Annotated in this window: 47 protein-coding genes, 1 tRNA gene and 1 pseudogene (2 of these 49 running past the window's edge); 33 read left to right on the top strand and 16 right to left on the bottom strand. The window is 71.3% G+C overall.

The window, feature by feature from the left end; all coding sequences use genetic code 11:
* The 4 genes from AB0K67_RS13760 to AB0K67_RS13745 form a co-directional block, all read left to right on the top strand.
* On the top strand, positions 1–322 hold the 3' end of the coding sequence (locus AB0K67_RS13760) for a hypothetical protein (protein WP_364058267.1). It extends 470 nt beyond the left edge of the window; 322 of the gene's 792 nt are visible here — the last part of the coding sequence; the start codon falls outside the window, past its left edge; the stop codon is at positions 320–322.
* 112 nt (positions 323–434) lie between these two features.
* On the top strand, positions 435–731 hold the full coding sequence (locus AB0K67_RS13755; RefSeq protein ID WP_364058264.1) for a hypothetical protein: 297 nt from the start codon (positions 435–437) through the stop codon (positions 729–731).
* A gap of 27 nt (positions 732–758) precedes the next feature.
* Positions 759–1,556, top strand: coding sequence for an exodeoxyribonuclease III (locus AB0K67_RS13750; RefSeq protein ID WP_364058261.1), 798 nt, complete (start codon positions 759–761; stop codon positions 1,554–1,556).
* Positions 1,557–1,647: 91 nt separating this feature from the next.
* Positions 1,648–1,881: a hypothetical protein gene (locus tag AB0K67_RS13745; RefSeq protein ID WP_364058258.1), complete on the top strand. Its 234-nt coding sequence runs from the start codon at positions 1,648–1,650 to the stop codon at positions 1,879–1,881.
* A gap of 109 nt (positions 1,882–1,990) precedes the next feature.
* Here the strand turns inward: AB0K67_RS13745 and AB0K67_RS13740 are convergent, their stop codons facing one another.
* Both AB0K67_RS13740 and AB0K67_RS13735 read right to left on the bottom strand, forming a co-directional pair.
* Positions 1,991–2,929, bottom strand: a complete 939-nt coding sequence (locus tag AB0K67_RS13740) for a cobalamin biosynthesis protein (protein ID WP_364058256.1) — start codon at positions 2,927–2,929, stop codon at positions 1,991–1,993.
* Positions 2,913–3,704 (bottom strand): phosphotransferase, encoded by a 792-nt coding sequence (locus AB0K67_RS13735; RefSeq protein ID WP_364058253.1) that lies wholly within the window; start codon positions 3,702–3,704, stop codon positions 2,913–2,915. Before AB0K67_RS13735 ends, AB0K67_RS13740 begins: the two co-directional genes overlap by 17 nt.
* A 307-nt stretch (positions 3,705–4,011) precedes the next feature.
* On the opposite strand from AB0K67_RS13735, the gene AB0K67_RS13730 reads away from it, so the two are divergent.
* The 4 genes from AB0K67_RS13730 to AB0K67_RS13715 all read left to right on the top strand — a co-directional run bounded on the left by AB0K67_RS13730 (position 4,012) and on the right by AB0K67_RS13715 (position 8,817).
* Positions 4,012–4,785: a ZIP family metal transporter gene (locus AB0K67_RS13730; RefSeq protein WP_364058250.1), complete on the top strand. Its 774-nt coding sequence runs from the start codon at positions 4,012–4,014 to the stop codon at positions 4,783–4,785.
* 54 nt (positions 4,786–4,839) lie between these two features.
* Positions 4,840–4,913: transfer RNA gene (locus tag AB0K67_RS13725), tRNA-Arg, on the top strand.
* 305 nt (positions 4,914–5,218) lie between these two features.
* Positions 5,219–5,527: a hypothetical protein gene (locus AB0K67_RS13720; RefSeq protein ID WP_364058247.1), complete on the top strand. Its 309-nt coding sequence runs from the start codon at positions 5,219–5,221 to the stop codon at positions 5,525–5,527.
* 335 nt (positions 5,528–5,862) lie between these two features.
* Positions 5,863–8,817, top strand: a complete 2,955-nt coding sequence (locus AB0K67_RS13715; RefSeq protein ID WP_364058244.1) for an AAA family ATPase — start codon at positions 5,863–5,865, stop codon at positions 8,815–8,817.
* Between the two features lie 69 nt (positions 8,818–8,886).
* Here the strand turns inward: AB0K67_RS13715 and AB0K67_RS13710 are convergent, their stop codons facing one another.
* A complete protein-coding gene (locus AB0K67_RS13710) occupies positions 8,887–9,093 on the bottom strand; it encodes a hypothetical protein (protein ID WP_364058241.1) in 207 nt (68 codons plus the stop codon).
* Positions 9,094–9,132: 39 nt separating this feature from the next.
* Here AB0K67_RS13710 and AB0K67_RS13705 point away from each other — a divergent pair, with 39 nt between their 5' ends.
* Positions 9,133–15,315 (top strand): S8 family serine peptidase, encoded by a 6,183-nt coding sequence (locus AB0K67_RS13705; protein WP_364058239.1) that lies wholly within the window; start codon positions 9,133–9,135, stop codon positions 15,313–15,315.
* A 138-nt stretch (positions 15,316–15,453) separates the two neighbouring features.
* On the opposite strand, the gene AB0K67_RS13700 is transcribed toward AB0K67_RS13705, so the two are convergent.
* The 3 genes from AB0K67_RS13700 to AB0K67_RS13690 form a co-directional block, all read right to left on the bottom strand.
* A complete protein-coding gene (locus AB0K67_RS13700; protein ID WP_364058236.1) occupies positions 15,454–16,068 on the bottom strand; it encodes a hypothetical protein in 615 nt (204 codons plus the stop codon).
* A 40-nt stretch (positions 16,069–16,108) separates the two neighbouring features.
* Positions 16,109–17,359 carry a hypothetical protein gene (locus tag AB0K67_RS13695; RefSeq protein WP_364058233.1) on the bottom strand — a complete coding sequence of 417 codons (1,251 nt, stop codon included), beginning with the start codon at positions 17,357–17,359 and terminating at the stop codon, positions 16,109–16,111.
* A 665-nt stretch (positions 17,360–18,024) separates the two neighbouring features.
* On the bottom strand, positions 18,025–18,465 hold the full coding sequence (locus AB0K67_RS13690) for an MFS transporter (RefSeq protein ID WP_364058230.1): 441 nt from the start codon (positions 18,463–18,465) through the stop codon (positions 18,025–18,027).
* A 155-nt stretch (positions 18,466–18,620) separates the two neighbouring features.
* Between AB0K67_RS13690 and AB0K67_RS13685 the strand changes: the two genes are divergently transcribed.
* Positions 18,621–18,902 (top strand): metal-sensitive transcriptional regulator, encoded by a 282-nt coding sequence (locus AB0K67_RS13685; RefSeq protein WP_364058227.1) that lies wholly within the window; start codon positions 18,621–18,623, stop codon positions 18,900–18,902.
* Between the two features lie 19 nt (positions 18,903–18,921).
* Here AB0K67_RS13685 and AB0K67_RS13680 read toward each other — a convergent pair whose 3' ends face one another.
* The gene (locus AB0K67_RS13680; RefSeq protein WP_364058224.1) at positions 18,922–19,128 is read right to left on the bottom strand and encodes a hypothetical protein; all 207 of its coding nucleotides are present in this window, start codon (positions 19,126–19,128) and stop codon (positions 18,922–18,924) included.
* Positions 19,129–19,396: 268 nt separating this feature from the next.
* Here AB0K67_RS13680 and AB0K67_RS13675 point away from each other — a divergent pair, with 268 nt between their 5' ends.
* The 3 genes from AB0K67_RS13675 to AB0K67_RS13665 all read left to right on the top strand — a co-directional run bounded on the left by AB0K67_RS13675 (position 19,397) and on the right by AB0K67_RS13665 (position 21,821).
* On the top strand, positions 19,397–19,819 hold the full coding sequence (locus AB0K67_RS13675) for a DUF4396 domain-containing protein (protein ID WP_364058221.1): 423 nt from the start codon (positions 19,397–19,399) through the stop codon (positions 19,817–19,819).
* A 71-nt stretch (positions 19,820–19,890) separates the two neighbouring features.
* A complete protein-coding gene (locus tag AB0K67_RS13670; RefSeq protein ID WP_364058218.1) occupies positions 19,891–20,019 on the top strand; it encodes a hypothetical protein in 129 nt (42 codons plus the stop codon).
* 212 nt (positions 20,020–20,231) lie between these two features.
* Complete coding sequence (locus AB0K67_RS13665; protein WP_364058215.1) at positions 20,232–21,821, top strand: FAD-dependent monooxygenase; 1,590 nt, start codon at positions 20,232–20,234, stop codon at positions 21,819–21,821.
* Positions 21,822–21,833: 12 nt separating this feature from the next.
* On the opposite strand, the gene AB0K67_RS13660 is transcribed toward AB0K67_RS13665, so the two are convergent.
* Positions 21,834–23,045, bottom strand: a complete 1,212-nt coding sequence (locus AB0K67_RS13660; RefSeq protein ID WP_364058213.1) for an SGNH/GDSL hydrolase family protein — start codon at positions 23,043–23,045, stop codon at positions 21,834–21,836.
* Between the two features lie 350 nt (positions 23,046–23,395).
* Between AB0K67_RS13660 and AB0K67_RS13655 the strand changes: the two genes are divergently transcribed.
* The 6 genes from AB0K67_RS13655 (at position 23,396) to AB0K67_RS13630 (ending at position 31,297) form a co-directional block, all read left to right on the top strand.
* Positions 23,396–24,181, top strand: coding sequence for a GntR family transcriptional regulator (locus tag AB0K67_RS13655; RefSeq protein ID WP_364058210.1), 786 nt, complete (start codon positions 23,396–23,398; stop codon positions 24,179–24,181).
* A gap of 130 nt (positions 24,182–24,311) precedes the next feature.
* Positions 24,312–25,346, top strand: coding sequence for an ABC transporter substrate-binding protein (locus AB0K67_RS13650; protein ID WP_364058207.1), 1,035 nt, complete (start codon positions 24,312–24,314; stop codon positions 25,344–25,346).
* A gap of 5 nt (positions 25,347–25,351) precedes the next feature.
* Positions 25,352–27,034 carry an iron ABC transporter permease gene (locus tag AB0K67_RS13645; protein WP_364058204.1) on the top strand — a complete coding sequence of 561 codons (1,683 nt, stop codon included), beginning with the start codon at positions 25,352–25,354 and terminating at the stop codon, positions 27,032–27,034.
* Positions 27,035–27,054: 20 nt separating this feature from the next.
* Positions 27,055–28,170, top strand: coding sequence for an ABC transporter ATP-binding protein (locus tag AB0K67_RS13640; RefSeq protein WP_364058201.1), 1,116 nt, complete (start codon positions 27,055–27,057; stop codon positions 28,168–28,170).
* Between the two features lie 4 nt (positions 28,171–28,174).
* Positions 28,175–28,981 (top strand): phosphatase, encoded by an 807-nt coding sequence (locus AB0K67_RS13635; protein WP_364058198.1) that lies wholly within the window; start codon positions 28,175–28,177, stop codon positions 28,979–28,981.
* A 27-nt stretch (positions 28,982–29,008) separates the two neighbouring features.
* Positions 29,009–31,297, top strand: coding sequence for a phosphodiester glycosidase family protein (locus AB0K67_RS13630; RefSeq protein WP_364058195.1), 2,289 nt, complete (start codon positions 29,009–29,011; stop codon positions 31,295–31,297).
* Between the two features lie 15 nt (positions 31,298–31,312).
* Here the strand turns inward: AB0K67_RS13630 and AB0K67_RS13625 are convergent, their stop codons facing one another.
* The 4 genes from AB0K67_RS13625 to AB0K67_RS13610 all read right to left on the bottom strand — a co-directional run bounded on the left by AB0K67_RS13625 (position 31,313) and on the right by AB0K67_RS13610 (position 38,483).
* Complete coding sequence (locus tag AB0K67_RS13625) at positions 31,313–32,230, bottom strand: NADP-dependent oxidoreductase (RefSeq protein ID WP_364058192.1); 918 nt, start codon at positions 32,228–32,230, stop codon at positions 31,313–31,315.
* Positions 32,231–32,369: 139 nt separating this feature from the next.
* Positions 32,370–36,296 carry an AAA family ATPase gene (locus tag AB0K67_RS13620; protein WP_364058189.1) on the bottom strand — a complete coding sequence of 1,309 codons (3,927 nt, stop codon included), beginning with the start codon at positions 36,294–36,296 and terminating at the stop codon, positions 32,370–32,372.
* 460 nt (positions 36,297–36,756) lie between these two features.
* Positions 36,757–38,079, bottom strand: coding sequence for an MFS transporter (locus AB0K67_RS13615; RefSeq protein ID WP_364058186.1), 1,323 nt, complete (start codon positions 38,077–38,079; stop codon positions 36,757–36,759).
* Between the two features lie 95 nt (positions 38,080–38,174).
* Entirely contained in the window at positions 38,175–38,483 is a 309-nt protein-coding gene (locus AB0K67_RS13610; RefSeq protein WP_364058183.1) for a hypothetical protein, read from the bottom strand.
* A 413-nt stretch (positions 38,484–38,896) separates the two neighbouring features.
* Here AB0K67_RS13610 and AB0K67_RS13605 point away from each other — a divergent pair.
* The 5 genes and pseudogenes from AB0K67_RS13605 to AB0K67_RS13585 all read left to right on the top strand — a co-directional run.
* Positions 38,897–39,160 (top strand): annotated as a pseudogene (locus AB0K67_RS13605) (Dabb family protein); the annotation flags it as partial.
* Between the two features lie 243 nt (positions 39,161–39,403).
* Positions 39,404–39,856 carry a (2Fe-2S)-binding protein gene (locus AB0K67_RS13600; protein WP_364059546.1) on the top strand — a complete coding sequence of 151 codons (453 nt, stop codon included), beginning with the start codon at positions 39,404–39,406 and terminating at the stop codon, positions 39,854–39,856.
* On the top strand, positions 39,853–40,536 hold the full coding sequence (locus AB0K67_RS13595; protein WP_364058180.1) for an FAD binding domain-containing protein: 684 nt from the start codon (positions 39,853–39,855) through the stop codon (positions 40,534–40,536). Before AB0K67_RS13600 ends, AB0K67_RS13595 begins: the two co-directional genes overlap by 4 nt.
* The gene (locus AB0K67_RS13590) at positions 40,524–40,835 is read left to right on the top strand and encodes a hypothetical protein (protein WP_364058177.1); all 312 of its coding nucleotides are present in this window, start codon (positions 40,524–40,526) and stop codon (positions 40,833–40,835) included. Before AB0K67_RS13595 ends, AB0K67_RS13590 begins: the two co-directional genes overlap by 13 nt.
* On the top strand, positions 40,832–43,009 hold the full coding sequence (locus tag AB0K67_RS13585) for a xanthine dehydrogenase family protein molybdopterin-binding subunit (protein WP_364058174.1): 2,178 nt from the start codon (positions 40,832–40,834) through the stop codon (positions 43,007–43,009). The genes AB0K67_RS13590 and AB0K67_RS13585 overlap by 4 nt, the downstream gene beginning before the upstream one ends.
* Positions 43,010–43,132: 123 nt before the next feature.
* Here AB0K67_RS13585 and AB0K67_RS13580 read toward each other — a convergent pair whose 3' ends face one another.
* From AB0K67_RS13580 to AB0K67_RS13570, 3 genes are all read right to left on the bottom strand, one after another.
* Complete coding sequence (locus tag AB0K67_RS13580; RefSeq protein WP_364058171.1) at positions 43,133–43,825, bottom strand: TetR/AcrR family transcriptional regulator; 693 nt, start codon at positions 43,823–43,825, stop codon at positions 43,133–43,135.
* Positions 43,826–43,864: 39 nt separating this feature from the next.
* Positions 43,865–44,686, bottom strand: a complete 822-nt coding sequence (locus tag AB0K67_RS13575) for an alpha/beta fold hydrolase (RefSeq protein WP_364058168.1) — start codon at positions 44,684–44,686, stop codon at positions 43,865–43,867.
* A gap of 168 nt (positions 44,687–44,854) precedes the next feature.
* Positions 44,855–45,046 carry a hypothetical protein gene (locus AB0K67_RS13570; protein WP_364058165.1) on the bottom strand — a complete coding sequence of 64 codons (192 nt, stop codon included), beginning with the start codon at positions 45,044–45,046 and terminating at the stop codon, positions 44,855–44,857.
* A 556-nt stretch (positions 45,047–45,602) separates the two neighbouring features.
* On the opposite strand from AB0K67_RS13570, the gene AB0K67_RS13565 reads away from it, so the two are divergent.
* From AB0K67_RS13565 to AB0K67_RS13550, 4 genes are read left to right on the top strand one after another with little or no spacing between them, the layout of a single operon-like run.
* Complete coding sequence (locus AB0K67_RS13565; protein ID WP_364058162.1) at positions 45,603–46,112, top strand: DUF4365 domain-containing protein; 510 nt, start codon at positions 45,603–45,605, stop codon at positions 46,110–46,112.
* Positions 46,109–47,209 (top strand): hypothetical protein, encoded by a 1,101-nt coding sequence (locus tag AB0K67_RS13560; protein ID WP_364058159.1) that lies wholly within the window; start codon positions 46,109–46,111, stop codon positions 47,207–47,209. The genes AB0K67_RS13565 and AB0K67_RS13560 overlap by 4 nt, the downstream gene beginning before the upstream one ends.
* Before the next feature lie 2 nt (positions 47,210–47,211).
* A complete protein-coding gene (locus AB0K67_RS13555) occupies positions 47,212–47,847 on the top strand; it encodes a hypothetical protein (protein WP_364058156.1) in 636 nt (211 codons plus the stop codon).
* Positions 47,844–50,969 (top strand): ATP-binding protein, encoded by a 3,126-nt coding sequence (locus AB0K67_RS13550; protein ID WP_364058153.1) that lies wholly within the window; start codon positions 47,844–47,846, stop codon positions 50,967–50,969. The genes AB0K67_RS13555 and AB0K67_RS13550 overlap by 4 nt, the downstream gene beginning before the upstream one ends.
* 72 nt (positions 50,970–51,041) lie before the next feature.
* On the opposite strand, the gene AB0K67_RS13545 is transcribed toward AB0K67_RS13550, so the two are convergent.
* Entirely contained in the window at positions 51,042–52,025 is a 984-nt protein-coding gene (locus AB0K67_RS13545; RefSeq protein WP_364058150.1) for a LacI family DNA-binding transcriptional regulator, read from the bottom strand.
* A 207-nt stretch (positions 52,026–52,232) separates the two neighbouring features.
* On the opposite strand from AB0K67_RS13545, the gene AB0K67_RS13540 reads away from it, so the two are divergent.
* The 5 genes in view from AB0K67_RS13540 to AB0K67_RS13520 are tightly spaced (at most 29 nt apart) and all read left to right on the top strand, a layout consistent with a single transcriptional unit that may run on beyond the window.
* Entirely contained in the window at positions 52,233–53,570 is a 1,338-nt protein-coding gene (locus tag AB0K67_RS13540; RefSeq protein ID WP_364058147.1) for an extracellular solute-binding protein, read from the top strand.
* A gap of 10 nt (positions 53,571–53,580) precedes the next feature.
* Positions 53,581–54,462: a sugar ABC transporter permease gene (locus AB0K67_RS13535; protein WP_364058144.1), complete on the top strand. Its 882-nt coding sequence runs from the start codon at positions 53,581–53,583 to the stop codon at positions 54,460–54,462.
* Entirely contained in the window at positions 54,462–55,334 is an 873-nt protein-coding gene (locus AB0K67_RS13530; RefSeq protein WP_364058141.1) for a carbohydrate ABC transporter permease, read from the top strand. The genes AB0K67_RS13535 and AB0K67_RS13530 overlap by 1 nt, the downstream gene beginning before the upstream one ends.
* A gap of 29 nt (positions 55,335–55,363) precedes the next feature.
* Positions 55,364–56,761 carry a cellulase family glycosylhydrolase gene (locus AB0K67_RS13525; RefSeq protein ID WP_364058139.1) on the top strand — a complete coding sequence of 466 codons (1,398 nt, stop codon included), beginning with the start codon at positions 55,364–55,366 and terminating at the stop codon, positions 56,759–56,761.
* Positions 56,758–57,671: the 5' portion of a mandelate racemase/muconate lactonizing enzyme family protein gene (locus AB0K67_RS13520; protein ID WP_364058136.1), read on the top strand. It continues 178 nt past the right edge of the window; 914 of the gene's 1,092 nt are visible here — the first part of the coding sequence; its start codon is at positions 56,758–56,760; its stop codon lies beyond the right edge, outside the window. The genes AB0K67_RS13525 and AB0K67_RS13520 overlap by 4 nt, the downstream gene beginning before the upstream one ends.

The raw sequence follows: 57,671 nt of genomic DNA, 5'->3' as shown, positions 1-57,671 counted from the left end.
CAAGCTGCCCTCCGGGCACGTGCTGCGCCCCGGCGAGACCGTCCAGTCCTCTAACGGCCGCTACAAGCTCATCCAGCAGGACGAGGGCAACGCCGTGCTGTACGACGGGCAGCGCCCGCTGTTCACCACGCCCACGGCCGGGCACCCGGGCGCGCGCTCGATCATGCAGCGCGAGGGCAACTGGGTCGTCGTCGACAAGAACGACAAGGCGCTGTGGACCACCAAGACCGCCGGCAACCCCGGCGCGTGGCTCGCGGTGTCCAACGACGGGCGGATCATCATCTACTCCAAGGACAACAAGCCCCTCTGGACCAGCCGCTGATCGCGTCCGCGTGACGACGCCGGGCGGTACGCGCCGCCGCCCGGCTCTTCCGGATCGGTCCTCGCCGCGAGATGCTTCTGCAGCGAAGATCACGATTCTCTCTGGGGGCCGGATGACCGATCCGATCAAGCGCGTGCCGTTCGACGTGGAGAGCTACCAGCGACGCTCCCGTACAGGGCCGTGCTTCATCTGCGGGATCGTGAGCCGCGATCCCAGCCAGCCGGAGGAGATCATCTACGAGGACGACGAGCACATCGCGTTCCTCGCCCGCTTCGCCGCCCTGCCGCCCGGCGTGCCGTACGAGCGGCAGCAGTACCACGCGCTCATGGCGGAGAACGGCGTCGTCGAGCACACCCCCGAAGAGGCCGCGGCCCTCGCCGCGAAGATCCGCAAGGCGCTCCCGTCCTGAGGCCGCATCGCGTGGCAGGCTGGGAGAATGCGCCTGGCTACCTGGAACGTGAACTCGGTCAAGGCACGGCTGCCCCGCCTGCTCGACTGGCTGGCCGCCGTCGAGCCCGACGTCGTCTGCCTCCAGGAGACCAAGTGCCCGGCCGAGGCGTTCCCCGCGGCGGAGGTGGGCGCGCTCGGCTACGCCGCCGCCGCGCACGGCGACGGCCGCTGGGACGGCGTCGCCGTGCTGTCCAGGATCGGCCTGGACGACGTGACGCCGAGCTTCCCCGGCGAGCCGGGCTTCGCCGAGTCCGAGGGGGTCGGCGCCGCCCGCCCCGAGGCCCGCGCGATCGGCGCCACCTGTAGCGGGCTGCGGGTCTGGTCCCTGTACGCGCCCAACGGCCGCGCCGTCGACTCGCCGCACTACGCGTACAAGCTGGCCTGGTTCGCCGCGCTCGGGGACGCGCTCGCCGCCGAGCTGCCCGCCGGGCCGCTGGTCGCCTGCGGCGACTACAACGTCGCACCGACCGACGCCGACGTCTGGGACCCCGCCCTGTTCGTGGGCTCGACCCACGTGACGCCACCGGAGCGCCAGGCCCTGGCCGAGCTGCGGGAGCTGGGGCTGCACGACGTGGTGCCGACGCCGATGAAGGGGCCGCACCCGTACACGTACTGGGACTACCGGGCCGGGATGTTCCACCAGAACAAGGGCATGCGGATCGACCTCGTCTACGCCAGCGCCGACGTGGCGGGGCGGGTGCGGTCGGCGTACGTGGATCGGGAGGCGCGCAAAGGGAAAGGGCCGTCCGATCACGCGCCTATCGTGGTGGATTTGGAGGATTAATCACGGTCGCGAAATGAGGCCGGGCGAGTAGTCTTTGCGTTCACACGTCTCGGGGGACACAAGAGTTTCTTGAACCACAGGGGGTAAGCCCGTGGAACCTCAAGACGGCCGGATCATCCTGTTCATCCTCGTCGCCATCGCCCTGTTCAGCCTCGGGCGCCGTTTCCAGACGATGCTCATGTCGCGGCAGGCGTTGAAGCAGACCACCAAGCAGCTCACGGCCAGGAAAGCCGTCGCGCAGAACGCGACGAAGTCGATGATCGGCGTGACGCTTCTCGTCGTCTTCGTGATCTGGCTGGTCGTCAACCTCAACCGCACGATGTGACGGCTCAGAGCCGGGTGAGGCGGCGGATCGCCCGGGCCGCTCGGGGTCGGTGAGGCGGCGGACCGTCCAGGCCGCTCGGGGTCGTGAGGCGGTGGATCGCCCGGGCCGCTCAGGGCCGGGCGAGGCGGCGCAACGCCCAGGCCGTGACCACGGCCGCCCCCGCGGCGGCCAGGCCCACCGCGCGGGTGAGCTTGACGGCCCGCCGGATGTCCGCGACCCGCGGCTTCGGCCCGTCGCCCATCGTCGGCCGCTCCTCGGTCCTGCCCTCGTAGACGTTCGTGCCGCCCAGCGTGACCCCCAGCCCGCCGGCGAACGCGGCCTCGCAGCGGCCCGCGTTCGGGCTCGGGTGGCGGTGGCCGTCCCGGCTCAGCATCGCCCGCGCGCCGCCGGGGTCGGGCGCGGTCAGCACGGTGAGCACACCGGTGAGCCGCGCCGGCACGAAGTTGGCCAGGTCGTCGAGCCGGGCCGCCGCCCAGCCGAACCGCTCGTACCGGGGTGAACGATGCCCGATCATGGCGTCCAGCGTGTTGATCGCCCGGTACGCCAGCAGCCCCGGCACCCCCGCGACCGCGCCCCAGAACAGCGGCGCCACGACGGCGTCGGAGGTGTTCTCGGCCAGCGACTCCACCGTGGCCCGCGCCAGCTCGTCGGCCTCCAGATGCCGTGGGTCGCGCCCGCACAGGTGCGGAAGGCGGGCGCGGGCGCCTTCGAGGTCGCCGCTCTCCAGCGCGTCGGCCATGTACTCGCCCTCCCTGGCGAGCGTGGTGCCGCCGAGCACCGCCCAGGTGGCCAGTGCGGTCAATCCCGTACGTACGGCGCGATGCGGTGCGATCCGTACGGCCAGCACACCGAGCGCCGCCGCCCCGCCGACGCACGCCGCGACGTGGACGGCCCCGCGCGCCCGGTCGTCGGCGTACAGCACGCCCTCCAACCGCCCGGCGGCCCGCCCGAACGCGGCGACGGGATGTGCGGGGCTTTGCGGATCGGCCAGCAGCCGGTCGAGAGCCACGCCGAGGGCGAGGCCGAGAGGATCACACCAAACGCGCATGAAGTTCATCTTCGTGCACATCCAGCCATGCCGTGGCACGCCGGATGCGCTCGCCCGCGCCGCTCGCCCACATCTTCGCCCAGTTGCCGCCGGCGGCGGCGCGGGTGCGCATCACGGTGTACGAGCGGTGGAAACGCAGCCTGGCCAGCTCCAGCAGCCGCCGCCGGTCGCGGGGCCGCAGGCCGTACGCGTCGCAGAACAGCCTGAGCCTGGCACCGACGTCGACGGCGCGCAGCAGCGGCGCGCGGTCCACCGGGTCGGCGATGGGTGCCCAGTGGCGCAGGGTGGTGACGATGTCGAAAAGGCGGGTGGTGGGGCGGGCGAGGTCGAAGTCGATGAGGGCGTAGGGGGTGGAGGGGTCGTCCTGGTGGAAAATGACGTTTTCTGGCGTCAAATCGCAGTGGCCGATGATTTCTGGGGCTTTGTCGTCATTCGAGCCCCCTTCCCAGCCGTCCATCGTGAGCGGGAAACCGGCGGTCGCATCATGAAACCGCCGCAGCAACCTCGCGAGCCCGGCCAGCGCCTCATCGCTCGCGCTCTCCACCCGCAGCCCGGTCCTGCCCGGGAGAAAGGTGAGGATCTCGCGCCCGAACCTGTCGAACCCCAGCACCCTCGGAGCCCCGTCGAACCCGGCCGCCTCAAGGTGTCTGAGCAGGGCGTGCACGGCGGGCGTCGACGTACCGGCCGGTCTGCGCACGGTGTCTCCGACGCGCACCACCCCGTCTGTCACGTCCCCGCCCTGCAGGGGAATCTCGTGCAGGAGCGTCGCGACCATGCCACGACAGCTTAGACCCGGACCGAGGCCACCCGCCCGGACTTTTCCCAACCCCGCCGCCATGCCTGGGCCGTCTCGTGCGCGCGTACGGTGAGGCCCGGTCCGGCCGTGGTGCGGCTCGTTCCCCGGCGTGCGGTGAGGTCCGGTCCGGCCGTGGTGCGGCTCGTTCCCCGGCGTGCGGTGAGGTCCGGTCCGGCCGTGGTGCGGCTCGTTCCCCGGCGTGCGGTGAGGCCCGGTTCGTCCCACGCTCGCCCGTAACATGCCGAACCAGGCCTCACCCGCCCCCGGCCCGTTACCCTGCGTCCTCATGCCCATCCTCCTGTCGCTGGCGGCCGTCGTCATGACGCTGCTGGGCGGGATCGTCGCTCACCAGGTCGGCAGGCAACGCCACCTCGTACTCGGATTCGCCGCCGGCGTCATGCTCGGCGTGGTGGCCTTCGACCTGCTCCCCGAGGCGCTCTCACTGGACGCGTACGACGTGCACGGGGTGCCCGTGCCGATGCTCGCCCTGGCGCTCGCGTTCCTCGCCATCCACGTCGTCGAGCGGTCGGTCGGCATGCACGCCACCCACGAGTCCGACTACGCCACCCACCACCACGCCCACGCCCCGCCCGTGCCGCACAACGCCGGGACCCGCTCCCGCCCCGGCGTCGGGCTCACCGCGGGCGCCACCCTCGTCGTCCACAGCCTCCTGGACGGGGCCGCCATCGGCGCCGCGTACCAGACCGACGCCTCCTTGGCGGTGGCGGTGGCGATAGGCGTCATCGCTCACGACTTCACGGACGGGTTCAACACGTACACGATCACGTCCCTGTACGGGAACTCCCGCCGCCGCGCCCTCACCCTCCTCGGCCTCGACGCCCTCGCCCCCGTCGTCGGCGCCGCCCTCACCATCCTCCTCGCCATCCCCGACGGCATCCTCGGCGCCTACCTCGGCCTTTTCGCCGGTTTCCTCCTCTATCTCGCCACCTCCGATATCCTCCCAGAGGCCCACACGCCCCGCCGCGCCACCGGCTGGACGCTCACGGCCACCGTGCTCGGGACGCTGTTCATGTGGGGTGTGATCGGCCTGACAGACTGACACGAGGAAAACGTGTGCGTGACATGTCGCCGGATCATGCACAATAAGGCGGGAGCGCCCTTAGCTCAGCTGGATAGAGCACCGGACTTCTAATCCGACGGTCGCAGGTTCGAATCCTGCAGGGCGCGCTTTGACCAGGTTCCGACCTGCGGTTTTGCGGATTCGGACGCGTTGTAGAAGTTTCGCTCAGTGATGCCGGCGTCCTGATCGCCGGTGCGCCAGCCCGGTGGGAGCACCAGCAAGACCGTCTGGCGGCGGGCCTTGGCCGCCTTTCCTCCACTCGAAACGCCTGCAGGAAGTCATCCCGGTGCGAGGTGTTGACCGCACCTGCTGATCGTCTCAGAATCTCGTGGCTCAACGCGGACTCAACAAGGGCTCAACACCGGGCGGCCTACGTTCTCCTCATCCGCAAGCGGACAAAGGAGGAGGGGATATGAACATCACCGCCAAGCTCGGCACCGCCCTCGTCGCTGGTGCGATCGGTCTGGGGGGCCTGACCGCCGCGCCCGCGCAGGCCACCACGGCCCAGGCCGGCCCCAGCTGCGTCAGCGTCACGCACTGGACGACCAAGATGACCCACAAGGTGCAAGTCCTCAACAACTGCAGTTACTCCGTCACCTACCAGGTCAAGCGGCGCGGGCCGGACTCCGACTGCCTGACCCTGGCCCCGTACCAGCACCGCATCTCGTGGTGGCAGCGCTGGGGCCGCCAGTACCAGGGCATCCGCTGGTGGTGCGCCTGACGCTGACGGAAAGGGGCGCCTGCGATCCGGCGCCCCCGACGGCTACAAGGACGTCAGGGCGGGCGTGGCGCAGGGATGGCGTGAGCCCGGCTGGAGGCGAATCCGTCCGGCACAAGAGCGCGATCGGTCGTCTTCCACCCGCCCGCCCCACGCACTGGGCGCGAGGAGACCTGGCAATGTCCCGATCGCCGGATCGACGGGGCGTCACGAGCCCGGCGCATGACCGGACCGGGCCGCTGCTCCGACCGGGAGAGCGGGAGTACCCGCAGCTCACGATGTGAAACGCGGGCAGGTGAGAAGTTGCGCGCGAACGTCGAAAAGCGAGAACATCTCGCATGCTCGACCCCTTGCCCGAGGACGATGGGACTTCACCGACGGTCTCTGCGCCGCAGTTCGTAGGTCGTGATCGGGAGTTGGCGGCGCTACGCGTCGCCTTGGCCCGGCCACCGGCGATCGTGCTGGTCGAGGGTGAGGCGGGGATCGGGAAGAGCCGGCTGCTGCGCGAGTGGCTGGCCGCACCGGACGAGCGCACCGCCTTGGTCTCGGTGTGCCCGCCGCTTCGCGAGTCGCTGACGTTGGGGCCGATCGTCGACGCGTTCCGTGGGATCGACCGTCCGGTGTCGCGATTGCGGCTCACCGAGCTCGCGGGTGCGTTACGGCCCCTGTTCCCTGAATGGTCCTCGGACCTGCCGCCCGCATTGCCGCCTTTGAACGATGCGAAGGCGGCACGGCATCGCCTGTTCCGCGCCCTGGACGAGCTGCTGCGGGCTGCGCATGTCGACGTTCTCGTGGTCGAGGACGCTCACTGGGCCGACGAGGTGACCTTGGAGTTCCTGCTGTTCGTCGCCTCTCGGCAGCAATCGGACGGGCCGAGCCTCGTGATCTCCTATCGGCCGGAGGAGGTGGACGCGGGATCGCTGTTGCTGCGGCTGACGTCCCGGCTTCCTGCCGGTGTGACCCAGCTGAGGATCGCCCTGGCGCCGCTGCCACCCGGCGACACGGCGGCGCTGGTGTCCTCGATGCTGGACGGCAACCCGATCTCGCAGGAGTTCACGACGTTCATGCATGAGCGGACCGGCGGGGTTCCGCTGATGCTGGAGGAGTCGGTCCGCCTCATGTGCGACCGCGCCGACCTCGTCTTCCGCGACGGACAGTGGGTCCGGCTGAAGCTGCGCAAGCTCCAGGTGCCGCCGACGGTGCGCGACTCCACCCGGGAGCGGGTGGGCCGTCTGTCGCCGGCGGCGCAGCAGGTGCTGCGAGCCGCGGCCACGCTGGCCGAGCGGTCATCGGTGGCCACGATCGCGATGACCGCCGGTCTGTCACCGGCCGCGTGCCGAGGTGCCCTCGCGGAGGCGGCCGAGGTCGGCGTCCTGGACGGAGACGACCACGGCCAGTGGCGATTCCGGCACGCGCTGGCCGCCATGGCCGTCTACGAAGCGATCCCGCTGATCGACCGCAGGCACTTCCACCTGCGGGCCGGCCGGGCCTTGGAGGGCGTCCATCCGCTGCCTGTCGCACGCCTTGCCCACCACTTCCGCGAGGCGGGCGAGACGCGCTCCTGGGCGCGGTACGCCGAGCAGGGTGCCGAGCTGGCCATGGCCTCGGGTGACCACACCAAGGCGGTCGACCTGCTGGTCGATCTGCTGTCGTGGTCCGAGCTGCCACCGGCGGATCGGGCACGGGTCGCGCGCATCGCCGGAGTGGCCGCACTGGGCCGTCGCGAACCGGTCGACGAGGTCTACCACCGCGTGATCCGTACGTTGCGTTCGGTGCTGGAGACGCCCGGTCTCTCCGCCCGCCAGCAGGCCGAGATCCGTAACCCCCTGGGCCGCCTCCTGATCATCGGGGGCGAGGCGCAGGCCGCGCTCAGCGAGCTCGAGCAGGCGGTGACCAACCTCGACCATGACCCGGTCGAGGCGGCACGGGCGATGACGTATCTGGGCTGGGCTTATGCGGGACCGTGGCCGGCGTCGACCCACCGGCGCTGGCTGGATCGCGCCGCCGAGCTGGCCGCCGACGTCGACTCTCCCGCGGAGCGGCTGAACCTGGCCGGCAACCGAGCCGCCGCGCTGCTCATGCTCGGCGAGGAGGAGGCCTGGGATGTCGTCGCCGGCCTGCCCGTCGACGGCGCGACCTCGGCGGAGCGTCTCGACGTGGCCCGCATCCACACCAACGTCGGCACCGGCGCGCTGATCTGGGGCCGGTACGCCGACGCGGAGAGACACCTCGCCGTGGCCATGCGCCTCGCCGAGGCCGAGCAAGCGTCCCGGCTGCAGAACAACGTCCGGCTCGAACAGGCCAACCTGGCGTGGTTCACCGGCCGGTGGGAGGGCCTGGCGGAGGAGAGCGCGGCGCTGGCCGACGCCGACCGGGACCGGCCGGCACTCTACCTCGGCAGCATCCGCCTCGCGGCCCGGCTGGCCGCCGCGGAGGGACGGCGGCGCGCCGCGGTGGAGCAGTTCCGGCTGGTCCTTGAGGAGTCCGCCCGTCTCGGCGCGGCCGACGACACGATGGAGGCCGCCGCCGCGCTGGCCAGGCTGTGGCTGACGGACGGAAACAGCGGCCGGGCGCTGCAGATCACGAACGAGCCGATGGACACGGTCCGGAGAAAGGGCATCTGGATCTGGGCGACGGACCTCGTCCCCGCCCGGATCGAGGCGCACCTGGCCGCGGGCGACCTGCGGGCCGCGACACGCCTGGCCGACCAGTTCGCCAGAGGACTGCGGGGCCGTACGGCGCCCGCGCCGCGCGCCGCCCTCGCCGTGTGCCGTGCGCTGCTGGCCGCCGCGGACGGAGACCACGCCCGCGCGGCGAGGGCGTACGACCGGGCGGCGCGCGCCTGGGACGCGTTGCCGCGCCCCTACGACGCCATGCTCGCCCGCGAGCGTCAAGCCGAGGCGCTCATCGCGCAAGGCCGGATCGAGCAGGGCCGGGAGCTGCTGGCCGCACAGTACGAGCAACTGTTCAGGCTCGGAGCCCGCGGCGATGCGGACCGGGTCGCACAGCGGCTTCGCGAACACGGCGCCGAGGTTCCGCGATTGTGGCGCGGCGGCCGGCGGGGATACGGCGACCGGCTCTCACCTCGTGAGCTCGACGTGGTCCGCCTGGTCGTCGCCGGCAAGACGAACCGGGAGATCAGCCGGATCCTGACCAAGTCACCGGCCACGGTGGATCAGCAGTTGCGTGCGGCGATGCGCAAGCTGAAGGTGAACTCCCGAACCGCGCTCGCCGTTAAGGCCGTAGAGTCCGGAGTGTTCGCAGAAGAGGATTCCTCCGGCGATTCGTCATGAAAAATAACGTATCCGCCGTATAGCGAAGGTCGCTGGCCCGCCCGAGCATGGCTCCCATGATCCATGGCCCTAGGGCAGCGCATGCCTGAGCGACCCACCGCGCGTGACGACTCCCTCATCGAGCGTCAGCGACCGCTGGAGCCGTCGCCCGGAGATGCCGGTGCCCCTGACACCGCTGACACCTTCGACACCCCTCACGCCCTCGACGCCCCGGACAGCCGGGACGACGCCCCGGACAGCCGGGATGACGGCGATGACGGCGATGACGAGAGCCACGACCCCTACCAACCCCTGTAGGCCGGAGGACCCCCGCACGTGAGACTGAAAGCCCTCGTCGCTCCGCTGACCTTAGCGGTCGGCCTGAGCATGATTTCGCCACCACCGGCGTCGGCCGCCGAGCCGGATCCCGGTGCACCCGCCGCCAAGATCGCGTCGGACCTGCAAGGCCGGTTCCGCACGGAGCCGGTCTCCGACTTCTGGATCACGTTCGACACCAATGCCGACCTCGAGCCGGCGAAGAAGATCACCGATTGGACCGCCCGCGGTCAGTTCGTCTACGACGCACTGAAGGCCGCGGCCAAGGCCTCCGTGGAGTCCGTCTCCGCCGAACTCGACGCGGCGGGCGTGAAGTACACCTCCTACCCGCTCGTCAACGCCGTGCTCGTCAAGGGCGGCACACAGGAGCTCGCGCTCGACGTCGCCTCGGTCAGGCAGGTCGCCGAGATCCATGCGGCGCCACAGGTCGCGCTGATCGATCCCGTGGACAAGAAGGCGCCGGACGACCAGGCCCCCCGCCCCAAGGCCACCGCCGAGGACGGCACCGTCACGTGGGGTCTGGACGCCATTCGCGCCCCCAAGGCCTGGGAGATGGGGGCCACCGGTGCCGGCATCACCGTGGCCAACATCGACTCGGGCGTGCAATTCGACCACCCCGCCCTGATGCGGCAATACCGCGGCACGAAGCCCGACGGCACCGTCGACCACAACTACAACTGGATGGCCACCCGGGATACGTGCACCGGAGCGCCGTGCGACGACAACGGACACGGCACGCACACCATGGGCACCATGGTCGGCGACGACGGCACCAACCACATCGGCGTCGCACCGGACGCGCAGTGGATCGCGACGAACGGCTGCTGCGAAGAGACCGGCGCCGAGTCGTTGCTCGAGTCCGGCTGGTGGTTGCTCGCCCCGACCGACGTCAACGGGAACAACCCCGACCCGTCCAAGCGCCCCCACGTCATCAACAACTCGTGGGGCCAAAGGCTCGAGCACGACTTCGAGGACTTCTTCCAGGCCATCGACGAGGCCTGGAGCGCCGCGGGCATTTTCAGCGTCTGGTCGGCGGGCAACTCCTCGCCGGCCGCGGCATGCGACACCATCTCCACGCCCGCCGCCGCCAAGAGCGCCTACTCGGTCGGCGCTTACGCGTCGGACGGCACGCTCGCGGCGTTCTCCCGCAAGGGCGAGGGTGTGGACGGCCAGATCAAGCCCGAGATCTCCGCTCCGGGCGTCGACGTCACGTCGTCCTACCCGAACAACGGTTACGCCGCGCTGTCCGGCACCTCGATGGCGGCTCCCCACGTCGCCGGCGCCGTCGCCGCCCTGTGGAGCTATGACCCGACCCTCATCGGGCAGGTCGAGGAGACCCGCCGCCTGCTGGCCGAGTCGGCCGTCGACGTCGACGACACCGAGTGCGGCGGCACCGCCGAGTTCAACAACAAGTACGGCGAAGGCCGGCTCGACCTCGTCCGCCTGCTCGAGCTCGCACCCCGGCAGGGCGGCACCCTCACCGGTGTCGTCACCGCCGACGGCAAGGCGGTCTCCGGCGTCGAGGTGACGATCAGCGGCCCGTTCAGCCGGTCCGTCGGGACCGACAAGGACGGCCGGTTCACGGTGAGCCTCCCGGTCGGCGACTACCAGCTCAGCACCAGGATCTTCGGGTACCTGACCGCGACCGCGAGCGCCTCGATCACCCTCGGCCAGGAGACCTCGGTCGAGATCGCCCTCACCGCCGCCGCGCGCCACGACATCACCGGCAAGGTCGTCGACGACAAGAAGCAGCCCGTCCCGAACGCCGAAGTCTCCGTCAAGGACACGCCGCTGGAGGCCGTGCGTACGGACGCCAACGGTGCGTTCACGATCGCCGGTGTGCCGGAGGGTCAGTACGCGCTCGCCGTCACGCCCAACGCCTGCTTCTCGCCGACGTCCGTCCCGTTGACCGTCGGCCCCGAGAACAATTCGCTGGAGATCCCGGTCGGGCTCGTCGTCGACGAGGGCGGCTACAGCTGCTCCGTCTCCGAAGGCGAGTACCTGCGCGGCACCGACAAGGTCACGTTCAGCAGCGGCGTGTGGGCGACGGTGGACCTGCCGTTCCCGATCGCGCTCTACAACGGCAGCCACGACACCATCTCGATCGGCCTGCGCGGTGTGATCTCCCCGACCACCACCACCGGACCCGGCAGCGGCGGCGCGGGCGTCTTCCCGTTCTGGATCCAGACCCCCGTCGAGTTCGCCTCCGACGGAGGAGTCTTCACGGCGGCCACCAAGGTCGACGGCGAGGACGCGTTCGTCATCGAGTACCGCAACGCCAAGATCTGGGCCTACCCGTTCCGGTCCGAGTACACCGAGCCGGTCAACTTCTCGGCCACGCTCACCCGCTCGGGCAAGGTGATCTTCGGGTACGGCGACGGCATCGGCACCGACGACCCGGTGACCGGCGGCGCCAAGGCCACCACCGGCATCCAGGGCTGGGCCGGCGTGGACGGCATCCGGTTCTCCGAGAACGTCCCGGTGCTCCGCGACGGAATGATCATCACCTTCGACCTGCCTGACTGGGGCTACGTCGACGCGACCGTCGTCGACAAGAACGACGGGCTGCCGGTGTCCGGGGCGAAGATCTCGATCACCGACAAGAACGGCCTCGTCGAGAGCGTCACGACCGACGGGACCGGCATCGTCCGCCGCCAGCTCCCGCTCGGCTCCTACACGATGACCGTCGAGGCGCCGAACTACGTGACGGGGTCGTACGACTTCACCCTCGACAAGCTCTACGCGAGGGCGACGATCGACACGCGCCTCAGCACCGGCGCCGCGAACCTGAAGGTGAGCGGTCTCGACGTCGTGATGGGAACCGGCCAGAACGGTGTGGGCACGCTGACGCTGACCAACACCGGCTCGGCCCCGCTCACGTACACGCTGGGCGAGGCCGCGCGCCACCCCGAGCTGGACGCCGACGGCGCCACCACGCGCACCGGGAAGGGCGCGGACAGCAAGATCGACCTCGCCGCGTGGAAGTCCGGCGCGAAGGGCATGAAGCCGTCGAACATCGACGGCAAGAGCGAGACGTCGAGCACCGCGGAGGCGAAGGCGGCCAAGAAGGTCGGCAAGACCTCCGGCGGCGACGTCATCACCCGCATCCAGCTCCCAGGCAAGATCGAGGAGAAGGAGCCCTCCGGCATCGGGTACGACGGCGACGTCTGGGTCCACGACTACGACGCGCGGACCAACACCGCCTACACGGTGACCGGCAAGCCGACCGGCAAGGTCTTCGACGCCAAGTGGAACCCCGACTACCGGGCGTTCGACATGGCGCTCGACACCAAGACCGGCGACATGTGCCAGATCGAGGACAGCCCGGCCAGCTTCATCCACTGCTTCGACCGGCAGACGGGGAAGGAGACCCGCCAGATCAAGGGTGACTGGTCCACCATCCAGCTCACCGGGCTCGCCTACAACCCCGCCGAGGACGTGTTCTACGTCGGCGGCCGGGCGAACGGCCTGATCGGCACCGTCGCCGGGACGTCGCACGAGAACGCGGGTGAGCTGCTGTCCTTCTGCGCCCCGCCGCTGCGCGAGGTGATGGGCCTGGCCTACAACCAGGCGTCGAACACCATCTGGTACACCGACCGCACCACGGACAGGCCCACCCGCCTGCTACAGGTCCGCCCCGACGACTGCTCGCTCGTCAACGCGTGGTGGTTCCCCGGCCAGAAGGCCGGCCAGGGCGGCGGCCTCGAGACCGACGCGACCGGTGCGCTGTGGGCGGCCGACCAGCTCGCCGACGAGATCCTGCTGATCGACGTCGAGGACGACCTGATCACCGACCTGCCGTGGCTGTCGCTCTCCTCGGCCGGCGGCACCCTCGCCCCGGGCGAGACGGTGGAGGTCAAGGTCTCGATCTCCTCGAAGGACGCCGACCCGGGCACGCTCGGCGCGAACATCATCGTGCGCTCCGACGCGGGACGGCAGTCCAAGACCTACGTCCCGGTGACGCTCACGACCACGAAGTACCAGGTCGGCGTCAACGCCGGCGGCCCCTCGTTCACCGACGCCTCCGGCTTCACCTGGTCCGCCGACCAGGAGGCCCGCGGCAAGAAGTGGGGCTACACCGGGAAGGGCAAGACGATCACCACGCGGGTCCCGATCGCGGGCACCGAGGACGACGCCCTGTTCCAGTCCCAGCGCACCACGCAGGGCACGGGCCTGATCTACACGTTCCCCGACGCACCGAAGGGCACCTACGCCGTCGACCTCGGGTTCGCCGAGATCGAGAAGGTGAAGCCGGGCAAGCGGGTGTTCGACGTCCTCATCGGCGGCAAGCTGACGCGGTACGCCTACGACCCCGTCAAGGGCGTCGGCCCGGACGCCGCCGACTGGCACACCGCCGTGGCGGAGCACGACGGCGGACCGCTCACCGTGGAGCTGCGGGGCAGCAAGGGCCTGCGGGCCCCGAGCATCGCGGCGCTGCGCGTGACGCTCGATCCGCGCGGAGACAAGGAGGAGGAGCCGCAGCCGCAGCCCGAGGAGCCGGATCCGGGCCCTGTGCCCGTGTCCCCCGCCGGCCGCTCGTACTCGGTGAAGGTGACCGAAGGGCTCTACCGCCAGGGCGCGCGGGACGCCGGGTGGCACGGCGACGACATGTGCGGCGTGCTGTGGTTCGACTCCAGCTTCCTGTTCCCGTTCTACGACACGGCCTGGGACGGCGTGTGCGTGAATTCGAACGGCGCGCTGGTCTTCGACCGGGCCAGCTCCCTGTGGAACAACACGGAGCTGCCGACGCGGTACGCCTACGACGGGATCTTCCCGTTCTGGGATGACCTGGTGATCGACGACGAGGCGGGCATCTACTTCGGCATGACCGAGGTGGACGGCCTGGCCGCCGAGGTCATCGAGTGGCGCAACGTCACCTTCGGCGACGACAGGACGGCCCGGGTGAGCTTCTCGGTCACCCTGATCGCGGACGGCCGCATCCAGATCGGGTACGGCCCCGGCGTCGGCGGCGAGAACCCGCTCACCCGCGGGTCGTCGGCGACGGTCGGCGTGGAGAGCCTGACGCGCAACCCCGCTCACCAGTACTCCTTCAACGAGCCCAAGCTGACGGCCGGTCTGGGCTTGGAGTACACGCTCCCGGCCGCGGGCACGATCGAGGGCACGGTCACCGACGCGAACGACGGCAAGCCGGTCGCGGGCGCGATCGTCACGCTCACCGGGCCGAGCGGCGAGCGGGTCATCACCGCCGACGCGAAGGGCCGGTGGAAGGCCCAGGCGCTGGTCGGTGAGAACACCGTGCAGATCTGGGCGCCGAACTACGTCACGGCGAGCCGCACCGTGACCATCGCGAACAAGGATCAGGCCGAGGTGTTCGACGCGGCGCTGACCACGGGCGTCGCGAGCGTCAAGGCGGGCGAGCTCGACTGGCTCCTCGGCCCGGACCAGAAGGCCACCGCCGACGTGACCGTGACCAACACCGGCTCCGCCCCGCTCGAGGTGCGGATCAGCGAGCAGAAGCGCACGGACGACGGCGGGCACGAGGCCGCCGACCTTCCGTGGCTGACCCTCTCGGGCGCGGCCGCGTCCGGCACGGTCACGCTCGCGGCCGGCGAGTCCACCACGGTCACGGCGACGGTCGACAACGCCGCCGTCGAGCCCGGCGTGCTCGCCGGGGACCTGCTCGTGGCGTCGAACGCCGCCAAGGGCGAAGCCCAATTCAAGCCGGTCCGCCTGGCGACCTCGGCCTACTGGCAGGGCGTCGACGCGGGCGGGTCAGGGTACGTCGGTGCCGACGGCTTCGTCTGGTCGCCCGACCAGGAACTCGGCTCGCGGTCGTGGGGCCACGCCGGCGGCAAGGCACGCGCCACCAAGGCCGCCATCGGCGGCACGGAGGACGACGACCTGTTCCGCACCCAGCGGACCGGCAAGACGTTCTCCTACGTGTTCAAGAACGCGCCCGCCGGAAAGTACCGGATCGGCCTCGACTTCGCGGAGATCGAGAAGGTCAAGGCGGGCCAGCGTGCCTTCGATGTCCTGGTCGACGGCGAACCCGTGCTCCACGACCACGACGTGCAGGCGAAGGTGGGCGCGCTGACCGCGGACGCCAACACGGTCACCGTCGAGCACGACGGCGGCGATCTGAAGATCGAGTTCACCCGCGAGAACGGCGAGCGCGACCCGATCATCAACGCCCTGAGGGTTCAGGAGGACCCACGCCTCTGAGATAGCCCGACGGCGGCGGTCAGAGCCTCCCCGGAGCGGATCGCCGGGGAGGCTCCGACCACGCCCACCGGCTCTGCGGCCTTCGACCTCGCTCGCCGCGCAGGACAGCTACCGCCTGTCCTGCGCGGCCGTTCGTTTTCAGCCGTCCCAGGGGTGGGTTTCCAGGTTGCCCAGCCGGTCGACGGCTCCGCGGTCTTCGCGGGCCAGGATCGTCACCATGTCGTCCGCCTCGTCCGGGGTGACGTGGCGGCCGCGGGAATGGCGGGCCTTCTCATCAGGGGTTTCCAGCCGGAGCCTGCGGCCGTTCTCCCACCGCATCTGGACGACGCCGCCCGAACGTCCGATGAAGACGGCGGAATTGCCCGCCCTGGGCGTGAGATCGAGCAGGAGGCTTCTGGCCTGCGGCAGCGATACCGGTACCGGATCGTCCTCGTGGCGGCGGATCGTCTCGGTCACCTCTTCGCCGATGCCGGCCTGGTCGGCGGTGACGGCGGCGTCGTTGAACACCCCGTAGGCCAGGCTGAGGCGGCCGCCGTCCACGGCGTCCCGCATGTCCTGCCGGTGGCAGAAGACGTAGCCGCGATACGCGTGCCGCTCGTCCTCCGGCACTTCACCGCCTAGCTCCGCGATTGCGCAGCTCTGGCAGCAGGTGAAGTCGGTCCTGGCGACGATGCCGTCGAAGTCGTCCGCACCCAGCGCGAGGAGAAGCCGTACGAGTTCTCGCGCATCCGACTTTTGCGTCTCGTCGACCATGCTCCCGTAGTATGCCGTTCCACCGGGTTGCGGAAGGCGCTCAGCTCAGGGCGGCGATGGCGGCGCGGCTCCAGAAGCCGCCGTCGGCCGACAGCGTGCCGGCCGCCCACGTCATGCCCGTACGAGCCGTCCCCGCGACCTTGAAGAACTGCGACCTCTTCAGCCCCGGAACCTTCGGCAGGCTTGGCAGCTTGACCGGGGACGCGCCAGGGGAGGCGAGCCGCCAGCTCTCGCGCAGGCGCGGGCTGCCGCTCACGACGAGAGCGCTGCCGGACGGGCCCGCGGCCAGGAGAGGGCAGCAGTAGTCGCGATCGCCGGAGGCGTCCTGCCGGGTCCAGCTCCGGCCGTCCCAGTGCAGCAGGATCGGCGGTGGATCGGCCGGTTCGTTCTCCACCTCGCCGTGGTTGAACGTGTGCGTGCCGCTCGCCCACACGTCGTCACGCCCCAGGACGAGCACGCTTTCCAGCGACGCGGTGCCCTCGGGCGGCTTGGGCGACGGGAACGCGTACGTCGGGGTGCGCACCAGCCGCCAGGAGCCGCCGTCCCAGCGCATGGCCGCGGGCTGGGCCTCCTCGGTCGCGGTGACGCCCTCCCCAGAGGTGCGGAAGCCGACGGCCCACAGCCCGGTGGCGCGCGAGCCGTCCAGGGCCGTGGCGTTCGCGGGCAAGGGCACCTTCGTCCATGAACGCCCGTCCCAGCGCAACGCCTCCTGCTCGCCGGGTCCGAGGACGGCCCAGGCGTCGGCGGGGCCGAGCACCTTGAAGGCGGCGACACCTGGGGATTCGATACGCCCAGGAATCTGATGCCATGCCGAGCCGTCCCAGCGGACCGCCATCAGCGCCCGATGGTGCTTTTCGCCGGGCACCACCTCGGGGAGCAGCAGCCAGACGTCGTCCGGGCCGGACGCGGCGATCCACACCTCCCCGGCGGACGGGACGACGGGCGGGCCCGGCGGCGGCTCGGCCTCGCGCCAGGCGGTGCCGTCGTGGCGGAGGAGCAGCAGCCGGCCGTCCACGGCCCCCGCCGCCCACGCCTCCTGCGGCCCGGCGGTGGTGATGCCGGTGATGCGGGATCCGGGGCGCTCGCTGATGTAGGCGTACCGCCAGCCGTCGGGGGCGGCGGCCGGGGTGACGACAGGGCCCGGCGTCGGCGACCGCCTTTGTCTGGTTGTGCTGGTCGCGGTCTCGGCCGCTGACGCATTGGTGGCCGAGGGGTCGCCCGTCTGCTGTCCCGCCGCGCATCCCGCCACCAGCAGGACCGACGCCATCAGCGCCGACGCTCCGATCCTCACGCCGTACACGCTACTGATCCGGGCGCCCGGGGGAGACGGAAAGAGAGCGGAACAACGCGTGTGCGTTCCCGAGTGCGAATGGCCGGTGAATTCACGGACTTCGGGTGTGGCCGGCGAGCCAGACGCCGGTGATGACGCCGACGACGCGCACCGGCCAGGAACGGCTCACCAGGGAGCCCGCCACGATCCAGACACCGGCGAGGACGTGGCCGCCGAGCCGAACGGCCCAGGCCGTGTTACCACCGCGGCCTCCGGTGTCTCCGAGGCGGAACTGAGCGTCCTCGTCTGTCTGTACGAGTCCGGCGGAAGCGCACGGCAGAACGCCCTCGCAGCAGCTCTCGGCTCGGCCCGGACGGCGCCAAGACGCTCAACGCCCTCGTGGATCGCCTGCTGTCCGGTGAAGGGGGTGGCTGAGGCCGGGCGCGTGCCGTGTCCCGGTTGTTTTGAGCGGAGTCGCGAAGAGGGCCGCTCGGCGATGGCGCCGTTCAGACGCCGTCCGCGTCCGGCGAGTTCTCGAAGCAACGCGCGGGTGGGGCATCGGGGCCGAATGGCGTGGACGCGCCCTGGCCCGCCTGTGGTTCGGGGGCCAGGGCAGCGTCAGGTACGGGAGGCCGTGACTTCCTCGGTGGGTGCGGTGGTACGGGTCCGCAGCGTGGTGGCGGCGGTCAGGGCGCCCACGAGGGCGATGGCGGCGGCTCCGGCGAAGGCGGCCGAGAACCCGTCGGTGAGTGCGGGCTCAGCAAGGTGAGCGCGGACGGCGCGATCAGCGCGGCCCCCACGCCCTGCACGGCGCGGCCGGTCAGCTCGACCCACACCTCGGGTGCGATCCCGGCCAGGAGCGAGCCCGCGAGCAGAGCGATCCAGCCGGTGGTGAAGAGCCTGCGGGCGCCGAACAGGTCCGACAGGTGGCCGCCCAGCAGCAGGAGGCCGCCGAACGCGACGACGTACGCGTTGAAGACCCAGGACAGGTCTTCCTGCGAGAAGCCGAGGTCCTGCTGGATGCGGGGCAGGGCGACGCCGATGATCGACGTATCCATGATCACGATGAACTGGGCGGTGGCGATCAGGGCGAGTGCGGCCCAGCGCCGGGGTGATGGTGCGGACATGAGAACTCTCTGGTCAGGAAGCGAAATACCCTTAGGGGGTATGTGTGATGGCTAAATACATACCACCCGGGGGTATCTGTCAAGTCCGCGGCTCCGGCTGAAATACGGTAGGGGGGTATGGTGTTGTCGTGAGCGGCTGACTAGGAGGGGTGAGCATGCCCGGATACACCGGTACGAAGCAGGACTACGCGATGCGCCTGCGCCGCATCGAAGGGCAGGTCCGCGGTTTGCAACGCATGGTCGAAGACGACAAGTACTGCATCGACATCCTGACGCAGGTGTCGGCGGCGACCAGCGCGTTGAAGTCGTTCTCCCTGGCGCTGCTCGAAGAGCACCTCGCTCACTGCGTCGCCGAGGCCACGCAGAAAGGCGGTCCCGAGGCGGACGCCAAGGTCAAGGAGGCGTCCGACGCCATCGCCCGGCTCGTTCGCTCCTGATCCGTGAACGCCGTGGTGGCTAAAGCGCCAGGAGGGCGTGGCAGTGGTGGGCCAGGCGCGCGGTCAGGCCCGGTGCCGCCGCCAGTGCGGCGGGGCCCGCGAGCAGCGCCGTGACCGCCACGAGCCCCTTGCCCGTCGCCAGGCCGACCAGCGCGGCCGCGGTGTGGGGGTGGCGGCGGGCCGCCGTGTCGTCGGCCGGCAGCTCGACCAGGCGCGCGATCTCCACAAGTCCTCGGCCGGCTCTGATGTGAGCGCCGCCCTGCCCGGCCCACCGGTGCGGCCACTATACCCACAGGGGGTATAGTGGCCGCCGGCTGCCCGGGTTCGTTCGTCTCTGTTGCGGTAGAAGGGACGTGTCGGAAATGACGCATCACGATGGGCATGAGATGCACGAGCACGGCTCTCACACGTCCGCTACGGACCCGCAGAGTAGTCACGGACGGCATCAGCCCGAGGGACACGGTCACCACGGGCCGACGAAGGCGACGTGGGGAGTGGCCGCTTCGGCGACCTTGCACTGTCTCACGGGTTGTGCGATCGGCGAGGTGCTCGGCATGGTCATCGCCACCGCCCTGGGCTGGCACAACCTGCCCAGCATCCTGCTGGCCGTCGTGCTGGCGTTCATCTTCGGGTACGCGCTCACGCTGCGCGGCCTGTTCCGTGCCGGCGTGACGTGGCGCAAGGCGCTGCGCCTGGCCCTGGCCGCCGACACCCTGTCGATCCTCGTCATGGAGATCGTCGACAACGGCGTCATGCTGGTCATACCCGGCGCGATGGACGCGACCCTGGCCTCGGGGCTGTTCTGGGGCGCGCTGGTGGTCTCGCTGCTGATCGCCTTCCTCGTCACCACGCCGATCAACAAGTGGATCATCGGACGGGGCAGGGGGCACGCGGTGATCCACGCCTACCACCACTGACGGCGCGATCGACGCGCGACACGCTCGCCGCGGTCGAGGACGCCCGCCTGCCCGAGGTGGCCCGGCAGTGGATGGAGCGGGATCCGACCGGCCTCGGCGATCTCGACGACGCGATCCACATGCTCGGTGAGTTCGTCGCGCTGGCCCGCCGGGCCAAGGAGAGCGATGAGCTGCTCTACTGCTGGAGCATCGCCGGCTGATCCCGCGCCCGTCAGGGGCCTCGCGCACGAACCTCGGCACGCTCACCCCCATGGTGGGCCACTCGTCCCCGGGCCGCCGGGTGCGCGATGGCCGAACCCGTCGTGCCTGTTCACACGCTCGATGGTGCACCGTCGAATTGACGAGTGGGCATGTGCCCACTAAGAATGGGCGAGCGGTCACAAGGGCCGTCCCGAGGAAGGAGTGCGTATCCATGGAGACTCCGGACGTGACGGACGTCCTCATCGTCGGCGCGGGGCCGGTGGGCCTGACCCTGGCGTGCGACCTCGCCCGGCGCGGCGTCGCCGTGCGGATCATCGATCGTGTCACCACGCACCCCGTGGGGACGCGGGCCCGTGGCGTCCGCGCCCGCACGCAGGAGGTGTTCGAGGACCTGGGGGTGCTGGGCCGCCTGGTGGAACGCGCCGAGCCGGCTCTTCCCACGCGCTTCTACGACGCGCAGGGCCAGGTGGTGCGCGAGGCGGTGATGTACGACGCGCCGCCCCTGCCCGGCGCGCCCTACCCGGGCAGCCTCATGGTGGGACAGCAGTTCACCGAGGAGGCCCTGCGCGAGCGGCTGGCCTCGCTCGGCGTCCGGGTGGAGCTCGGGTGCGAGCTTGTCGACCTCACCCAGGACGGCGACCAGGTCACGGCATGCCTCAGAGTGGACGGCCGGCACCGCGACGTCCGGGCGCGTTACCTCGTCGGATGCGACGGCGGCGGCAGCACCGTGCGCAAGCGGGCCGGGATCGCTTTCCTCGGCGAAACGTGGGAGCAGCAGCGCATGCTGTACGGCAACCTCAGCGTGGACGGGCTGGACGCCTCGGCCGCGCACATGTGGGCCACCGGTCCTGGCGCGATGGTGACGCTGGCCCCCATGCCGAAGAGCGGCACCTGGTTCTTCACCGCGCCGCTGCCCCAGGGGGCGGAGCAGGAGCCGTCCTCGATCTCGGTCGAGACCTTCGCCGAGATCTTCCGGCAGCGGGTCGGGCTGCCCGGGGTGCGCTTCCGCGATCCGGTCTACCTGTCGGTGTACCGGGTCAACATCCGCATGGTGGACCGGTACCGCAACGGCCGCGTCCTCCTGGCCGGGGACGCCGCGCACGTGCACGCCCCGGCCGGCGGCCAGGGCATGAACACGGGCGTCCAGGACGCCTACAACCTCGGCTGGAAGCTCGCGTACGTCCTGCGCGGAGCCCCCGAGGCGCTGCTCGACACCTACGAGGAGGAGCGCCTGCCGGTCGCCCGGCACGTGCTGGCCTCGACCACCGCGCGGGGGAGGTACTGGACCGGCTCCGACTCGGCGCGCGTGTCGGAGCGCATCGTCGGCGCGTTCCAGGGCAAGGACCCGTTCGCCGACGTCAGCCAGCTCGGCATCACCTACCGGGGCGGCAGCCTGGCCCGCGACCTGGACGAGGCGCTCGGCATCCGCGCGGGCGACCGCGCCCCGGACGCCCGCTGCACCGCCCCGGCGAGCGGGGCGCAGGTGCGGCTGTTCGACCTGTTCCGCGGCCCGCACTTCACGCTGCTCGTCTTCGGAAGCGGGCCCGCGCCTCGGGCGGGCGAGGACGTGCACGTCCACCGCATCGTCAAGCCGGGGCTTGCGTACGAGGGCGGCGAGAGCGTGCTCATCGACGCGGAGGGGGATGCGCACGCTCTCTACGGGGTGGACGGCGACGGCCTTGTGCTGGTCCGCCCTGACGGGTACGTCGCACTCACGGGAGCCCGCTGGGACGACGACACCGTGTCCGGCTACCTCGAACACGCCCTCGGCGGCCGGGCGTACGAGCGGCTGCCGTTCTGACGGAGGGCGGGGTCAGTGGTGGCGGCGGGCGAGGATGGGGTGGAGGACCCTCTCGTACGCGTTCGCGTACGTCATCATCCCCAGGTCGCTCGGATGCGACCCATCGACCAGCTCCTCCGCCTCCGGCAGTTCGTCGGCCGACAAGTACGACAGGCCCGTCACACCGGCGTCGCGCAGGTTCCGGTACGCGGCCTGGAGGGCGGCGGCGTTCTGGGCGTTGCGGTCGCGACGGAACTTGACGAACCGCCCGTCGCCGTAGCGGCGGTCCTCGACGAGGACGATGGGGGTGTCCGGGCGGGCCTCGCGCAGGATGCGCACGAAGGGTTCGGCGCGTTCGGAGATCTGCTGCGGGTTCATGTTGGGAGAGCTGTCGACGACGTACACCGACGCCTCGATCTCGGTGAGCAGCTCGGCGATCTCCGGCTCCATGCGGGCGTTGCCGGAGAAGCCGAGGTTGATGGCGGGGATGTCGAAGCGGCGGCCCAGGAGCGCGGTGATGGACATGCCGGGGCGGGAGGCGACGCCGCCCTGCATGATCGAGCTGCCGTAGAAGACGGCGGGCGGGTCGGTACGCGGGGCGACGCCGACGAACTTCGAGTCGGCCTCGACGCCGATCTGGAGGGTCTGCGGGGCGTTGTACAGCGGGAGGTAGGCGGTGTAGAGGCGCTCGCCGGGATCGACCGCGAGGCCCATCTGCTCGTCGACGTCCTGACCCGCCGGGTGCGTGTTGGCCAGCCAGGCGTCGTAGCCGTCCTCGGCGCGCGCGTACAGATCGACGCCGCTGTGGCCGATGGCGGGCATGTGGTACATCGCGGTGGTGGCCGAGATGAGCCGGTAGCGGGCGCGGAAGGTGGTGGAGTCGGACACGAAGCGGGTCAGGATCCCGGCGGAGGTACGGCTGCGCGCCCACACCTCGGGGGTCACGACGCCTTCCGCCTTGGCCGGCAGCCGGTCGAAGTACGCCTTGGTGTCGGACCAGCCCTTGCCTTCGACGCCCCAATGGGACACGTCGTACCAGGCGATGTCGCCTTCGACGGAGACGGGTTGCACCTCGACGAACCCTTCGGGCCAGGCGGGGCGGCGGCGCGGCCTGTTGTGTGCGGCTTCCGCGGGGGCCGCTTCCGCGTGGGCGGGAGCGGATAACAGGCCGGACGTGGCGAGTGCGGCTCCGCCCGCGCCCGCAAGCCCGAACAGGTGGCGGCGATTGACCATGGGGTTTCCCACTGCTGCTCCCTTGTCGATCGGAGTGTCTCAGGGCTCAGGCTTGACGGGAAGGGCGCGGTCCCAAGGCAGGGTGGTCATGCGTCGGCCCTGATGCGACGATGATCGGACCCGGCCTGACGGTCGCGGCCCGTCGGAGGGACGGAGGAGCGGCGGGGCGACGGCGCTCCGCCATTGGTTCACCTGGAGGGTCAGGATTCTTCGGTGACTGTAAGAGTTGGTATACAAGTCGTCAATACCAATTCGTGGCCGGGGCGTAAACTGCAGGAGAACGGTCGGGGTCGCCGGCGACGGGCCTGAGGGGCCGGTGAGACCGTCTGGAGGGGGCCGGTGAAAGGGCTGGAGGGGTGGACGTGAGCGACGCGGACGCTCGGCGCGGGCGCAAGCACAACATGGTCCGTGAGCGGATCATGAGCCTGCTCGAAGACCTCAACGTGGGCGATCCGATCCCTCCCGAGCGGGTGCTCGAAGAGGACTGCGGGGTCTCCAGGCTCACGGTGCGCCGCGCCGTCGACGACCTGGTCAGGGACGGCCATCTCATCCGCAGGCAGGGCAGCGGCACCTACGTCGCGCGGCCCACGATCACCCAGTCGCCCACGGCCTCGTCGTTCTCCATGGGCCTGCGCCGGCGCGGCATCACGCCCTCGACGCGCGTCCTCGGCGTGGAGCGGTCCGACGCGGGCGTCCGCCTGAGCTGGCGGCTGCAGATCGCGCCGTCCGACGCGATCGTGACGATCAAGCGGCTGCGGCTGGCCGACGGCGACCCGATCGCGCTCGCCACCACCACGCTGCCGGACGCCCTGGTGCCCGACCTGCCCGCCCAGGAGCTGGAGGAGAAGTCCCTCTACCGGCTGCTCGCCGACAAGTACGGGCTCAAGGTGGCATCGGGCACCCAGAACATCGAGCCGACGGTGCTCAGCCCCGAGGAGTCCGAGGTGCTCGAAGCACCGCCGTATTCGCCCGCGTTCCTGTTCAGGACCGTGACCCGCACGTCGGACGGCGTTCCCATCGAGTTCACCAGGACGTTGTTCAGAGGCGACCGCTACATGATCACATCGGAGCTGGACCTGACGGCGAACCCGGAGGAGGATCTCGGCCACCCCCGCGGGGTGACGCAGGCGGCGACGTCCTTGGGATGACGACTTGCCGACTGCCGGAGGACAATTGGTGTACAAGAGGTATTGACATCACCCATATTGGATAACACCATTTCGTGCATCGTGACCTTGCGTCCCCGCTGGGGGCGCCTCGATCCGAAGGCGGTCACTCATGCGCACGACCCTGTTACGCGTCGCCGCGGGCGCGCTCTCCCTAGCACTTCTCATGGCCGGGTCGGCGGCCTGCGGATCCGGCGGCGACGACGCCGCGTCCGCGTCCGGCGGCTCGGTGACGTGGTACACGCCGATGCCCGAGGAACCCGCTCGGCGGCTCGCCGAGGCGTACGAGGCCGAATCAGGGGTCGAGGTCAAGGTGCTGCGGCAGAGCGCCGGCGAGCTCCTGGCGCGGCTGAAGGCCGAGGCGGGCCGCCCGCAGGCCGACGTGATCGGCCTGGCCAGCGGGGACGCGGGCCCGCTCGCCAAGGAGAAGCTGATCCGCTCCTACAAGCCCGGCGCCGAGGGCATCGACAAGCGGTTCATCGACCCCGAGGGCTACTGGCACGCCAACGAGCTGATCCTCATGACCGTCGGCGTCAACGCCGACCGGTGGAAGGAGGAGACCGGCGGCGCCCCGCTGCCCAAGACGTGGGACGAGCTGCTGCGCCCCGACCTGAAGGGCCAGCTCGTCATGCCGAACCCGACGCTGTCCGGCACCGGCTACACGTTCGTGGCCACGCAGTTCTTCCGCACCGGCGACGACGCGGCGGCCTGGAAGTTCCTCGACGAGTTCCACAAGCTGGTCGGCCAGTACACCGACAGCGGGGGAGCGCCGTCCCAGCTCGTCGCCACCGGCGAGTACGCGGCCGGCGTGTCCTTCGCCCACGACCTGCTCAACGTGCGCGGCGCGGGCTTCCCCATCGAGGTCGTCTACCCCAAACCCACCGGCGTCGTCATCTCCGGCAACGCGCTCGTCCAGGGCTCGCCGAACCCTCAGGGCGGCGAGAAGTTCGTCCAGTGGCTGCAGGGCAAGAAGGCGTCGCAGATGATCGTCGATCTGGTCCACTCCTATCCCGTACGCGGCGACGTCAAGCTCCCCGAGGGCGCGCAGAGCCTGGCCGAGCTCGACCTCGTGGACTACGACCCGGTGCGCGCCGGTGAGATGCGCGATGCGGTGTCGAAGGAGTTCGCCAAGCGGTACGGGGTCTGACGGCCGTGTCTTCGACGACCCTCACGAGCGATCCGCGCCCAGGGCGGGCGGCCCGGCCGGACTGGCAGGCGCGCAGCCGCAGGCGCCGGCTGGCCGACCGGGTCACGGTCGGCACGCTCGCGCTCTACGTCGGCGGTCTGCTCGTCCTCCTCGTCCTGGTGCCGACGGTGGCCATGCTGTTCGAGCCCGGCGGTGAGGCGTGGAGCAGGCTCGCCGAGCCGCGCGTCGCGGAGGCGGCCGAGAACACCGTCGTCATCGGCGTGGCCTCGACGCTGAGCGCCACCGTGGTCGGCTTCCTGTTCGCCTACGCGCTCAGCCGCCCCGACATCAGGGGCCGGGGCGTGCTGCGCGTGATGGCGCTGCTGCCGCTCATCTCGCCGCCGTTCGTCGTCGGCCTCGCGGTGCTGCTGCTGTTCGGGCGGCGGGGCCTGATCACGCACGAGCTGCTGGGGCTGGACGTCAGCCTCCTGGGGCTCGGCGGCCTCTGGCTCGTCCAGACGCTCGCCTTCTTCCCCATGGCCACGCTGACGCTGCTGCCGACGCTGAAGAACATCGGCTCCACCCTGGAGTGGGCGAGCAGGGACCTCGGCTGGACGTGGTTTCAGACCTTCCGCAGGGTCACGCTGCCCCTCGCCTTCCCCACGATCCTGAACGCGCTGCTGCTCGTCTGCATGTTCGTCATCACCGACTTCGGCAACCCCGTCCTCATCGGCGCCGGGTACCAGGTGCTGTCGGTCGAGGCGTACGTGCAGGCCGTGGGCAGGCAGGACTTCGGGATGGCGGTGGTGCTGTGCGTGCTGCTGTTCGTACCGACGCTGGTGCTCTTCCTCATCCAGCGGCGGGTCCTGGCGCGCCGCTCCGCGGTGACCGTCTCGGGCAAGACCGGCAGCCTGCCGCCCGCGCCGCTGCCCACGGCGGTGCGGCGGGCCCTGCTCGCCGTGCTCGGCCTGGTGAGCTTCCTGATGATCCTCATCTACGGCAGCATCCTGTTCGGCTCGTTCACCCGGGCGTGGGGCGCGAACTGGAGCCTGACGCTGGACCACTGGCAGACGGCGCTGCTGCGCGGTGACGACATCCGCAACTCCGCGCTGTTCTCCGCCACGGCGGCGATCATCACCACGATCAGCACGCTGGTCGCCGCGTACGTCGTGCACCGCACGAAGGTGTTCGGCCGCGGCGTGATGGACGGGCTCGCGGTGCTGCCGTCGGCGATCCCCGGGACGATGATCGGCATCTCGTGGCTGCTCACGTTCAACGAGCCGCCGCTGGCGCTGACCGGCACCGCGCTGATCCTGGTGCTGGTCATGGTGGTACGGGCCATCCCGGTCGGCTACCGGACCGCGGTGACCACGATCAACCAGATCAGCCCGTCGATCGACGAGGCCGCGACCGACCTCGGCGCCTCGCGCGCCCGGGTCATCGTCCAGATCATGTTCCCCCTGCTGGGCGGCGCGTTCACCACGTCGCTCGTGTTCGGGTTCCTGCACGCGATCAACACGCTGAGCGCCGTGATCTTCCTGACGTCGCCGGGGATCGGCCTGGGCGCGCCCACCATCGTCAACCTCGCCGAGTTCGGCCAGTGGGGCGCCGCGACCGGCGTCGCGGCCGGGCTGATGGTGGTCAGCTTCGCCGGGCTCGCCGTCGCGAAGCTCGCCCTCGGCTCCCGCCTGCGGCTCTACGACCTGTGACCCCTGCTGAGGGAGATTTCATGATCGATTTGAAGTCGTTGTGCAAGTCGTTCGACGGGGTGCCGGCCGTCCGTGACCTCGACCTCGTCGTCGGCCGCGGCGAGTTCCTCTGCCTCCTCGGCTCCAGCGGATGCGGCAAGAGCACCACGTTGCGGATGATCGCCGGGTTCATCCGGCCCGACAGCGGGAGCGTGCTCATCGACGGCGTGGACGTCTCCGGCTTCGGCCCCGACGCCCGGCCGACGTCCATGGTGTTCCAGGACTACGCGATCTTCCCGCACCTGACGGTGGCGGAGAACATCGAGTTCGGGCTGAAGGCGCAGAAGCTCGGCAGGGAGGAGCGGGCCCGGCGTACGGAGGAGGCGCTGGACATGGTGGGGCTCGCCGGACTGGGCGGACGGCGGCCGAACGAGCTGTCCGGCGGGCAGCAGCAGCGCGTGGCCGTCGCCAGGTCGCTGGCCATCCGCCCGTCGGTGCTGCTCATGGACGAGCCGCTGTCGAACCTCGACGCCAAGACCCGCATCCAGCTGCGTACGCAGCTGCGCGAGATCCAGCGCGGCACCGGGACGACGATCGTCTACGTCACCCACGACCAGGAGGAGGCGCTGGCGCTCGGCGACCGGATCGCGGTCATGCGGGACGGCTCGCTGGAACAGCTCGGCAGCGGCCACGAGATCTACCTGACCCCGGCCAACGGCTACGTCGCCGACTTCGTCGGCATGACGAACTGGCTGGCGGGTGAGGTCGCCGGCACCTCGCCCGGCTCGTGGGACGTCGAGATCGCCGGGGCCGTGCTCCCGGTGACGCCCGCGGGCGCATCCGCGTCCGTCCCGCGCGGCGCGCCCGTCGATGTGTCGGTACGCCCCGAGGACGTGACGCTCGCCGGCGACGGGGACGGCTCCGCCCCCGCGCTGCGCGGCGTGGTCCGCGACGTGCAGTTCCTCGGCCCGGTCGTGCGCACCTACGTGGACGTCGGCGGCTCGATCGTGATCGTGCACTCGGCCCAGAGCGGCCGGTCCCCGGGAGAGGCCGTACGGCTGGTGGTCGGCAGGGCGCGGGCGTTCCCCAGGGCCGAGGGCGCCTGGCGGCCACCGTCGGCCAGGGCCGAGAGCGCCGTCGCGGTCGCGGCGGGCTGACGGCATGCGCACCCACCACCACGAGGCCGTGCTGCGCGAGCTGCTCGTCGAGCGGAGCCTGTCCGGCGGCATCAGGACCCTGCGCAGGCAGTCGCTGGCGTACGCGCGCAAGATGCTCGCCGGCGACCCGGATAACACCTTCGGGCTGCCGGACTGGCGGACCGCGACGCTGGAGGAGGTCGTCGCCGCCGTCGAGGACGGCATCGGCGACCGCATCACCGACGGCGACCCCGAGGAGGGCTACATCGCGCCGGAGCACACGCTGGCCGGCATCCTGGCCCACGCCGACGCGCTCGCCCCCTTCCTGCGCGAGGGCGGCGGCACGGTGCTGCTGGCGACCGGGCACCCGACCGGGCTGCTCGACCACTACGCCGAGCTGGCGCGCGCCCTGCGCAACACCGGCAACCGGGTCGTCCGCGTCCTGGACGACCACCGTCTCGACATCTCCGTCGGCGAGTACTCCGCCGGCCGTACGGGGATCCGCTTCTTCGGCGGAGTCGCATGCGCCTTCCACGACGAGGCCATCATGCACACCCACCGCCCCGACTACATGGACGCCATGCTCGCCGCGGCGGCCGGCGACGGCGTCCTGATCGATCTCGTCATCGCCGACCACGGCATGGCGGGCGCGGCGATCGCCGCCGGCCTGCCCACGCTCTCGATCGCCGACGCCAACGACATCGCCCTGTTCCTCGCGCGGTCCCGGGGACGGCACGAGGCCGTACTGCCCATCGAGGACAACTTCACGCCCGCCGAGTTCGCCCCGGTGACCGAGTTCATGCTCCGGCGGGCGGCCGGCATCGCCGTCTGAGAAGAATCGCTGTCTAAGGAGATGAGAATGTCTCGTCCCGGTTCGATGCGATGGAAAGTCCCCTCCGCCCTGTTATCGGCGGCTCTGGCCCTCACCCTCACAGGACCGGTCCCCGCGTGGGCCGAGCCGCCCGCCGTCACGGCTGCTGCCGACGCCGCGCAGCTCGCCGGTCGCACCGAGACGTACCGCGAGACCCGGCCCGTCGCACCCGGCGTCGAGCTGAGCACGGTCGAGCTGTACGGCCCCGACGCCGCCGACGGCCAGGAGGGCTGGCTGCAGACGTACCAGCTGTCGGTCGATCTCACCTCAGGCGTGCGGATCGACCGCATCTTCCCCGGCAAGGTCGCGCAGCGGCGCCCGCTGACCGAGATGGCCAAGGAGGCCGGCGCGGTCGCCGCCGTGAACGCCGACTACTTCGACATCAACGGCTCCGGCGCGCCATGGGGCGTGGCCGTCCAGGACGGCGAGGTGCTGCAGTCGCCGCTGCCCAACAGCAAGGCGACGCAGACGAAGAAGACCGCGGTGATGTTCTCCGAGGACCAGCTCGGCGCCATCGGCGAGATCGTCTTCGAGGGCACGGTCAACCTGCCGGGAGGCAAGACCGTACCGCTGAACGCGCTGAACAAGGCGGAGCTGCTGAAGGACCAGGTCGGCATGTTCACCCCGGTCTGGGGCACCTACTGCCGCTGCCGCCCGGTGAGCAACGTCAGCCAGACCATCGAGGTGGTGGTGCGCGACGGCGTCGTGACCGAGAAGGTCACCGTCCCCCGCGAGGGCGCGATCCCCGAGGGCACGTTCGTGCTGGTGGGCAGGGAGGCCGGGGCGACCGCGCTGTCCTCGCTGCGGGTCGGCGACCCGGTCTCCGTCGACTACCGGGTACGCGCCCCCGGCGACATGAAGGTCAGGGCGGCCATGAGCGGCCGCCAGCTCCTCGTCGAGAACGGTCAGCCGCTCCAGCTCTCGGCCGAGAACAACACCCCCGAGCCGCGCACCGCCGTCGGCTTCAACGCCGACGGCACCAAGATGTGGGTGGTCGCGGTGGACGGCCGCCAGCCCGAGTACTCCCGCGGCATCGGACTGAACGAGCTGGCGCAGATGATGGTCGATCTGGGCGCGCACACCGCGCTGAACCTGGACGGCGGAGGCTCGACGACGTTCGTCGCCCGCGAGCCGGGCGAGCAGGACGCCGAGCTGGTCAACCGGCCGTCCGACGCGGCGGGCGTCCGGCCGGTGCCCACCGGCCTCGGCATCTTCTACCCCGGCGGCAGCGGCAGGGTCACCGGCTTCCGGGTGAGCACGGAGACCGAGCGCAAGCGGTTCCCCGGCCCTGACGCGGGCGCGTCGTGGCGTACCGAGCGGGTCTTTCCCGGGCTGACCCGCAGGCTGAAGGCGGACGCGTACGACGAGACGTACGGTCCCGCCGTGATGCCCCGCAAGGCCGGGCCGCTGTGGGAGGTCGCGGACGGGCAGATCGGCCGGGTGGACGACGAGGGCGTGTTCCGCGCGGTCGCCCCGGGCCGTACGACCGTCACCGCCAGGCTGGGCGACGCCACCGGGAACATCGAGATGACCGTGCTGGGCGAGCTGGCCCGCCTGGAGACCGGACCGCGCAGGCTCAACCTCCCGCAGAAGGGCGCGAAGGGGACGTTCGACGTCAACGGCGTGGACGCCGCCGGATACGCCGCCCCCATCGACCCCGCCGACGTCACCCTCTCCTACGACACCAGCGCCCTGACCGTCACCCCGGACGCGACCGGCTCGTTCACCGTCACCGCCCGCGCGAGCTCGGGCGAGCACGTCGTCACGATGACCGCAGGCGGCGTGCGGACCGCCCTGGTCGTCGGCATCGGGACGGCGCAGGAGGTCGTGGACTCCTTCGACGACACCTCCAACTGGCGGGTGTGGACCATGCGCGCCACCGGCACCGTCTCCTCCACCCCGAGCGGGCGCGCCGCCAACGGCCTGCGGCTGGACTACGACTTCACGCAGAGCACCGAGACGCGCGGCATCGGCATCTGGCCGATCGTCAACCGCTTCCCGGTGGCGGGCAAGCCGACGGCGTTCAAGCTCTGGGTGAAGTCGGAAGGCTACAACCAGCGGACGCGCCTGGAGGTCTTCGACAAGAACGGCACCCTGCACACGATCGAGCCCGCGTTCATCACCGAGCCGGGCTGGCAGCAGATCACGTACAAGGTGCCGTCCGGCATCGCCTACCCGATCACCCTGCGCCGGGTCTACTTCAACGAGATCAGGCCGCACATGCGCTACACCGGCACCCTGATCCTGGACGAGCTGACCGCCGTGGTCGCCAACTGACCCGGTCGCGGCCGCTCACGGGCGCACGCTGATGATGGTCTTCCCCCTGACCCGCTCGGCCGGGTCGAGGGCGGAGGGGGCGTCGTCCAGCGTCGCGACGGTCCCGATGAGCGGCCGCAGCCGCCCGTCCCGCACCCGCTGGGCGATCTCGCCGAGCCGGACGGGGTCGGGCACGACGACGAAGTCGATCGCCAGGCCGCCGGAGGGTCGCACCTCTGGCGGCCCCGTGACGGACACCAGCGTTCCTCCTGGCCTGACCAGGGCCGCGGAGCGCCGCTGGATCTCCCCGCCGATCACGTCCAGCACCAGATCCACCTGGCCGACGTCCTCCAGGGCGTCGTTGCCGAGGTCAACGAACTCCCGCGCGCCGAAGCCGAGCACCGCCTGCCGGTCGGCGGCGCGCCCGGTGCCGATGACGTACGCGCCGGCCTCGCCGGCGAGCTGGGCCGCCATGGAGCCGACACCGCCGGCCGCGCCGTGGACGAGCACGCTCTGCCCCGCCTGGAGGCGGCCGTGGTCGAACAGCGCCTGCCAGGCGGTCAGGCCCGAGACGGGCAGGCTCGCGCCCACCGTGAAGTCGATGTCGCCCGGCAGCGAGGCGAGATCGCGCGCCTCGACGGCCACGTACTCGGCGAGGGTGCCGTCGCGGTACCAGTCGGTGATGCCGAACACCCGCTGCCCCACCGACAGTCCCGTCGTGCCGTAGCCGAGCGCGCCGATCACGCCGGCCACCTCGTGGCCGGGGATCGCCGGCGTACGGTCGCGGCCGAGGCGATCGGCCCACGTCGACGGCCACTCCAGCTCCGTGGGAGTGAAGCCTGAGGCGTGCACCTCCACCAGCACGTCGCCGATGGCAGGCTCGGGCCGCGGCCGCTCCGCCAGGGTCATCCCGGCCCTTCCCGCGGCCTCGTCGGTCACCACGATCGCCTTCATCAGGCCACCTCCCCGTTCCCTCGTGGGGCCTCTACCCAGGCGCGCAGCGTGGTGACCCGGGGGCGGCGCGTCAGGCCGGGCCGCGGCTCGCGGATCGGCGAGCCGCTCTCCACGGCCTCGGCTGGCCGTATGCGGTGGCTCAGGGGGAGTCGCACGGGGCGGTTTCGGTGCCCGGCGGGAGCTGGGCCCGCTCCGCCGCGGTGAACGAGCGCCCGCCCAGAACGGCGCACAGGTGCGCGGCCCAGTCGTCCGGCGCGCTGGACAGGATGGACGCCTCATTGGCGTTGTAGAGCAGCTTCCTGCCCCTGTCGAACACGGTGAGGGTCCCTTCCGCGTCGCCGATCTTGGCGATGGAGAACGCGGGATTGTAGCGCAGCTCCGGGTTCGCCTTGCGGAGCTGGAGCAGGTCGAAGATGTAGCCCTGGGACGGGCCCTCGGGCCGCGTCGCCGTCGGCTGTCCCGACACCGGCAGCGACCAGGCCGTGAAGTGCTCGCCGGCGGTGCCAGAGTAGGTGATGAGGCGGGCCAGATCGGGGCTCGCCGCGACGGTGCCGAACGCGCCGTCGCCGGGGAGGAGATGGCTCCTGGTGGCACGGCCGAGCGTGAGGTCCCAGTGCTCGACCTCTCTCGTCTCCCGTTCGATGACCAGGGCGGCGGTGCCCTCGGTGTTCGGCAGCACGACCAGCGCCTGATCCGCGTCCCACGTCGCGCCGGTGGGAATGCGCTCGCTCAGGTCCACTCCGGCGAACGCCTGCCGCGGCGGCCCGGTGTCCCAGACGGTGAGCATGCCCCCGGCGAAGACGACCAGACGGCCGTTCGCGGCCGCGTGCAGGCTGAGCGGTGCCGGATCGGCCGAGCCGGCGGGCAGGCGCGCAGAGCCGATCGTGCGCAGGTCGGGCACCGACATCAGCGTCAGGTCGGGGGAGCCGGCCCTGATCACCGCGATCTCCTGACGCCCGGTCAGCGCGACCACCCGCGTTTCCACTCCGGGGTCCGAGCCGCTGTCCGGGGCCGCGAGCCGCTCGCTCACCAGCAGTTTCGACGCGGCGTCCCACACGCGCAGGCGGCCGTCGCCGTCGTAGGTGACGACGTGGCGGCCGTCATCGGTGACCGTGGTCTGGCGCACCGCGTACGGGTCGGTGCCGAGCGTGCGGGCGGCGGGATACCTGACCAGGCCGGGCCCGCCGACCGCCCAGATGCTCCAGCGGCCGTCGCGGCCGGTGACCACGTACGAGGGGGTGTACGTGGCGGGCGCGCCGATGATCCGCCCGGCCCGCAGGTCGATGACGACGTCCTCCACGCACAGCAGCCTGCCGCCGTGGCTCAGCGTGCCCGGCCTGCCGACGTTGCCCTCGCAGCCGCGGATCGTGAGGGGGAAGTCCGCGATCTTCGCGCCGGTGGTCAGGTCGTGGCTGCGCACCCGTACGCCGTCGCGGGTGCGGACGCAGCCGGCCACGGTCCTGCCGTCGTGGGCGAAGACGGCCGCCGTGCGCACCGTCCTGGCCGGGCGTGACCGTCCCGGCTCGAACACCAGCAGCCTGCCGTCGCCCAGGGAGGCCGACAGCCGCCCGTCGTCGGCGATCTGGAGCGTCTGCGCCTCGCCGGGCAGCGAGACGCCGCGCGCCCGGCGCCGTTCCAGGTCCCAGACCCGCACCGTACGCGAGCCCGCCACCCGGACGGCGAGATACCGGCCCGCAGGGTCGAGGGCGAGCAGCGCCTTCCCCTTGGGGATCTCCAGCGTGCCGAGCAGCTCGCGATCGCGGGGTCGCCGCAGCTCGACGACCCCCTCTTCGGTGGCGACGGCCAGCACGCGGCCGTCGGCGGAGAGCGCCGTTCCCGCCAGCGGCGACGACAGCGTTATCCGCTCCGGCAGCGCCGAGCCGCCGTCCGGCTGCCAGATCGCGACCCCGTGGCTCTCCTCCTGGACGACCACGCCGCCGTCCTCGGCGGCGAGGATGCGTTCCGAGGTGACGCCGGAACCGGCCAGCAGCCGTTCCGCGGCGGCGAAGTCGCTGTAGCGGTCGAACAGCACCCGCTGCGCCTTCTGCACGCCGGGGTCGGTGCGGTAGGCGGCCACCGCCTGCAGGGCCGCCAGGTCGGGGTTCGCCTGACCCTTCTCCGCACGGTCGGCCAGGGTCTGCGCTGCCGCGGCCCGCAGCCGCTCCTGCCCCTCCTGCTCCTTGTTCCGGTTCTGGATGAAGAGGAACACGGCGACGAAGACGAGGGCCACGCCCGCGGCCACCGCGACCTGCCACGTGCGCCGGGCCCGAGCCGCCCCGCGGGCGCTCGCCTCGATGAAGGCGCGCTCGTCCTTCAGCAGATCGTCAGGACGTTCCCGCAGCCATTCCCGTGCGGTTTCCAGGTCGGTGCCGCCCAGCAGCCGGGCGGGCTCGCGCTCGGCCGACCAGCGTTCCGCGGCCCGCCGCAGCTCGTAATGCCAGATACGGAACTCGCAGTCCTCCTCCACCCACTCCTTCAGCCGCCCCCAGCGGGTGATCAGCGACTCGTGGGCCAGCCGCAGCGTCCGCACGCCCTGCCGGTCCTCCGCGGCGACCAGCAGCCGGGTGGTCGCCAGCTCCTGGCCGAGCCGCCACTGCTCATCGCCGAGCGCGTCCTGCGGCAGCTCGGCGCAGGACGGGAGGTGATCGGGGGCCTGCCGGACCAGCCGCAGCAGCAAGGAGCGCGCGTGAGGGTGATCGGCGGGGGAGAGCTGCTCGTTCCAGACCTGCTCGGCGTAGGCGGCCAGAGCTCCCGTCACGCCGCCGATCTCCTGGTACGCGTCGTGCCCCAGCACGCCGCCGCTCTGCCGTTCCCACAGCAAGGTCAGGGCGAACTCCACCAGCGGGAGCTGCCCCGGTTCGTCGCCCGCGTCGTCGAGGATGCGATCGACCAGGCCAGGCTCGAACGCCACCCCGCGCTCACGCGCCGGACCCTCGACCGCCTCCCGCAGCTGATCGCGATCGAGCGGCGTGACCATGTAGGACGCGTCCCGCCGGAGCTGGGCGGTTTCGAGCTGGGCGAGCACGTCGTGGGAGTAGTCGATCCGCACCGTCAGCACCGTGTGCACGCCCGCCGATGGCGTCCGCAGCAGGGGCAGCAACGCGGACACGAACGCGTCGGAGTCGCCGGCCGCGGTGTAGATCTCCTCGAACTGGTCGATGACCAGCACGACCTCGTCCATGCCGCTGCGGGCCCGCACCCGCTGGACGACCTCGACGATCCCGCCGCCGGTCAGCGCCTGGGCCAGATTCGGCAGCTCGGCCATGCGGGCGGCCTCGCTCTGGTCGGGTTCGAGCGCCGGGAGCAGGGCGGCGGCCAGCGCGTAGACCGGTGTACGCCCATGCGAAGGCCGTACGGTGACCACGCACGCCCTCTCCCGGAGCCTGGGCACCAGCCCGGCCATGACCAGCGAAGACTTGCCGCTGCCTGAAGAGCCGTACACGACCGTGACGCCCGGCCGCGAGGTCCGCTCCAGCAGGTCCGCGACCTCCTGACGGCGGCCGAAGAAGACCTCGGCGTCGCTCTCCCTGAACGCCTCCAGCCCCCGGTACGGCGCGGGGGCCGCCGCCTGGGCCGCAAGGTCGCGCAGCAGCACGTCGGCGGGGATCACGTACGGGGCGCCTGAGCCGTCGGTGGTCAGGATGCCGATGAGCGCGTTCAGCTCCTCGTCCCATACGACGGCCCCGCTGAAGCCGGGCGTCAACTCGCGCGCCTTATCATCAACCTGGATCCAGCCGTCACCGCGCCGGCCGCGCAGCTCTCCTGGCGCCCATTTCCCGCCGCCGTGCGCGCCGGGGAAGCCCAGCACCCGGATGGAGTGGCCCCAGTGGTCGTCCGCGATGACCGGCCTGGCCGGCTGCGCGCCCTTTGGAGGCGGCTCGGCCAGCCGCAGCACCGCGACGCCGGCCTCTCCGTCCCACGCCGCCACCTCCGCCGTGATCGGCTCGTGCGCCCGGCCGAGCAGCGGGAAGTCCACTTGGACGGGCTCGTCCGGCCTTTCGCCGTCCTCCAGCCCCAGAGCCGCGCTGACGACGCGCGTGCAGGTCACCACGTCCCGCTCGCCCATTAGGCAGCCGCCACCACCGGACACTCCCATCGGGCCCCGGACGCGAGCGGCGGAAAGTCCCAGACGCACGCCTCGCCCGGTCCTCGGCGACCCGGCCGCTTCTGGGGTGGGCGGCGGCTCGGCGGCGGGCGGGGGCGGTGCGGCGACCTCCCGAGACGGGGCCGACGGCGGCCGGCGAGCATAGTAGATGGCCATGATCCCGGCCCACATCCCTGCGCCGCCGAAGAGCATGCCGAGCGGGCTGGACTTCTTGTCCACGACCTCAAGGACCGGGTCGGGCAAGGGCAATGCCATGTACACAGCCCCGCTCAAAGTCAGCGCCGCGGCTGATCCGATCAGGAAGATCCACGCGACCCGCTCAATCCACGAGCGCCGGCGTGCACGGCGTCGTTCCAGGGAAGTGGGCACAATTCCAGAGTGCCTCTCAGAAGATCTTCCGCGCCGGAAGATGGCGATCCTGTTATCCGGCCGCCACGGCCGGGACCGGCTGCGGCGCCTGGGCAGCAGCGGCACGGGAGCGCTCCGCGCGGGGGAGCAGCACGGCCGTGGCCAGGATGACGCCGGCGGTGATCCACCAGGCGGTGGCCAGGCCCAGGTGCGTCGCCACCCAGCCGAGCCCGGCCGCCGCCACCGCGCCTCCGGCCTGCAGGAGCAGCGAGTCGACCGACAGCAGCGTGGTGCGCTCGGCCGATGAGGCTCGCTGGTGCAGCATCTCGCCGCGGAGCAGCTCGCTGACGCCGCAGCCGACGTACAGGGTGACGTAACCGAGACCGGCGAGCACGATCGCGAAGGCGCCGCCGAGCGAGGTGGAGGCGGCGAGGACCGCGAGCGACAGCGCGGTCAGGCAGGTGCCGGTGATCGCACCCCGGCGCGAGCCGCGCGCCAGCCGGGCGGTGAGCGGGGCGAGTGCGCTGCCGAGCGCGCTGCCCGCGTACCCGATGGCGCCGACGGCGGCGTAGACCATGCCCGCGCTCTCCGGCTGCCCGGTGAGCTCCTGCAGCCGTCCGGGCGTGAAGATCTCGATGGCGTTGAGCACGACGCCCACGCCGGCCGCGACGAGCAGCAGCCTGGTGACGGCGCGTTCGCGCAGCCCGCTGCGCAGACCGGCGGTGATGGCGACCGGCACGCCGCGCAGCACGTTCCCGAACGAGGCGGCGCGCTCGCGCGGCGGCTCGGGCAGGGCCGCGAGCGTGACGGGGAGCTGCACGGCGGCGGCGGTGGCGGCCAGCAGCATGGGCACCGACAGCGGCACGAGCGGCCCCAGCGACCAGGACGCGGGCAGCACCAGCGGGACGATGCCGCCGACCAGCGTGCCCCCGCACAGCGCTATGGAGCCCATCGACGCGCCCCTGGCCAGGCCCGGCTTGAGGTCCGCGCCGGGGCCGTCGGCGGCGTGCATGGTGTCGACGTACCAGGCTTGGGCGGGACCGCTGGCCAGCGCCCGGGAGACCGCCTTGAGCACGAACGCGACGGCGAACAGCCCGAAGCCGGTCGCCAGGCCCATCAGCACCAGACCGGCCAGGGAGAACAGCGCGGAGGCCGCGATCGTCGCGCGGCGGCCGATGACGTCGGCGAGCCCGCCGGTGGGCAGCTCCAGGGCGACGACCGCGATGGAGTGGATCGCCATGACGAGTCCGACGGTGGCGACGTCCATGCCGCGCTGGAGCATCAGCAGGACCATGGGCGCTCCCATCAGCCCGGCGGGCAGCCAGGCGAGGAAGCTGACGAGCGCGTAACGACGGGCGGCGGTGCGAGCGGTGAGTGGCACCTTGGCGGCTGTCATGATGCCACCGTAAAACCGCAAAGCCTTTTTTGCAAAGGCTTTTTTGCGATCTTGGGACGGAAGGCGTCGCTCCGGGGAGCAGAGCGGGTCGGGGGCTATGCGGACAGCAGGACGGTGGTGAGCGCGGGCAGCTGGTCCCACCAGCGGTCGTAGCGGCGACACGGGTGCGGCTCGCGTTCGGCCAGCCACGCCACCAGGGCCTTCGCCTCGGTGGCGAGCCCGTCCCACGCCTCGTCCGGCGGCGGATGGAACGGCGCCGCCTCGTCCGGGCGCGGCGCTCCCCGCAGGTCCCACAGCATCTTGCCGCCCGGCCCCGCCACCTGCTCGACCTCGCCGTCCATGGCACGCAGCGCGCCCTTGACCCGGGCCTGCTGGACGAGCGCGAACCGCGCGATGTCCGCCACCGAGGCCGGTCCGAACGGGTGTCGGCGCGCAGGCCGGCCGAGACGATGGCCACGGCCTGCCCGGCCGCGATGATCTCGAACTTCTCCTCGGGGGGGCCTCGACGAGCGGGCCGTCCGGCGCGGACGCACCACGATCCGCTTCCGCTGGGGCTCGCCGACGGCGGCCACGCTCGCGGCGGGCAGCGTGCGGTACTTCCGCGACGGCCGGCGGCGCTTCCACGCCCTCCGCATCCCGCACGAGGGCCGCTTCGAGCTCCAGATCATCCTCGCCTGACGCGGGCCGGCGCCCCACCCGGGTATCGCTGCTAACGTGCTGCCGTTAGCGGCGCTTGACGTAATCAGTGATAACAAAATACTGTTGTCGATGCTTGCATTGATCCGCGCGCGCTCGGCCCGTACGGAGAAGGAGCATCATGATCTTTCACGGCAGCAGATTCACCTTCCGCGAGGGCGTGCCGCCGGACCAGCGGGAGGAGGCGCTCCGGGCCCTGCGCGAGCAGGGGCGGACCGTCCCGCAGGTGACCGCCTTCGTGGTCGGCCGCGACGTCGGCGGCGAGTACGAGTGGAGCGCGGTCTTCGCCGTCGAGGACCTCGACTCCTACCGTGCGTTCCTGACCCACCCGGCCGTCGGGTGCGCCGAGCGGGTCCTGAGGCCGCTGCTCGGCGCGTCCACCTCGTTCGACCTCACCGACGACGACGGCCCCGAGGCGGGCGCGGAGGTCGCCGAGCTGCGCCGGCGGCTGCTCGGCACGCCCGATGACTACGAGCGCGACGTGCCCACGCACACCCGCCGTACGGTGCTCAAGGCCGTCGCGGTGGGCGCGGCCGTGGCGGGAACGGGCCTGCCCGCGCCCGCCGCCGCGGCGTCCACCGCCGAGCAGGCGTACGCCGTCGCGCCCGGGGCGTCGGTCGAGGTCTCGCTGACCGTCAACGGGCGGCCGCGCAAGGTCGTGCTGGAGCCGAGGGTGACGCTGCTGGACGCGCTGCGCGAACGCCTCGGCCTGACCGGCACCAAGAAGGGCTGCGACCGGGGCGAGTGCGGGGCCTGCACGGTGCTGGTGGACGGCGAGCGGGTCAAGTCGTGCCTGACGCTGGCGGTGATGCGGCAGGGCGCCGAGATCACCACGATCGAAGGGCTGGCGCGCGGCGACCGGCTGCACCCGGTGCAGCAGGCGTTCATCAGGAACGACGCCTTCCAGTGCGGCGCGTGCACGCCCGGCCAGATCATGTCCGCCGTCGCCTGCATCAACGAGGGGCATACGGGGTTTCAGGCGGAGATCCGCGAGTGGATGAGCGGCAACCTGTGCCGGTGCGCGGCGTACCAGAACATCGTCGCCGCCGTCGCGGACGCCGCGAAGGAGGTGCGGCGATGAGGGCCTTCGGATACACGGTCGCCCGTAACCCGGCGGAAGCGGTACGCGCGGCGGCGAGCACCCCGAACGCGACGTTCGTGGCGGGCGGCACGGACCTGCTCAACCTCATGCGCGACGGCGCGGAGGCGCACGACCACCTCATCGACGTCAACCGGCTCGGCCTCGACGCGATCACCCTCGGCTCCGGCGCGCTGCGCATCGGCGGCGCGGCCAGGATGCGGCAGGTCGCCGAGCACCAGGCCGTGCGGCGCGAGTTCCCGCTGCTGTCGGAGGCGCTGCTCGCCTCGGCGTCCCCGCAGGTGCGCAACATGGCCTCGATCGGCGGCAACCTGCTGCAGCGCACCCGCTGCGGCTACTTCCGCGACGCGGCGTCGCCCTGCAACAAGCGGGTACGCGGCAGCGGCTGCCCGGCGATCGCCGGGCACAACCGGGGACACGCGATCCTGGGCGGCAGCGAGCACTGCATCGCCACCCATCCCTCCGACCTGGCGGTGGCGCTGACCGCGCTGGAGGCGACCGTACGCCTGCTCGGCCCCGGCGGCGAGCGCTCCGTTCCCATCGCCGACTTCTACCTGTCGCCCGGCTCCACCCCCGACAGGGAGACGGTCATGCGGCAGGACGAGCTGATCACCGGGGTGGACGTGCCGCGCACCGCCCTGGCCGGGCGGTGCGCTACCTGAAGCTGCGCGACCGGGCCACGTTCGAGTTCGCGGTGGTGTCGGTGGCGGCCGCCCTGCGGACGACAGGCGGCCGTGTGCAGGACGTACGGCTGGCGTTCGGCGGCGTCGGCACCCGCCCGTGGCGGGACACCCGGGTCGAGGCCGCGCTGCGCGGACGGCCGCTCACCGTCCAGGCGATCGAAGCGGCGGGCCGGCTCCTGGTCAGGGACGCCAGGCCGTACGAGGCGAACGGGTTCAAGGCCGAGCTCGTCCAGCGCGCGCTGGTGAGCATCCTGAGCGAGCTGGGAGGGCTGCGATGAGCGGGCTCGTAGGGCAGGACGTCGCACGGGTCGACGGCCGGGCGAAGGTCACCGGTGCCGCCCGCTACGCGGCGGACCAGCAGGTGCCCGGCGTGCTGCACGGCGCGCTGGTCATGAGCACGATCGCCAGGGGCGAGGTGCTGGAGATCGACAGCCGGGCGGCGCTCGCGCACCCCGGCGTGGTCGCGGTCTACACGCACGCCGACATGCGGAAGCTGAACGTGCCGAACTTCCCGTACAACCGGCGCTTCATCCCCATGCAGGACGCGCGGGTGCACCACCAGGGGCAGCCCGTCGCGTACGTGGTGGCCGAGACCCTGGAGCAGGCGCAGGAGGCCGCCGCCCTGGTGAGGGTGCGCTACCGCGCCGAGGAGCCGGTCGTGCGGCTGGCGGACGTGCTCGACGAGGCGTTCCTGCCGCAGAACTTCCGCGACCGGCCCAACGAGATCAAGCGCGGCGACGCCGCGGCGGCCTGCGAGCGGGCCGAGGTACGCGTCGAGCGGACGTACAGCAGCCCGATGCAGCACCACAACCCGATCGAGCCGCACACCACCACCGCCGTCTGGGAGGACGGCGTGCTGACCCTGTACGAGAGCACCCAGGGCGTGATGTTCGTCCGCGACATCGTGGCGGCCGCGTTCGGCTTCGACAAGCCCGCGGAACGCGTCAGGGTCATCTCGCCCTACCTGGGCGGCGGCTTCGGCGCGAAGGCCCCCGTCTACCCGCACACGCTGCTCACCGCGGCGGTGGCGGAGCTCTGTGGCCGGCCGGTGAAGCTGGTGCTGACCCGCGCGCAGATGTTCACCTCCAACGGCCACCGCGCCGAATACCGCCACCACCTGCGGCTGGGCGCCGACAGACAGGGCGAGCTGACCGCCATCGTCAGCACCTCGACCGCGCAGGTGACCCGACTCGACGAGAACATCTACAACGGCAGCGACTCCGCGGTGCGCCTGTACGCCTGCCCCAACGTCCATGTGCGGCAGCTCGGCGTACGGCTCGACCTGCCGACGTCGAGTTACATGCGCTCGCCCGAGACGACCGCCCACTTCGGGCTGGAGACCGCCATGGACGAGCTGAGCTACGAGCTCGGCATCGACCCGGTGGAGCTCAGAATCCGCAATCACGCCGACGCGGACCAGCAGGCCGACCCGCCTGTCCCTTATGCCGACAAGCGGCTGCTCGACTGCTACCGGATGGCGGCCGAGGCGTTCGGCTGGGAGCGGCGCGATCCCAGGCCCGGCGCCACCAAGGACGGCGACGAGTACGTCGGCTGGGGCATGGCCACCGAGGTTCACACCCACAACGTCATCCCGGCCCAGACCCGCCTCGTCATCGGCACCGACGGGCGCGCCACGCTGCGGGTCGCCTCACAGGAGATCGGCACCGGCACCTACACCGTGCTCAGCCAGATCGTCGCCGACGGGCTCGGCGTGCCGCTCGGCCACGTCACGACGCTGCTCGGCGACACCGCCTATCCGTCGGCAGGGGTGTCGGCGGGCTCGTCCACGATGCCCAGCGTGGCCGGTCCCGCGGACCAGGCGGCGAGGCAGGCGCGGAAGGCCGTGATCGAGCTGGCCGTCGCCGACCCGCGCTCGCCCTTGCACGGCGTGCCCGCCGCCGAGGTCGAGGTACGGGAGGGCCGCCTCTTCGCCAGGGGTGACGGCGACCGCAGGGACACCTACCGCGACGTCATGAACCGTCACGGCCGCGCCATCGAGGTGGCGGGAACCGGGCAGAACACCCCCGGGCACTCGTTCGGCGCGGTGTTCCTGGAGGTGCGCATCCACCCGAGGCTGGGCAGGCTGCGCGTGACCCGGGTGGTGACCGCGCACGACCTCGGCCGGGTGCTCAACCGCCGCACCGCGCGCGGGCAGGTCATCGGCGGTGTGACGTGGGGGATGGGCTTCGCGCTGATGGAGCACACGATGGTGGACCCGAACACCGCGCGCGTCGTCAACCCGAACCTGTCCACGTACCTGGTGCCGGTCTGCGCGGACGTGCCCTCGGTGGAGACGCTGTTCGCAGACCGGAAGGACGGCGGCATGACCGGGATCCGCGGCTTCGGCGAGACGCCCGGGACCGGCGTGCCCGCGGCCATCGGCAACGCCATCTACCACGCCATCGGCCGGCGGCTCAGGGACGTCCCGTTCACCCAGGACAAACTGCTCTGACCTGCTTTTTCGCCCGCGGCGACGGGTGTGTGGACCCCTCTGCGCACCCGTCGCCGCGGCATGCGGGGACCCCGTGGCGCACCCGTGGCACGGGGTCTCCCGCGGCGCACGCGCCCGGGACCTTCAGCGGTCAGGCGCGTGGTTCGCGGCCCGGTCGAGGAGCTCCTCCAGCAGGGCGCGCTCGCCCGGCGTGTACAGCTCCTTCGCGTCACCGAGCACGGCCTTGAAGCCCACGGCCCGCTGAGCGACGTCCGGCGGGCCCGCGGGCGCGTCCGTGGTGACCGCCGCGAGCAGGGCGTCGCGCAGGCGGCCGGACAGGGACAGATCGCGCTCCTCCGGAGGGGTGCGGATGAGGTTGAGCGTCAGGCCCACGCAGGCCGCGTGGACCATGCCCATGGCCGTCTCGGCGCCGACCGCGAGCCGGCCCGCGACGGCGACCCGTTCGACGATCATGCGCAGCCGCGACAGCGCCTGCTCCCTGCCGATGTTGGACCCTGTTTGCCCGAACATGAGCAGGTACTGCTCAGGGTTCTCCAAGCCGAACTCGACATGGGTGTCCCAGCCGCGCCGCCAGTCGGCCACCGGGTCATCGGAGAACGGCCGGCTGTCCTTGCGGGCGAGGTAGCGCTCGAACCCGTCGGCCGCCACCGCTTCCAGCAGCCCGTTCATGTCGGTGAACAGGCGGTAGATCGTGGGCGCCTGCACGCCGGCCGCCGCGCTGACCGTGCGCGTCGTCACTCCCGCGCGGCCCTTGTCGCGCAGCAGCTCGGTCGTGGCGTCGATGATGCGCTGGCGAACCTCTTCCCGATCAGCCATGTAGCAACGATAACAGAAAAGCGATATCACCCATTTGGGTTACCGGCCGAGGGGGAGGAGCAGGGCCGCCAGCTCACCCGGCACGGACAGGAACGGCGAGTGCGAGGCGGCCAGCGACACGACGGAGGTCGGATTGCCGGGGAACGCCGCATCGGCCTCGGCGATGAACTTCCGCTGCACAGCCGGCTGGATGGCCATGTCCCGGGTGCAGACGACGTACGTACGCGGCACCGAACCCCAGCCCGCAGGCGTCAGCTCCGTCGTCCCCGTCATGATCCCGAACGGGCTGTCGGGCGTCAGCAGCGCGGTGGCGGCCTCGGCGACGGCCGGGTCCACGTCGCCGTAGAACGCCTCACGCAGCCCCTGCCGGTAGGCGGGGTCGTCCGTGGCGAAGTCGAGCCGCAGCGCGCCCAGCCTGGTCGGATCGCCCTGCACCAGCGGCGCCACCCGGTCGCCCGCGGCCTCGGGGATCCGCGTGTACGCCGCCGCCGGCACGCCCGACGCCGCGGTGACGTAGACCGCGTGCGCCACCAGGTCGGGGCTCTGCTCGGCGACCCGCGTCAGCACAGGCCCCGCCGCGCTGTGGGCGACCACCGTGACCGGCTCGCCGCCGCCGATCAGCTTGACCTGCGACAGCAGCAGCTCGGCCGCGTCGTCGAGCGTCACATCCGCCACCGGCGAGACCTCGGTGGCGACCGCCTCGGGATCGTACGGCTGCCGGGTGAACCACCGCGGATGGCGCGCGTACAGCCCGTGCCCCGCCATGTCCACCGCGACGGCCCGCCGCCCGCCGGCCACCAGATGGGGGACGACCTCGCTCCAGCACCACGAACCGTGCCAGAAACCATGGACTAACACCATCGTTGACATGAGTGCTCCCTGGACGATGCCCGTGCGTCAGGCTTAAGGGAATGGAACGGCGTGGAAAGCCGCGACGGCGACGGCGACCTCGGCGCCACCCCGCGGAACGGCCGCGACCTATCCTCTACGCCCCGCGCTCACATCGCGAAAAGCCGATCGGTGAGCCGTTCAGTCGCCCGCGCGCAGGAGCATCGCCTCGATCTCCGCGCCCGCGTCCGCCGTGCACACGTACGTGGGCTTCCCCGTCGGCGGCTCGACGAAGTACAAGGTGGCACGCTTGCCGCACTTGGCGCACCGGGCGTCGGGCCCGCCGCCGAGCTCGGCCAGGCCGACCTTGAGCTCTGGGATCACAAAAGCCATGCGGGAAGCGTAGGTCGGGATGATCAGCGCTTCCGTGGTGACAGCGTGTCTTGCGGAATCCATGCTCGCAGATGGTGCGGGCACGGAGATGACGGGTCTTGTTCGGCCCCCTGCGAGACAACGACCCGCGAACAGCGGGCGGGACGGTCACCGCCCAGCTTCCGCTCGCGGACGGTGTTCGACATGTCGACGGCGAAGTCGGCTCGCATGGCGTTCGTGCTGAGGTGATCCTCCGCTCGCATGCCACGAAATCATCAGGCGCGATTACCGGTCAAAGCAGGATCAGCAGGACGCGGAATTCGTGTCGTCGAGGCCGCCGGCGGGGCTTGCCGATGGGATCGCCGCCGCGGGAAGCGAGACCGGCCTTCCTCGCCGGCGCGCAGGCCGAGCGGCCGTTCGGCTGGGCGCACTATTTCGTATATTCGGGGTGACCGTAAAAGAAATCGGGGGAAAAGTGGCTCCGATACGTCGCCAGAGCGAAATCTCTCTTCCTCTTGGCCGCGAGATGGATACTCTCTAGCCTGCGGATCGGGCGGTCGGCGGTGAGGGAGATCGCGTGCTGGACCAGCGGAACCATCAAGGCAAGTTCGCCGAGGACTACGTGAGGGTGCTCGCCTCCGCGGCGGGCCTGCTCGTGTATCGGGACGATCTCGACTACGACGGCATCGACCTGGGCTTTCGCTATCCGGGAAGGGCCGGATACATCTCGTCGCCCGCCATCGAGGTGCAGGTCAAGTCGTGGTCGACGCCGCTGTTCAAGGGCCCGCATCTGCAGTATCGCGGGCTGAACGAGGTGCAGTACAACAAGCTCGTCGAAGGCCCGTTTCTCGTTCCGCGTTACCTGTTTCTCGTCGTCGTCCCGCCGGAGGCCGAGCGTTACGCGCGCGTGGAGACCGAAGGGCTGACGCTGAGCCGGCTCTGCTATTACCGCGGATTCGAGGGCGAGCAGCCCATCGCCGCGCCCAGTACTAAGCGAATTGTGCCGATTCAGGTGCCTTTGGGGAACGTTTTAACAGTTCGTGCGTTACGTGAGCTCGTCGGGGCGCCCACGGGGTCACTCGCGTGATCGAGGGCCTGTCGGTCTCCGACATCAGCAGTTATCTGGCCGCGACCGGCTGGGTACGCCAGCCGGAGGGCTGGCGAGGCGCGGCCGTCTGGGTCCATGACGGCGATCACGAGGTCCTGGTGCCCGGGGCGGACGGCCTCGCCGACGGGCCACGGCGGCTGCGGGAGATCGTGGCCCTGCTGGCCAAGGTGGAAGGCCGCGCCGCCGAGGACGTCGCCTCCGACATCGGTTCGCCCATGGTCGACGTCCAGTGGTACCGCACCCCCATCGTCCCCGCTGACGGGCAGTTCGGGCTGGTCGAGGCGGTCACGGCGCTCAACAGCGCCCAGACCGCCCTGAGCGCGGCGGCGCGTGCTGCCTTGACCGGCCCCAGGCCGGTGTTCGACGGCGCTGCCCCCAAACCCGTGCGTGACCTGCTCGCCCGCGTCCGGGTCGGTCCGATCGTGCCGGCCGCCGACCTCCTCACCGTCCGCGTCCCGTTACAGGAGGAGGGCGACGGCGAGCCGCCGCTGGCGCGCCGTACCCTGACCCTGCTCCAGCGTGCCGCGCTGCTCATGCGGGAGGCCGGCGCCGAGGTCCGCAGGACCGGTGACATCAGCGTCTTCGACGGCATTGTGCGCGACGGCGTGTCGGCCGACCTGTGCGCGGCGCTGGCCCGGTTCGCGGGTCCCGATCCCGGAGCCGGTTTCGAGGTCGGTTTCCGCTGGGCCCGCGCGCTGCCCTCGGCGGTACCCGCGCGGACGGTGGTCTTCGACGCCGGAAGCGGGCCCCTGCTGCGCCGCGTCGCCCACCGGCTGCGGCGCCTCCACCGCGAGGGCGCTTCCGTCACGGGTCTCATCGGCGCCCTCTTCGACAACGGGGGCGAGGACAGGTTCCGCGTCCACGTACGCGGCCGGGTGACGACCGGGGACGGCGGGCCACGCGGCTCGATCTGGGTGCGCCTGCCGGACGAGGCCGCCTACGACGTGGCCGTCGACGCCCATAGGAACCGGACCCCCGTGCGTGCCGCCGGAACCCTGATGGACGTCAACGGCCGCCGCGAACTCATAGCGACCAGCTTCGGCAAGGTCGTGGACGATCGATTCGAGGAGAGCTGACCATGGAGAACACCGCCTTCGCAGCCCGGGAGCGGGCCTTGCTTCTGGGGCTGATGACGCTCGGCGGGGCGGCGTCGAACCCGGAGCTTCGCGCTCATATCGGTGACGCCCTCGACGGGAAGCCGCGGCTGCGGATGAACGAGTGCGGCCTCGTCACGAGCGAGAAGCTGGGCAGGTCCTACCACCACACGCTCACCGACGACGGCTGGGCGTGGTGCGTGACGGAGCTGGAGGGCTCGGCTCCCGAGCGCGGCGGATCGCTCGGCCGCACCCTGTACGGGGTGCTCCGCGTGATCAAGGGCTATCTCGACGCGACCGACCTGAGCCTGGCCGAGTTCGTCGTCAAGGCCCGCGAGGAAGGGCCCGCGCCCTCGTCCGATCTCACCGAGGCGATCCGCGACGCCTACTGGAACCTGGCCCGCGAACCGCAGGACTGGGTGCTCCTGACCCACGTCCGGGCCCGGCTGAAGGACGTTCCCCGCGAGGAGGTCGACGACGCGCTCCGGCGGCTGGAGCAGTCCCCGGGCGTCCACCTGGCCCCGGAGGCGGATCAGAAGACCCTGACCGACGAGGACAGGCGGGCCGCCGTCCTCATAGGCGGTGTGGACAAGCACCTCCTGGCGATCGAGGCCCGATGAACGAGAACGAGGAACGCGCGCTCCACGCCATCTCCCGGGTGCTCAACTGGGCGACGACCGCGGAACACGCATGGAACCCGCCTCCCTTCCACGTCGACGGCATGCATCCGCGGGCGGAACAACTGGTCCTCGACGGCATCGACGAGGCGTCCGCCGCCACCCGTACCAGCCCGCTCGGCGTCGTGATCCAGGGCGAGGGCGGAGCCGGCAAGACCCACTTCCTCGGCTGGGTCAGAGGCAAGATCGCGCAGGCGGGCGGCTACTTCTTCCTGGTGGACTTCAGCGCGGGCGACGACTTCTGGCACCGCACCACGAGCGCGATGGTCGAGGACCTCGGACGCTCGGCCGCGGGCCCGGACGCTCCGAGCCAGGCGATGACGGCCCTGCGCGCCCTGGCCGCGCTCGCCGGCGTCGGCGACCGGATCGAGGCGGCGATCGAGCAAGAGTCCGGGCTCGGCCGCGCCGACCTCGACGCCCTGGTGAACGGCCTGGTGGCCAGGAACCGGCAGTTGCTGCGCTGCCGCGACACCATCCGGGCGCTCGCCCTGTACGCCGCCGCGTCCGGCCCGGCACTCGAGGTCGCCCACGACCACCTGACGTCCACCGAGGAGACCGAGGAAGGCGATCGCAAGGCGTGGGGCATGAGCCCCGTCGTCAAGAAGCCGCACGACATCGCGGTCGAGCTGTCGATGATCCTCGCGCTGACCGGTCCCAGCGTCATCGCGGTGGACCAGATCGACGCGCTTTTGGAGCACTCCCGTACGGATGCCGCCGAGCCGCCGGCCGACGCCGAACCGCGTAAGGACGTGATCGACGAGATCGCGAGCGGCCTCATGGCCCTGGTGCACGCCACGCAGCGAACGCTCTGCCTGGTGGCATGCCTGCCCTCGTCGTGGAACCTGATCAGGAAACGGGCCATCGGCACGGCACAGGACCGGTTCCGTCCCTCGCTGATCCTCACCACGATCACCAGCCCGGACATCGCGCGGGTCCTGGTCGAGCGGAGGTTCGCGGTGGCCTTCGCGCAGGCGGGCGTCACGCCGCCCGCACCGACGTGGCCCATCGCCCCCGAGGCGTTCGCGACGGCCCCCGGTCACACGCCGAGGACGCTCCTCCGCCTCATCAGCACGCACATCGCGGCCTGCCGGGCCGATGGCCAGGTGCGCCCGCTGGAACGTTTCGACCGGGAAGAACCGGCCCCCGCGACGGTGACCGTCGCCGAGACCGCTCCCGCCGTGCCGGAGACGAACCTGGCCCGGCTCGACACACGCTTCGCCGACCTGCGCGAACGGGCCGACGGGGAGAGCCCGTTCGACGCGGACAAGGAAGACGAACTCGCGCCGCCCCTGCTGGCCGCCGCTCTCGACGCCTGGATCAAGGAGCAGGGCGAGGCGGGCGAGGCCTTCTCCGTCGATCCGCTGCCGGGCCGCCGCCCCAGCCTGCACGCGAGGTTGCGGCAGGCGCTGGACCCGGAGTCGGAGGAACAGCGGCACTGGACGTTCCGGATGATCGGGGCGCCGCATCACATCGCCGCACTCAAACGGCTGAACGACGGCATCACCGCCTCCGGCCTCGGCCCGGACACGCCCGACCGCTGCTTCGTCGTGCTCCGCAACCTCGCCTGGTCGGACGGCCCGGCCACGCAGGCCCGCCTGGCGCAGCTCAAGGAGTGGGGCGGGCGCTCGGTCACGGTGCGGGGCGACGATCTGCGTGTCTTCGAGGCCCTGCGGCAGATGGCCGCCGACGGGGACCCGGAGTTCGAAAGCTGGCTGCGCGCCCGCCGCCCGGCCGGCCGCACCGAGCTGTTCACCAGCCTGTTCGGGCCGCCGGCGGCGCAGCCTGCGACCGCGGAACCCGGTCAACCGGCAGGCGAGGCGCGGGAGACGGCGGGCGGCCGCGCCGCGGCCATCACGGTGGGCAGGCGCCTGGACAGCGGCGCGGACCTGGAGATCAAGCTGAGCACGCTCACCCGCCACACGGCCGTGTTCGCCGGGTCGGGCTCCGGCAAGACCGTGTTCCTGCGGCGGCTCATCGAGGAGTGCGCGCTGCTCGGGGTGTCGTCGATCGTGCTCGACTCCAACAACGACCTGGCCAGGCTGGGTGACCCGTGGCCCAGCCCGCCTCCAGGCTGGGGCGATGAGGACGCCGGCAAGGCGGCGCGCTATTTCGCCGGCACCGAGGTGGTGATCTGGACCCCCGGACGCTCGCGCGGGCGCCCGCTGGCCTTCCAGCCGCTCCCCGACTTCACGCCGGTGCTGGACGACCGCGACGAGCTGGACTCCGCCCTCGGCCTCGCCGTCGAGGCGCTCGCGCCCAGGGCGAACGTGGACGGGGCGAGCGCCAAGGCGCGCAAGGGGAAGGCGATCCTCCGCCAGGCGCTGGACCACTTCGCCCGCTCGGGCGGCGGCGACTTCGCCGCGTTCCTCAGGCTCCTCGCCGCCCTGCCGCTGGAGGTCAGCCAGATCGACCGCGCCGATCAGATCGCCGCCGAGCTGGGGCAGCTCCTCACCGCCGCGACGATCAACGATCCGCTCTTCGCGGGCCGGGGCGAGCCGGTGGACCCGGAGCAGTTGCTGACCCCCTCGGAGGGCAAGCGGGCCCGCGTCTCCGTCATCAGCCTCGCCGGTCTCAGCGACGAGGCGAGGCCGGGCTTCGTCAGCCGGCTCCAGATGGCGCTGTTCTCCTGGATCAAACGCGATCCCGCCCGGGACACCCCGCTCAAGGCGCTGTACGTCATGGACGAGGCGCAGACGTTCGTACCGGCGGTGCCGAAGACCGAGGCGCTGGCCAGCACGCTCACCCTGGCCTCGCAGGCGCGCAAGTACGGCCTGGGCCTCGTCTTCGCCACCCAGACGCCGCGCGGCCTGCACAACCACATCGCCGGCAACGCCACGACGCAGTTCATCGGCCGCATCAACAGCCCCACGCAGATCGAGGTGGTCAAAGGGCTGGCCAGAGCCCGGGGCGGCCGCGCGGACCGCGTCGGGCGGCTGGAGACGGGGCAGTTCTACGCCGCGAGCGAGGGCGTCCCCGAGGTCCTCATCCGGGCGCGGCAGTGCCTGAGCCACCATCCCGCCGACCCTCTCACCGAACAGGAGATCATCGAGCGGGCGTCCCGCTGACGGGGCGGGGCCGTCCGGCTGAGCGGTCGCCAGGACGTCCGGCGGGGCCTGCGGGCGGCGCTTCGCCGGCGTTCAGCGGCCAGGCGGCGGGGCGCTGGAGGCGCGGGGGATGAGGCGGGTGGGGAGGCGGACGTGGCGCTGCGCGGGCTCGCGTCCGGCCAGCATCTCCAGCAGGATCTCGACGGCCAGCCGCCCCATCATCTGGATCGGCTGCTCGACGGTGGTGAGCGCGGGCTCGCTCATCACGCTCTCGGGGACGTTGTCGAAGCCGACCACCGAGAGGTCTTCGGGCACCCGCAGGCCCATGGACGCGGCGACCTCCATGGTGGCGATGGCCGACATGTCGTTGGCCGCGAAGACGGCGGTCGGCCGGTCGGGCAGGCTGAGCAGCTCGCGGACGGTGGTGCGGGCGTCGTTCTCGTCGTAGTCGGCGACGCGCACCAGCGCCGGGTCGGCCGGGATGCCGGCGTCGGCGAGCGCCGAGCGGTAGCCCTCCTCGCGCAGCGGGCCGGACTCGAGGTCGCGCGGCGGCCTGCCGAGGAAGCCGATGCGGCGGTGGCCGAGGCCGATGAGGTGTTCGGTGGCGAGCCTGCCGCCCTGGAGGTTGTCGGCGTCGACGGTCGGGACGGTCTCGCGCCCGCTGTGCGGATCGACCGCCACGACGGGGGCGCCGCCGTCGACGTCGAGCACCGTGGGCGTGACCAGCACCGCGCCGTCGATGAGGGTGCCGGACAGCCGTGACAGATAGCGCCGCTCCCAGCCGACCCGGCCCGAGCCCTTGCCGCCGCCCGCGTAGACGACGAGCTCGTAGGCGGTGCCCCTGATCGCGCGGGCGGCGCCCTTGAGCAGCTCGGCGCTGAACGGCTCGATGTCCCAGACCAGGATGCCGATCACGTTGGTCCGCTGGTTGCGCAGGCTGCGGGCCACGAGGCTGGACTCGTAGCCCAGCTCGGCGATGACCGCGCGCACGCGATCGACGGTGGCCGCCGATACGCCGTGCCGGTCGTTGAGCACTTTCGACACCGTCGCGACCGACACACCGGCATGCTCTGCCACGTCGCGGATCGTTACCCGGCCATTGTTCACGCCGCCGATCCTAGCGCATATAAAACGTTATCGATAACGATTGACATCGGTCTGAGCAGGGCTGCACGATGTCGGACTAAGCCGGACTAACCGCAGCAAGACCGGCGCTGTGCGGTGTCGCGCCAGGGAGCCGCGTCTCCGTGTGGTGCGCAGGAAGGTGCCAGGAAGGTGAAGGACATGAAGACAGCGGTCGGTTCCCCCAGGCCACTGCTCGCGATGGCGCTCGCCGTGCTGATGACCGGCGTCGCCGCGTGCGGGACATCCGGTCCACGGCAGGCCGGCACCGCCTCGGCGGCGGGCGGCGACGCGGGAGGCCCTTCCGCGTGGATCATCAGCGGCGTCACCGCCAAGGCGTTCCAGAACTCGTTCGGCTCATGGAACGCCGCACACCCCGGGCAGAAGTTCGCCATCCAGGAGTTCGCGAACGACCCGTACAAGCAGAAGATCAGGACGGCCGTCGGCGCGAAGCAGGCGCCCACGCTGATCTACGGCTGGGGCGGCGGCGTGCTCACGTCGTACGTGGCCGCCGGCGCGGTCGAGGACATCAGCGACCTCGCCGAGGACCCCGCGGTCAAGAAGCGCTTCCTGCCCTCGATCGCCGCGGTCGGCAAGGTGGACGGCAAGACGTACGCGCTGCCGAACAACGGCGTCAAGCCCGTGGTGATCTACTACAACAAGGACCTGTTCGCCAAGATCGGCGCGCAGCCCCCGAAGACGTGGAACGAGCTGATGGCTCTGGTGCCGAAGTTCAACGCGGCGGGCATCGCGCCGTTCACCGTCAGCGGCCAGGCCAAGTGGCCGCTGCTGCCGTGGCTCGCGTACCTGATCGACCGCATCGGCGGCCCCCGCGTCATGAACGACATCACGGCGGGCAAGCCGAACGCCTGGTCCGACCCGGCGGTGACCGAGGCCACCACGAAGATCCAGGAGCTGGTCAAGGCGGGCGGCTTCGTCAAGGGCTTCTCCTCGATCTCCACCGACAGCGGCGCCGACGTGGCCCTGCTCTACACCGGCAAGGCCGCCATGACGCTCGGCCTGCCCGCGACGTACCAGACGATCAAGACCGCGAACCCGAAGTTCATCAGCGACGGCAAGCTCGGCTACGTCCCCTTCCCGGCCGTGGAAGGCGGCAAGGGCGACCCGGCGAACGTGGTGGGCAACCCGAGCAACTTCTGGTCGATCTCGTCGGCGGCGACCCCCGAGCAGAAGCAGGCGGCCCGCGAGTACATCAAGAACGACCTGCTGAACGACAAGTACGCCGCCGACCTGCTGGCGGTCGGCAACGTCCCGCCGGTGGAGGGCGCGGAGGACGCCATCGCGAAGTCGGACGACCCGGCGTACTACTCGATGATCTACGAGGTGGCGAAGAAGGCGCCGAACTTCCAGCTCAGCCTGGATCAGGCGCTCGCGCCCGAGGCCGGCGACAAGCTGCTCACCACGCTGCAGCAGGTCTTCCTCGAGGAGATCACGCCCGAGCAGTTCGCCACCACCATGAACGCCACGATCAGCGGCTGAGGCGATGCACGTGTCCGCTACCCGTGCCCGCACCCGCAGCGGGCTGCTGACCCTGCCGGCGCTGGCGATGTTCGTGGTGTTCGCGGTGGTCCCGCTGGGCGGCGCGGTGATCCTCAGCCTGACGCGCTGGGACGGCCTCGGCGAGATCTCGTGGGAGGGGTTCGGCAACTGGACCGAGGTGCTCGGCGACCCCGTGACCGGCAACGCGCTCGTCCTCACCGTGAAGATCATGGTGTTCTCGTGGGTGGTGCAGACGCCGATCAGCCTGCTGCTCGGCGTCTTCACCGCCGGGACGCAGCGCTACCGCGCCGTGCTCGCCGTGCTGTACTTCCTCCCGCTGCTGCTCTCGTCGGCGGCGGTGGCCATCGCGTTCAAGGCCGTGCTCGACCCGAACTTCGGGCTGGGCGGCGTGCCGGGGCTCGGCTTCCTGAGCCTGGACTGGCTGGGTGACCCCGACCTCGTGCTGTACGTGGTGATCTTCGTGATCGCCTGGCAGTTCGTGCCCTTCCACACCCTGCTCTACCAGGCGGCCGTTCGGCAGATCCCGGCCTCGCTGTACGAGGCCGCCGACATCGACGGGGCCGGGCGGGTCAAGCAGTTCCGCTACATCACGCTGCCGCAGCTCCGCAACACGATCATCACGTCGTCCACCCTCATGGTCACCGGCTCGCTGACCTACTTCGACGTGGTGTTCGTCCTCACCGGCGGCGGTCCCGGCAACGCCACGCGGCTGCTCCCGCTCGACATGTACCTCACCGGCTTCTCCGCCAACGACATGGGCAAGGCCAGCGTGCTCGCGGTGATCCTGGTCGTGACCGGGCTCGCGCTGGCCTTCTCGCTGACCAAGTACACCGGCTTCGTCCGCATGCGCAGCCAGCAGGAAGGGCTCTGATGGCCGTCACCACCACGACGATCGCCCGCCGCCGCCCGCGAACCCGGGTCAAGGTGCGGCGGCTGCCCAACATCGGCGCCGGCATCGGCGGCCTCGTCTGGCTGGCCGTGATCATCGTCCCCATCTACTACGTGGTGATCTCCAGCCTGCGCAGCCAGACCGGCTTCTTCGACGGCAACCCGCTCGCCCCGCCCGACGAGATCACGTTCGGCAACTACGCGCTGGTGCTGCAGAGCGGCTTCGGGCGGTACTTCCTCAACAGCGTCGTCATCACGGTCGCCTCGGTCGTGGTGACGGTCGGGCTGTCGCTGATGGCCGCGTACGGGGTGGTGCGCGGCGAGGGCCGTCTCGCCCGCATGAGCTTCTCGGTCTTCCTGCTGGGCCTGGCGATCCCCGTGCACGCCACGATCATCCCGCTCTACTACATGATCACCCGGCTGCATCTGTACGACAGCCTGCTCGCGCTGATCCTGCCGTCCATCGGCTTCGCGATCCCGATCACGGTGCTGATCCTGGCGAACTTCATCCGCGACATCCCCAGAGGGTTGTTCGAGTCGATGCGGATGGACGGGGCCACCGACTGGGGCATGCTGTGGCGGCTGGTGCTGCCGCTCGCCCGCCCTGCCCTGGTCACGGTCGGCATCTACGACGCCCTGCACGTCTGGAACGGCTTCCTGTTCCCCCTCATCCTCACCCAGAGCCCCGACCTGCGCGTCCTGCCGATGGCGCTGTGGGCGTTCCAGGGCGAGTTCACCGTGGACGTCCCCGCGGTGCTGGCCGCGGTGGTGCTGTCCACGCTTCCCATGCTCGTCGCGTACGTGCTGGGACGCCGCCACCTGGTGCGCTGCCTCACGGCCGGTTTCGGCAAATGACCCATCTTCCAAGGAGAGATCGCTTCACCATGCACGACGAGTCCGTAAGGCTGCACATCGACGGCGACCGATTGGCGACCGCGACCGGAGAGACGGTCCGCCTGCGCGGCGTCGGGCTCGGCGGCTGGATGAACATGGAGAACTTCATCACCGGCTACCCCTCGACGGAGGAGCTGCAGCGGGCCGCGCTGCGCCGGGTGCTCGGGCAGGAGGTGTACGACGCCTTCTTCGAGCGCTTCCTGGAGGTGTTCTTCACCGACGACGACGCGCGCTTCCTGGCCGAGCTCGGCATGAACAGCGTCCGGGTGCCGTTCAACTACCGGCACTTCGAGGACGACGACCGGCCGATGCGGCTCAAGGAGGAGGGCTTCCTGCTGCTCGACCGGGTGATCGAGACGTGCGCCCGCCACGGCCTGTACACCGTGCTCGACCTGCACGCCGCGCCCGGCTACCACAACCAGCGCTGGCACAGCGACAACCCCACCCACCGGTCGCTGTTCTGGACGCACCGGCACTTCCAGGACCGGGTCGTGCACCTGTGGGAGGCGCTGGCCGACCGCTACCGCGACAACCCGTGGGTCGCCGGGTACAACCCGCTCAACGAGCCCGCCGACCCGTCCGGCGAGCGGATCGGCCCGTTCTACGAGCGGCTGCACGCCGCGATCCGCGCCGTCGATCCCGCTCACGTCCTCTTCCTGGACGGCGACCGGCACGCCACCGACTTCGAGCAGTTCGCCGACCCGCTGCCCGGCACCGTCTACACCGTGCACGACTACGCGCTGGCCGGCTTCGCCGACAGCGGCGACTACCCGGGCATCTCGCGCGGCCGGTACGTCGACCGCGACTACCTGGAGGCGCGATTCCTGGAACGTGCCGCGTACATGCGGCGCACCGGCACCCCGATCTGGGTGGGGGAGTTCGGCCCCGTCTACAGCACGCGGTACGGCGGCGACCCGGCGCTGGACGCCGCGCGCTACCGCGTCCTGGCCGACCAGCTCGACATCTACGACGCCCACGGCGCGGGCTGGAGCCTGTGGACGTACAAGGACATCGGGCTGCAGGGCGTGGTGCACGCCGCCGCCGACTCCCCGTACGTGCGCACGATCGACCCGATCCTGGAGAAGAAGGCCCGCCTGGGCGTGGACGTGTGGGGCGGCGTGGACACCGGCGTCCGCCACCTCCTGGAGCCGATCGAGAAGACCATGGCGGAGGAGTTCCCGCATTTCGACCCTCCGCCGTTCGGTCAGCGGCAGTGGATCCACGTGCTGGTGCGGCACATCCTGCTGGCCGAGCCGATGGTGGACGAGTTCGCCGCGCTCTTCGCCGGCATCGACGCCGGCCGGGCGCGTGAGCTGGCCGACTCCTTCAGGTTCGACCGGTGCGCGGTACGCACTCCGCTCGTCGAGACGCTGAGGAAGCACCTGTGAAGATCACCGAGATCGAGACCCTCACCCGGGGGCCGCTCGCCGTCGTCCGGGTCCGCACCGACGACGGCCTTGAGGGCATCGGGCAGACCGCGCCGTACGAGGCGGGCACCACGGTCTGCGTGCTGCACCGCATGGTGGCGCCGATGTTCCTGGGCCGCGACCCGTGGGACGCCGAGGCGCTGGTGGACGCGTGCCTGCGCCGCCACTACAAGTTCCCGAGCAGCTTCCTGCACCGCGCCGTCGCCGGGGTGGAGACGGCGCTGTGGGACATCATGGGCAAGGCGGCCGGCCGTCCGGTGGCGCAGCTGCTCGGCGGGCACGCCAGGACGTCCGTCCCCATGTACGCCTCCAGCATGTCCCGCGAGATCACCCCCGAGGACGAGGCGGAGCGGCTCGGCGAGCTCATCGCCGAGCAGGGCTTCCGCGCGGTCAAGATCCGGGTGGGGGAGGCGATGGGCCGCGACGTGGACGCCGCGCCCGGGCGTACCGAGCGCATCATCGGTCATCTGCGCGACGCGCTCGGCCCCGACGTGGACCTGTCGGCCGACGCCAACGGCGGGTTCTCCGTGCCCAGGGCGATCAGGGTCGGGCGGATGCTGGAGGAGCACGGCTACTTCCACTTCGAAGAGCCCTGCCCGTTCCCCGACCTCGAAGCGACCGCGCAGGTCGCCGCGGCCCTGGACATCGCGGTCTCCGGCGGCGAGCAGGACTTCTCGCTGCCGCAGTTCAACCGCATGATCGCCATGCGCTCCGTGGACATCGTGCAGCCCGACATCGGCTACATCGGCGGCGTCTCGCGGGCCCGCAAGGTCGCCGTGCTCGCCGAGGCGGCCGGGATCCCGTGCACCCCGCACTGCGCGAACGACTCGCTGCTGCGCGTCTTCACCCTGCACCTCGCCGCGGCGATGCC

This window comes from Nonomuraea sp. NPDC052634 (genome assembly GCF_040678535.1).
Classification (GTDB): Bacteria; Actinomycetota; Actinomycetes; order Streptosporangiales; family Streptosporangiaceae; genus Nonomuraea; species Nonomuraea fastidiosa.
Note: the sequence above shows the minus strand (reverse complement) of the source record. Positions and strands in the feature narration are given on the sequence as shown.

Bases quoted from the DNA above. Each gene is read 5' to 3' on its own strand.
- AB0K67_RS13755 (WP_364058264.1), top strand. From the start codon at position 435: ATGACCGATCCGATCAAGCGCGTGCCGTTCGACGTGGAGAGCTACCAG.
- AB0K67_RS13750 (WP_364058261.1), top strand. From the start codon at position 759: ATGCGCCTGGCTACCTGGAACGTGAACTCGGTCAAGGCACGGCTGCCC.
- AB0K67_RS13740 (WP_364058256.1), bottom strand. From the start codon at position 2,929: ATGCGCGTTTGGTGTGATCCTCTCGGCCTCGCCCTCGGCGTGGCTCTC.
- AB0K67_RS13735 (WP_364058253.1), bottom strand. From the start codon at position 3,704: ATGGTCGCGACGCTCCTGCACGAGATTCCCCTGCAGGGCGGGGACGTG.
- AB0K67_RS13730 (WP_364058250.1), top strand. From the start codon at position 4,012: ATGCCCATCCTCCTGTCGCTGGCGGCCGTCGTCATGACGCTGCTGGGC.
- AB0K67_RS13720 (WP_364058247.1), top strand. From the start codon at position 5,219: ATGAACATCACCGCCAAGCTCGGCACCGCCCTCGTCGCTGGTGCGATC.
- AB0K67_RS13715 (WP_364058244.1), top strand. From the start codon at position 5,863: ATGCTCGACCCCTTGCCCGAGGACGATGGGACTTCACCGACGGTCTCT.
- AB0K67_RS13700 (WP_364058236.1), bottom strand. From the start codon at position 16,068: ATGGTCGACGAGACGCAAAAGTCGGATGCGCGAGAACTCGTACGGCTT.
- AB0K67_RS13690 (WP_364058230.1), bottom strand. From the start codon at position 18,465: ATGTCCGCACCATCACCCCGGCGCTGGGCCGCACTCGCCCTGATCGCC.
- AB0K67_RS13685 (WP_364058227.1), top strand. From the start codon at position 18,621: ATGCCCGGATACACCGGTACGAAGCAGGACTACGCGATGCGCCTGCGC.
- AB0K67_RS13670 (WP_364058218.1), top strand. From the start codon at position 19,891: ATGGAGCGGGATCCGACCGGCCTCGGCGATCTCGACGACGCGATCCAC.
- AB0K67_RS13665 (WP_364058215.1), top strand. From the start codon at position 20,232: ATGGAGACTCCGGACGTGACGGACGTCCTCATCGTCGGCGCGGGGCCG.
- AB0K67_RS13650 (WP_364058207.1), top strand. From the start codon at position 24,312: ATGCGCACGACCCTGTTACGCGTCGCCGCGGGCGCGCTCTCCCTAGCA.
- AB0K67_RS13640 (WP_364058201.1), top strand. From the start codon at position 27,055: ATGATCGATTTGAAGTCGTTGTGCAAGTCGTTCGACGGGGTGCCGGCC.
- AB0K67_RS13635 (WP_364058198.1), top strand. From the start codon at position 28,175: ATGCGCACCCACCACCACGAGGCCGTGCTGCGCGAGCTGCTCGTCGAG.
- AB0K67_RS13630 (WP_364058195.1), top strand. From the start codon at position 29,009: ATGTCTCGTCCCGGTTCGATGCGATGGAAAGTCCCCTCCGCCCTGTTA.
- AB0K67_RS13625 (WP_364058192.1), bottom strand. From the start codon at position 32,230: ATGAAGGCGATCGTGGTGACCGACGAGGCCGCGGGAAGGGCCGGGATG.
- AB0K67_RS13620 (WP_364058189.1), bottom strand. From the start codon at position 36,296: ATGGGCGAGCGGGACGTGGTGACCTGCACGCGCGTCGTCAGCGCGGCT.
- AB0K67_RS13615 (WP_364058186.1), bottom strand. From the start codon at position 38,079: ATGACAGCCGCCAAGGTGCCACTCACCGCTCGCACCGCCGCCCGTCGT.
- AB0K67_RS13595 (WP_364058180.1), top strand. From the start codon at position 39,853: ATGAGGGCCTTCGGATACACGGTCGCCCGTAACCCGGCGGAAGCGGTA.
- AB0K67_RS13585 (WP_364058174.1), top strand. From the start codon at position 40,832: ATGAGCGGGCTCGTAGGGCAGGACGTCGCACGGGTCGACGGCCGGGCG.
- AB0K67_RS13580 (WP_364058171.1), bottom strand. From the start codon at position 43,825: ATGGCTGATCGGGAAGAGGTTCGCCAGCGCATCATCGACGCCACGACC.
- AB0K67_RS13575 (WP_364058168.1), bottom strand. From the start codon at position 44,686: ATGGTGTTAGTCCATGGTTTCTGGCACGGTTCGTGGTGCTGGAGCGAG.
- AB0K67_RS13570 (WP_364058165.1), bottom strand. From the start codon at position 45,046: ATGGCTTTTGTGATCCCAGAGCTCAAGGTCGGCCTGGCCGAGCTCGGC.
- AB0K67_RS13555 (WP_364058156.1), top strand. From the start codon at position 47,212: ATGGAGAACACCGCCTTCGCAGCCCGGGAGCGGGCCTTGCTTCTGGGG.
- AB0K67_RS13550 (WP_364058153.1), top strand. From the start codon at position 47,844: ATGAACGAGAACGAGGAACGCGCGCTCCACGCCATCTCCCGGGTGCTC.
- AB0K67_RS13540 (WP_364058147.1), top strand. From the start codon at position 52,233: ATGAAGACAGCGGTCGGTTCCCCCAGGCCACTGCTCGCGATGGCGCTC.
- AB0K67_RS13530 (WP_364058141.1), top strand. From the start codon at position 54,462: ATGGCCGTCACCACCACGACGATCGCCCGCCGCCGCCCGCGAACCCGG.
- AB0K67_RS13525 (WP_364058139.1), top strand. From the start codon at position 55,364: ATGCACGACGAGTCCGTAAGGCTGCACATCGACGGCGACCGATTGGCG.